Below are 57,671 nucleotides of genomic sequence, written 5' to 3' on the forward strand. Positions count from 1 at the left end.
ACCCCAATTTGGTCTACGCGCTCAATAGGGTGGAGAGTGAGATTATTGCCAATTACCTAAATGATAACCAGTGTAGCCAAGAGGCGCAAGGGTTTGCTCTTCCAGCAATAGATGCCATTGTGGAAGGGCTTAATTCAGATGTAGAAATTATTCTTTATGTAATTGAAAATGAACAAAATTATAGAGATGATATGTCTTCAGATGAATTGGCATTTTTTGATACATTATCTACCAATCAACAACTAGGCTATTTGGTAAGTGCAGAAGAAGCTAAAAGAATTTCTAATGAGTTGTTTGAAACATTTTGCGAAAGATATAACGGCAAAGGAGACGCATTTAGACACGCATACTGGAACATTCTCAGCTCAATACGTATTGGTGTATATTTAACAAGTGAATTAACAACGCGACATGAGAATATTTCATTTCAGTACGCCTTTCATGGTAAAGAAGTAGAGATGGACCTATATAACAATAACATAGGTAGAAGTTTTGTCGAAAATGGCATAGACAACCTCTTATTAGCCCGCCAAACGATTCAAACCGCCTTTGATAATGGAGATTTAAGATACCTAAATAACCAAGATGGAAGTTGTAGGGCAACTTTCTCATCCGTTTTAACACCAACTAACGAATAGATGAAAAAAATTATTATTTCCTCGGCTTTAATTCTTTTCTTTCTTTCTTGTGAAAGCATATTTCAACTAAAGCCTGATCAAACCATAGAAGAAAGGATCATGGATGAAATAAATCGAGAAGATATGGTATTTGATCTATCGACCCTTAGCAGTTTTGAATGGGATAGCGTCATAATTCTGGGGCCTTATACAATTGTTGAGGATACAGAGAAACTGTTTGACTTAAATTTATCAAATATCTCAAGAAATGGCATTGAATACAGTGATTCATATAATTTACTCGTTTTTCTACGTGGTAAAAAGTCTGTAAAAATAACTGAAGTGAATTTATCTTTAGGTCCAGTTCGAAAAATATTTGAGAAAGAGAAATTAAGAATTCGTAAAGAGCAAAACAACTATATCTTATTCAACTAGTTGAATATATTATTACTTAATATGAAATTTTTAGCAGCAATTTTATTTAGCTCAATAAGTATTCTAATTATTAATTGCCAGAATTCAATTACAGATTTTTCAAGTTTAAAAATGGTTGATAACAAAGAACTAAAATCTACATTATTTAACATTAATAATAGCTTTCTTCATAAAGATAAACTGGAGCGCTTTTTCATAAAGGGTTACAAAATATCCTCAATGGAAGAAATTGAATTTAATGATGGAGATGATAAAATGGAATTTTACTACTTCGCCGTCTCTAGTCTAGATGAAAATCCAGAAATTGATGGTAAGCTATACATTACAGACCGTTACAATTATCCTAAAATTGAAAAGATAATTGACAATAACAAAGACAACTGTTTTGACGTTATTATAAATCACAAAGTTAAAATAAGGGAAAGGGTTGAATCTCAAAATTTGACTATTAAACTCCCTTACTTTTAAACAGAGCTTTATTTTATGAGAAAAATTCAGTTTTTATTGATTATTCATGTTATATTTTTCAATGTAATTAATGGACAGGTCAGAGCAGATTATGCTATTTATTTAATGTTTGATTCATCTTTGAATGAGATAGTACGTTCGAATATTGGTTCTTATGAAGATTCAATAAGTTTTACCGTAATAAAAACTGAAGGAGAAATTCTTCCCTACACTTTAGTTGTTGACGAATCGGGGAAATTGAATAAGTTACTAAAGGGCAACACTAAAGAAAAATATTGTGTAATGACCTTTGTGCACGATGAAACACGTCATGAGAAAGATTCAATTTTAAAAATAAATAATAAAATCAATTCTATCCTTTACGAAGATTTTTTAAAGGTCCCGTTAATAACTTCAGAGATATATTGCAAGGTGCTAAAAAAGTCTTTATTATTGATATTGGAGAGAATACGGATAGTAGCCTTTACTATACAGCCCATGAGGTTGAATTTTAGGAACGTAAATGAAGCAAAAAACCCCTTCCAAATTCTGGAAGGGGTTTTTGTTAATAGATATTATTTGATTTTGTTACCATCTTTGTCAAAGAAATGGTATTCAAGATAAGTGTAAGCATCTCTAGGTAAAACTTTTACCCATTTTTTGTGTTCAAAAAACCACTTTGAACGTACTGATGGAAACCCTTTGGTTAGAAAGGCTGCTATAAAAGGATGCGCATTTAAGGTTATCTTAGTATAGTCTTTTTTAAGAATGCGCTCCAGGTCTTGGCCAATGCGCTCTACTACCTTAATCGGTGCTTCGATTTCATCGCCTCCTACTAAATTTGGATTCTGTTCCTTAGTTTTAATATTGCGTTCTGGCCTAACGCGCTGTCTGGTTATTTGCACTAAACCAAACTTACTCGGCGGCAATATTTTGTGTTTTGCTTTGTCGTCTTTCATCTCGTCTCTAAGATGATTGTAAAGCTTTTTACGGTTTTCGGCCCTGCCCATATCTATAAAGTCAATCACTATAATGCCTCCCATATCACGCAATCGTAATTGACGCGCTATCTCAGAGGCTGAGATAAGATTAACCTCTAGTGCTGTGTCCTCTTGGTTTTTTTCTTTATTAGAACGGTTACCGCTATTAACATCAATAACATGCATAGCTTCGGTATGTTCTACAACCAAATAGGCGCCTTTTGCCATGGATACGGTTCTACCAAACGTTGTTTTTATTTGGCGTTCTATCCCAAATTTTTCAAAAATTGGCACTCCGTTTTTGTAATGCTTTACAATAGACTCTTTTTTCGGTGCAATTTGTTGCACGTAATCTTTTACTTGAAGGTATAAGGCCTCATCATCTACAACAATACCAGAAAACGAATCATTAAAAATATCCCTTAAAATCGAGGATGCTTTATTCATTTCCCCTAACACTTTTGTAGGGTGATGTGCTTTATACAGCTTCTTGCACATTGCTGTCCATTTGCCCAGCAATGTTTGCAAATCATTGTCGAGATCAGCGACTTTCTTTCCTTCGGCAACAGTACGGATGATAACGCCAAAACCTTTTGGTGTTATACTCTTTACGAGTCGTTTTAAGCGGTCTTTCTCTTCTTGCGATTCAATTTTTTGCGAAATTGAAATTCGGTTAGAAAAAGGAACCAACACTATGTAGCGTCCAGCAATTGATAATTCTGAACTAATGCGAGGACCTTTAGTAGAAATAGGCTCTTTAACAACTTGTACTAAAATAGACTGATTGGATTTTAAAGCATCGACAATCTTGCCATGCTTGTCTAAATCTTTTTCTAAAGGAAAGTCTTTAAGTGAGTAATCTCTTAATTTCCCTGTGCTTACACGTTTAATGAATTTTAAAAGTGAAGGTAATTGTGGTCCAAGATCATGATAGTGTAAAAAACCATCTTTCTCGTAGCCAACATTGACAAATGCGGCATTTAGACCAGGCATAACTTTACGGATTTTGGCAATAAAAATATCACCTACCGCAAAATTATTATCCTCTTCATCTTTATGTAATTCAATAAGTTTTCCATCTTTTAATAAGGCAAAATCAACAATATCTGAACTCGATCTTACGATTAATTCTTTGTTCATAATGTTAATTTATATCTAACTCAAAACTATGAGGTAGATGGATTTTACTAAATTATTTGACACAGGATGTAATATCCAACAAATTTAAGGGCACTCTATTAATACCACTTAAATTCTATATCAAAGAACGTTTTGTTTTAAAACTGAAAAAAGTAGTTCTACAACTACTTTTTGCAATTTATTTCTTTTTGTGACGATTAGCGCGTCTACGTTTTTTACGCTTATGCGTCGCTACCTTGTGTCTTTTTCTTTTTTTACCACTTGGCATAATTAATAATGCTTTTAATTAATATTGTTTTAATGCGTTTAGTTTACTTCAACATTAGATTTTACGCCTTCTAAGAACACTTTAGCAGGTTTAAATGCAGGTATGTTGTGTGCTGGAATTTTAATCGTTGTATTTTTAGAAATATTACGACCTGTTTTCTCAGCTCTTGTTTTAATTATAAAACTTCCGAAACCTCTTAAATATACGTTATCTCCACTCTCTAAAGAGGATTTTACTTCTTCCATAAAGGTTTCTACTGTAGCCTGAACATCTCCTTTTTCCATTCCTAGCTTATCAGATATTTTGGCTACTAAATCAGCTTTTGTCATTGTTATTAGTTTTAGGGTTACTATAAATTCTAAGGGATGCAAATATATGTAATTTAATTTCAATATTTAAAGCGTAATTAATTAAAATTTAACACGATAAAGATTTACTTTTGCTTGGTCTTCGATAAAAAACTATGGATTTTAGTACTGAACTAATTAACTGGTATTCAGCTAATAAGAGAAAACTCCCTTGGAGAGAAACCAAAAACCCATATTTTATTTGGCTTTCGGAAATTATTTTACAGCAAACTCAAGTTAAGCAAGGATTACCTTATTATAATGCATTTGTTAAGGAATTTCCAACCGTTTTTGACCTCGCTGAAGCTAGCGAAGAAACTGTTTTAAAGTTATGGCAAGGCTTAGGTTATTACTCTAGAGCAAGGAATTTGCACGCCTCAGCTAAGCACATAGCGTATACATTAAATGGGGAATTCCCAAAAACCTACGAGGATATTAAAAAACTTAAAGGCGTAGGTGATTACACGGCCAGTGCCATTGCCTCAATTGCATTTAATGAACCTGAAGCAGTTGTAGATGGCAATGTCTACAGAGTTCTGTCTCGATATTTTGGTTTAGACACAGCTATTAATTCTACGGAAGGTATAAAAGCATTTAAAACCCTTGCCCAACGGTTAATTGATAAAAAACAGCCTGCTAGTTACAACCAAGCTATTATGGAGTTTGGAGCCCTTCAGTGCAAACCCAAAGCACCCTGCTGTTTAGTATGCCCTTTACAAGATGGTTGTGTAGCGCTTCAACAAAACAAAATCAACCAACTCCCTGTAAAGCTTAAAAAAACTAAGGTTACCAAAAAGTTTTTTAATTATATGGTTTGTGTGGATCAAGACCAAAATATTTTATTTGAAAAACGACAAGGCAAAGGCATTTGGCAAAATCTATACCAATTCCCTTTAATTGAAAGTGATAAGAGTTTGGATGCTGAAGAATTTGAATTGTTAGGTTTTGAAGCACGTGTCTTAAAGAATGTGCCGTTTGATTACACCCTTTACAATGAGGCAGACAAAGTCCATAAGTTATCGCATCAGCATTTACATACAAAATTTTGGATTGTTGAGGTAAAGAAAACACTGCCTAAAAACAAGGTTGCACTAAAGGATATCAACAAATATCCAGTACCAGTTCTTATCGGAGATTTTATTGAGGAGTTCAATTTTGAGTCTATCTAAGAATAAAAAAATTAGTATTTTTAATAATAGATAATCAATTCAGTAATTTTACAGGCTAAATTATAAAACTATGTCAGGAACTTTGAATAAGGTAATGCTAATTGGGCATTTAGGAGATGAAGTAAAGATGCATTATTTCGATGATAAGAATTGTGTTGGACGCTTCCCTTTAGCTACAAACGAAACCTATACAAATAAAACTACTAACGAACGTGTCTCCAATACAGAATGGCACAATATTGTTGTACGCAATAAAGCTGCTGAAATTTGTGAAAAATACTTAAGCAAGGGAGATAAGGTCTACATAGAAGGCAGAATAAAAACCAGAAAATGGACAGACGATAAAGGAATGGAACGTTACTCTACCGAAATTCAGTGTACCGACTTCACCTTTCTTTCTAACAAAAACGAAACTCAACAATCACAGCCTAGCAACAATCCAAGTCCTGCTGCATCAGAGCCACCGCAGCAAGCACCAAACAGCATAGTGCCAGATGGTGATGGTGATGATTTACCATTCTAAGTATTTAACTAACCCTATTTTGGACCCAGAACCCTCGGTTTTTATTTTAAATATAGTTGTAACGGATACGTCCTTCATTACAAGTATTGCCTTGCTTATAGTCTTGTTAGTATGTTCTGGTCTAATCTCTGGAGCAGAGGTCGCCTTGTTTTCTCTAACAAAAGCCAATATTGATGAAGGTTTAGATAACAAGTCTGTACCAATGAAGATTATTGCAGACTTGCTCAAGAAACCTAAAAAATTGCTGGCAACGATTCTGGTAGCCAACAACTTTATAAATATAGCCATAGTACTTCTATTTGCTTTTATTGGCGAAACGTTGTTTCATAATATTTCAAATACCTTAGCTCGATTTTTACTCGAGGTGGTGTCTGCTACGTTTTTAATTTTGCTGTTCGGTGAAATCATCCCTAAAATCTATGCAAGCCGCAATAGCATTAAGTTTTCTAGTTTTATGGCTAGGCCATTAAAGGTATTGGATATCCTATTCTCACCTTTAAGTCTACCAATGCGCTATGTAACGTTAAAAATTCAAGATACCTTAGGTAAAAAACGGTCTAATCTCAGCGTTGACCAACTATCCCAGGCCTTAGAATTAACCAGTAGTGAGGATACTACACAAGAAGAACAAAAACTCCTCCAGGGTATTGTATCATTTGGTAACACAGACACTAAGCAAGTAATGCGCCCTAGGATGGACTTATTTGCCTTAGATATTGAGACATCTTTTAAAAGCATTATAGCCGATATTATAGATAATGGCTACTCACGTATCCCTGTTTATGAGGAGAGCATTGATACCATTAAAGGCGTTTTGTACGTAAAAGACCTATTACCACATTTAGATAAAAAAGATTTTGATTGGACTACACTACTGCGAGAACCTTTCTTTGTGCCAGAAAACAAAAAGTTAGATGATTTAATGGTTGAGTTCCAGAACAAAAAAGTACATCTGGCGGTTGTAGTAGATGAATACGGAGGGACCTCTGGACTTGTGTCCTTAGAAGATATCATTGAAGAAATCGTTGGCGATATTAGTGATGAATACGACGATGACGACCTTATTTTCACCAAAATTGATGACCAGAACTATAGTTTTGAAGGAAAAACGCCTTTAAAAGATGTATATAAGATAGTTGGGTTAGACGACGAGATTGAAGAATTTGAAGCTAAAAAGGGTGAGGCCGAAACCTTGGCTGGTTTCGTTTTAGAGATTTCTGGTGGGTTTCCTCGTATTGGAAGTAAAATAAACTTCAGAAATTACGTTTTTACTATTGAGGCCTTAGAGCGAAAACGCATTAAACAAATTAAATTTACCCTATTAAACCACCCTGAATGAAAAACAGTATTATTATATTAATTTTTTGTTTTTTATACCTCAGTTGCGGCGATAACCCTCTGCCTAAACCCCAAGCTTATTTAAGACTAGAATATCCTAAAGCCAAATACAAATTGGTAAATAGTCCTTTACCTTTTGTTTTTGATAAGAACATACTAGCCAAGCCTATAGATTCCATAAATATTTCTGGTTTAACTAAAGGGATAGACATTTCTTATCCAAGCTTAAAAGCTACCATATATCTCACTTACAAGGAGGTTAATTCTACTAATCTCAATAGTTTATTAAGAGACGCACAAACCCTAACACAAAAACACACAATAAAAGCGGACGAAATTAAACAAAAAGAATTTTTGAATGGGGAACATAACGTTTACGGTATGTTTTACGAAGTTGGTGGTGACGCAGCATCACAATCCCAATTCTACGTCACAGACAGTACCAATCACTTTTTAAGCGGTTCCCTTTATTTTTATACTAAACCTAATTATGACTCCATTTATCCGGCTTCGGAATATCTAAAAAAGGACATAAAACATCTTATGGAGAGTATTAGATGGAAGAATAACTAAAAGCTTTAAACACTACTTATTTTGCCTATAAAACTCTAATAGATTATTTGTAGACCCATCATGCTCTAATTTAGAATCTGATTTGAGTTCTTTAAGAATAGATTTTGCTAGCTGTTTCCCTAATTCTACACCAAATTGATCATAACTGTAAATGTTCCAAATTATGCCTTGGACAAATATTTTGTGCTCATACATGGCAATGAGCTTACCTAAGCTTTCTGGTGTTAACTTATCTATTAAAATAGACGTCGTTGGTTTGTTTCCTTCGAATATTTTAAATGGCAATAACTTTGTCTTCTCCTCTTCTGATAAATTTCCAGAATTTAACTCTGCCAGAACCTCATCTTCTGATTTTCCGTTCATTAAAGCTTCAGTTTGTGCAAAATAATTTGACATCAATTTATCGTGGTGGTCTTTATCGCCATGTAATGATTTTACAAAGCCGATAAAATCTGTAGGAATCAACTTTGTTCCTTGATGTATCAACTGAAAAAAAGCATGCTGCGAATTGGTTCCAGGTTCACCCCAAATAATAGTACCCGTTTGATAGTTAACCCTATTCCCGTGACGGTCTACACTCTTACCATTGCTTTCCATGATGCCTTGCTGCAGATACGTTGCAAATTGATTGAGATATTGGGTATAAGGAATAATAGCCTCACTTTCGGCATTAAAAAAGTTATTGTACCACACTGTCAATAACCCTGCAATTACCGGAATATTTTCGCTAAAATCTGTTGTTTTAAAATGCTTGTCCATCTTTTGAGCGCCATTGAGCAGATTTTCAAAATTCTCATAGCCTAAGGCTAAACTGATTGATAGCCCTACCGCACTCCACAATGAGAAACGACCTCCAACCCAATCCTTCATTGGGAAAATATTAGAGGCGTCTATTCCAAATTCTTTTACACTATCAATATTTGTAGATACCGCAACAAAATGCTTAGAAATGGCTTCCTTTGGTAAGGATTCTAAAAACCAACGCCTGATTGAGTTGGCATTTGAAAGGGTTTCTTGAGTGGTAAATGTTTTTGAAACTATTACAAATAAGGTGGTCTCTGGATTTAAATTCTTAATAACCTCATTGTAATGGTCGCCATCAACATTACTTACAAAATGGGTTGTTAAGTGATTCTTATAAAACTGTAGTGTATCTACTACCATAGCAGGTCCAAGATCAGAACCACCAATTCCTATATTAACTATATCGGTAATAGACTTACCGGTAAATCCCTTGTGTGTACCTGAAACTATGGCGTCCGTAAAAAGCTTGATTTTCTCTCTAACTTGGTAAATACCAGGAACCACATTTTCGTCATTTACTAAAACCGTTTCTGTATTATCGGCTCTCAAAGCCGTGTGCAATACTGCCCTACCTTCAGTTTCATTGATGATATCACCACCAAAATATTTTGAGATAGCATCTTCTAAATTGACCTCCTGTGCTAACTTAATCAGTAGATTTAATGTGTTTTTTGTTATGCGGTTCTTTGAAAAATCTACATAAAAATCTTCCCAATTAATAGTAAGCTGATTTGCTCTGTTTTCATCTTCAGAGAAAAGCTCTTTTAAATGTTTAGAATTTAGATGGTTATAGTGAGATGCAAGCTCTTGCCATGCCTTTGTTTCAGTTGGGTTGGTGTTTCTTAATGCCATTCTTCTATGAAATTGGGTCTTCGGTTATGGTATTCTCAGGATTTTTTGGCTCTGCCTCAAGGAAATAGATATCATCAAGACGCTTTTTAATAGGTTTGATATACTCTAAATATCTCAACTTCAATCTTTCGGAAATTGGTTCTGCTTCTGGGAGTTTTTCCCTGAACGGATCGACTTGCCTACCATTTTTCCAGAATCTGTAACAGACGTGTGGCCCACCAGTATTACCAGTCATACCGACTTTCCCTATAATATCTCCTTGCTTAACAAATTGCCCTTTTTTAACAAGACGCTTGCTCATATGAAGATATTGAGTAGTGTAGGTGGCATTATGCCTAATCTTTACATACTTTCCATTTCCACCTTTTCTTGTAGATTCTATAACCGTTCCGTTAGCTGTAGCCATAATTGGTGTTCCAACAGGAGCAGCAAAGTCTGTTCCTTTGTGAGGCCTTACTTTATAACCATAGTACGCTATGCGTCTTTTTAGATTGTAACGCGATGATAGTCTACCAAACTTCACTGGCATTTTTAAAAACGCACGGCGCAGATTTTTTGCATCTTCGTTAAAATAATCCTTAATACCTTTTATAGAATCTGTTTCAAACTGAAATGCATAAAGTGAATCTCCGTTGTGTTCAAAGTAAGCTGCTTTTACATTGTGTACGCCTGCATATAGGGTGTCATCTATGTATTTATCTGTATAAATCACTTTAAAACGATCACCTTTTTGTAAACGTCTAAAATCTATAGTCCATGCATAAATATCATCAGCCAGTTTATTAACCAAAACCTGACTGAGACCCATTTCTTCTATGGTTTCTGATATTGAACTTTCAATTATTCCTGTAGCAGTTTTTTCTATATACTTTATGGGTTTTTTGCTTGTGTAAGCTTGTATAGAATCCTTAAAATTAATAACTACATATTCTTCAACATTGGGTTGATAAATAAATGCTGTTGGAATTTCTAAACTATCCTTTGAGCATAATAGCGTATAAGGCTTACCAGGAACTAACCTCCTTGCAATATCAAAGGTGTCTTTAGCCTTTTCGGCGATTTGAAATATTTTAGGATAGCCAATTTTATTGCGCTCTAGAATTTCACCAAAACTATCGCCCTTTTTTATAGTATCTCTCTTAACCACATAATTGTTGAGGTTGAAACCAAATTCAATATTGTCTTTTTTTACGACCTCAGCAAGTTTTTTCTTTTCTACAGAAACATCTTGTTTTTGATTGTTTTTACAACCAAAAAAACTTGCTGCGATTACGGTTAGTGCTATTAATCGTTTTAACTGCATTAGTTTATAAGCTAATTATATATTATTTCCCCAATTTTTAAGTTCTTCTTCCGTCCATAATTCAGGGAAGAAAATCCGCCTCTGATATTTTGGATGCATATATTTTTTCCAGTCGCTACCACCTGTTGCCTCTCCGTCACCGATACCACTTTCAATATAATGTCTAGCGGCATTATAATGGGCCATTACCCAAGTTACATTTACTGTATAATCGTAATGGCGCATGGCCTTAACCAGGTCTTCATCCGCTCTGTCTTCTTCGGGCAACTCATTAAATCTCGTCCATAGATTTTTAGTGTTATATTTTTCCATGAACCTCAAGAACTCATCTTTATAGCGCTTTTCAAAATTAACCAAAAGGGTAGATTTTTTACCAGTTTTATGGTCTTTTCCAGCCGCCTGCCAATACAGATGCTCAAACGCGTGAGTAAATGGTGTGTCTCTATCAATATTTTCCCTAAATCTATAATCAATGAGATTAATAAGTCTAGTAGATGCGAATTCAATAAACCTATACTGTGCACTCTGAAAACCACTAGCTGGTGTTAAGGTATATCTAAATTTCATGTATTGCTCTACCTCCATTCCTTCTCTCATAATGTTAAAGGATGTTGTGAGCATATCAAAGTAACGGCTGACCCGCATTATTTTACTTTCAAAAAAAGTAACATCTAAATTCTCTCGTTCAGCTACTTGTTCTATTTCCCATAGAATCATTTTAAAGATGAGCTCATTAATTTGATGATAGGCTATAAAAACCATCTCATCAGGTAAGTTGGTCCTTTGTATTTGAAGATTTAACAACGCATCGGTTTGAATATAATCCCAATATGTAATCGGCTTGCTATATAGCAAGCCGTATAAATGGTCATCCGTATCCTGATCTATTAATGAATACTTCTCTTGAAGTTCTTTTAAAATATAATCGAAGTTAGGCTGGTCTGGCATAAATTAATTATCGAATTCTACTTGGAAAGAGTGCTTTAAACCTTTAAATGCGACCAAATCTGCTCGCAAGGATCCAACGGCTAAATCCGCTTTTATTTTTAATGGTATTTTATTTTCATCGGCACTAACCCAAAGTGTTAAACTCTCTTCTTCTTTGAATACACGGCCGGCTAAGACATAAGGTCTAAATTTGAGCGTTTTTACCCTTCCGAATTGTGTTTTAATGGTTTGCCGACCTAAATACTTAAGCCTAAAACCATAGTTTTCCTCGTCAAAAAACATATTAAGTGATACTATATCACCTCTTCTAATTTTATTTGTATCGTAGTTGTTTCTCAAATAATAGAAAGCAGATACCATATCTTGGACATCTTGTTCTGTGGATACTGTTGTTACTTTATTGTATTTTTTGTTATTAACTATAGCGGTCTGCTCCTCTTGCTTAAAGTCAATTTCGATATCCTTAGTATGCCCACCTTCATCTACCTTTCTAATAAACTTGTATGGCACATTAGTATCTTTATCAAAATAACTCTCGTAGCGATCTTCAACTTTAAAAAACCAGCTAATTGCTCCAGTGGTCCATCCTTTACCAATAACATGGTGAACGGGTTTTCCGTTTAATATGGTATCCTTTAAAGTTAACGTGCCCTCTCCTGCTTTGAGAAAACCACTGTAGCTCATCTCAAACTTAAACCACTCGCCTTCTTTGAATGCAGACTCTTTTTTTAAATCTGCAGATTGTAGTCCAGAGAGCAATAATAAAACCGTTAATAGTCCTTTCATAACATTCATAATTGCATTTTAAACCTTTCTATTTATTTACAAACGAATTTGTAATTAAAATTGTTACAATAAGACCTTTTGCAATTACTATTCCAAATGTATTAAATCATTGAATTACAATCCAAAATGATTAGTTAATTTTAAATTTTTTTCGATTTATGCTCACATTTTTAAACTTCTACGATGTACTGTAAAGGGACAACCCAGAAATCAACAATTAGATTTCTTAGAGTTGGTTTACAGCGCGTTTATCAGTAGGGAGTTAGACGCGCTTTCTCTTTTATAAGGTTCCTCTTTTGGCCTGTTCACGTTCTATTGATTCAAAAAGTGCTTTAAAGTTACCGGCTCCAAATCCTTGAGCTCCCATGCGTTGAATAATTTCAAAAAATAAGGTAGGTCGATCTTCCACAGGTTTTGTGAATATCTGCAACAGATAGCCTTCCTCATCTGCATCTACTAAAATGGATAACTTTTGAAGCTCTTTGATATCTTCTTTCATCATTTCCATGTGTACACCCAAACGCTCAGGAATCATATCATAATAACTCTGTGGAGGTGGTGGTAAAAATTCAACACCTCTTGCCTTTAATTGCGCAACTGTTTTTATTATATCATCTGTCGCAACTGCCAAATGTTGCACCCCAGAACCTTCATAAAAATCTAAATACTCCTCTATTTGCGATTTTTTTGCCGCTTCGGCTGGTTCATTAATCGGAAATTTAATACGTCCGTTACCATTGCTCATTACCTTACTCATTAAGGCAGAATACTCCGTATGTATTTGTTTATCATCAAATGACAGAAAGTTTACAAAGCCCATGACATCTTCGTACCATTTAACCCATTGGTTCATTTCACCCCAACCTACATTTCCTACCATATGGTCTATGTATTTTAGACCAACGGGTTCTGGATTGTAATCACTCCTCCACTCCACAAAACCAGGCATAAAAACACCCTTGTAATTTTTGCGCTCCACAAACATATGAACGGTTTCTCCATAGGTATAGATACCTGCTCTCACAACTTCTCCATGTTCATCGGTCTCCACCACAGGCTCCATATAGGATTTTGCACCGCGCTTAATAGTTTCTTCGTAAGACTTACGTGCATCGTCTACCCAAAGTGCAATGACTTTGACACCATCACCATGCTTCACGATATGGTCATTTATAGGCGACTTACTATTTAACGGTGTGGTTAAAACCAATCTTATTTTGTCTTGTTTTAAAACATAGCTTACATGATCTCTCGAGCCCGTTTCCAAGCCTTTGTAGGCGAAAGATTGGAATCCAAAAGCCGTTTTATAGAAGTGCGCTGACTGCTTAGCATTACCCACATAAAACTCTACATAATCTGTTCCTAAAAGTGGCAAAAAATCTTGAGCCCCTTCAAATATTTTCTCTAGACCATAGTCTACACTTTTTACTTCTTTAGCCATTATTTAATTTTTATGAGAAATACCTCTGCTAGATATTCCAATTAATTGATTTAGTAATTTATTTATACGTTCTTTTATTCTAACCAGGATTTAAAATAATCCTCATCAGCAATTTTCAATGCTTCTTCGGTGACTTTAAGTGGCTTAAAGGTATCTACCATAACCGCCAATTCATCGGTTTTTATTTTACCAATACTGCGCTCCATAGCACCAGGATGTGGTCCATGTGGTATCCCTGCTGGATGCAAGGATATATGGCCTGCATCGATATCATTTCTACTCATAAAATCACCATCTACATAATATAACACTTCGTCACTATCTATATTACTATGATTGTAAGGTGCTGGCACACTCAATGGATGGTAATCATATAATCTTGGAACAAAACTACAGACCACGAAGGCATCGGTTTCAAAGGTTTGATGCACTGGAGGTGGCTGATGGATACGACCAGTTATAGGTTCAAAATCATGAATGGAAAATGCGTAAGGATAATTGTAACCATCGTACCCTACCACATCAAAAGGATGTGAGGCATAGACCATCTCAATGATTTCATCCTGTTTTTTAATTTTAATCAAAAAATCACCTGATTCATTATAGGTTTCCAATTCCTGAGGTTGCCTTAGATCGCGCTCACAAAAAGGTGAGTGCTCTAACAACTGCCCAAACCAGTTTCTATAGCGCTTAGGTGTATAAATTGGTCGATAGGATTCTACGATAAATAGTCTATTGTCTTCAGTATCAAAATCGAGTTTATAAATAATCCCTCTCGGAACTAATAGATAATCGCCATATTTAAAATCTAGGTTACCCAACATGGTGCGTAGTTTACCTGTTCCTTTATGAATAAATATGAGTTCATCTGCATCGGTGTTTTTATAAAAATAGTCCTTGGTTGATGTTTGAGGTGCCGCAAGGATAATATTGCAGTCACTATTGGTTAGAACCATTTTTCTGCTGTCTAAATAGTCCTTTTCTGGTTTAACCTGAAAACCTCTAAACCGATAAGATTGCATATTATTCGTCTTAGCAATTTTTGGAGCAACACTATATTGCTTTTTTATGGCTTTGACCTGTGTTGGCCGCTGCTCGTGGTAGCTATTGGTTGACATACCGTCGAAACCAATAGTGCCAAATAGTTGTTCATAATAAAAACTACCATCTGGTTTTTTAAACTGTGTGTGACGTTTCGGTGGGATTTTTCCTAACTTATGATAGAATGGCATATTTTGATATGTTTAAGAGTTGAATATTAAAAATGGACTCTTTTTCTGAGCTAAGACTATGCTCGGTTTAGAGTAGCTAATTCAATATGATTTAAAGGTACAAAAAATGCGTATTTATTCTGGATTCCTTTTGATAAGGAAATGCAAATGAAGTTTTAGATTTTCCCAGAATAAAATCATGACTTAAAAATATTGCAAATTTAGTTATTACACAAAAAATAAAACTAAAACCAAAACCCTAAATTAAAAAACCAATAATCTTCACCTGTTTCTGGTGAGTATGTGTAACGCGCTTCTAGAGGGCCTAAAAAGGTCTCTAGAGAATAGCCTAGGGCATAACCCGTAAAATCTGGTGAGGACAGCCAATTACCAGTATCAAATAGACGGTCTTCTACATTGGCATAATTTGCTGCAAAAATGATGTGATGATTATTCAACCACTCATAATCAAAGGCAAACATGGCCTTAACAAAACTATCTCCAGTGATATCAATAAAATCATAGCCATAGAAAGAGCTAAAATTATTGATAAAGTTTTTGGCATAGCCACCAAGTGCAAATCCGAGTGTGGTCGTTGAATTATCCCCAAGTTTAAAGCCACCACTTGTTTCTGCTCTAAAGGCTAATCTGTCGCTAAAGCTAAAGGCATAACCCATATCTGCCTTAGCAATAGAGAAAGGTTTAAAACCCTCATTAAAGCCTGATGCCGCAACATACCAATGGAAATCACCCCTAAAATAAGCTCCATTTTTGGGAAAATAGGGGTCGCTGTATGAGTCAAAATCAAGACTTCCAAAAACGCTATAGTAATCGGTATTTTCAAAAATAAAGTCATCATTTTGGCTTGAGGAAATCAAGGTTTCAGATGTTATTTTTAATAGCTTATGCTCACCACCTAGGCGTAATGAAAAATCTTTTCTGAATAAAGTTTGCAGATAAAGTTGATTTGTGAAATCCTGAAGTTGAACATCAATCTTATTTAAGCCAGATAAAAAGGGTGAAGTCGCTTCAAGGGCTAAATTTGGATTTACATTTTTACTAAATTGATTGTAGCGCGAATTAAAACCTAAACTGATATAAAATCCTTTATCAATAAAATAATCAAAATTATATCTTGAATTATCTCCTAAAATTAAATCTAAAGAAGCAATATCATTATTAAATAATAGCCGCTTCTTAGTGATGTTGGCTAAAACAGCACTTTTATAAAGATCATCATAGTGCACGCCTAATTTTAAAAACGTGGTTGTTTGAGATTCCCTAATTTGGCCTTTTAAACCATATTCTCCTTGTATCTCTGAAGACTCTAATCGATATCTAAATGTGTCAAAATTATTAGTAGCAACCAAATTGTTGATTCCACGTCTAAACCTATTATAAGAAATTCTTTCCCCTCCTCGCAATTTCAGTTTTCCTAAAAGATAAGATCTTGTATATTTTTCATTTCCGGTAAGCTCAATAGATTTAACCGTAATACTATCTGGCGGCACTATAATCGCAGTCTTCTTTTCTTTAGATTGCCTTTTTACCATGGTTGCTAATTCAGTAACTTTTGCACGTGCCGCTGCTTCTCCATTTGCAATAATATCTTGGCCTTCGCTAAAGGAAATCACCGAATAATTTTTGATGTCTGGTTTAATGTAAATATCTGTTAAAGGGGCCTTATCCTTCATAGCATTCACAGTACGGAAATTATTGATTTGAGCTAAAATCTCAATTGCTGACTCTAGAGATTCCCTATCTCGTAAATCATCTTGCACATCCACACCAATAATAATATCCATTCCTTTAGACCGGAGTTCTTCTACCGGAAAATTATTCGTTACACCTCCATCCACTAATATTTTATCTCCAATAACTACAGGCTGAAATAAGGACGGTAATGCACCACTAGCGGTAACGGCTTCAGCCAAATTGCCTTTATCCATAACAATAGATTCTCCAGTTTCTATGTTGGTGGCTATACAAAAGAAAGGTATGGGCAAATTTTCAAAATCATCTATATGGCTAACAGGCAGCATCAACTGGTACAGTAGGTTATAGACGTTCTGACCTCTTGAAAGTGCTGATGGTAATGTAATTTTAAATTTTTCAAAAGGCAGGGAAACAGCATATTTTGCAGCACCTTCTCGCTCAAAAAAAGACTGTGCCGAGCGTTCAAACTTATCATTAATAAGTAAATCAAAATCTTGACTATTGAAAAAATACTCAAGTTGTTTACCGGAATATCCTGAGGCATATAATGAACCTATTATTGCTCCCATACTTGTTCCGGCAACATAGTCTATCTTAATACCTAGGCTATCTATAACTTTTAAGGCTCCAATATGGGCAAAACCCTTAGCTCCTCCTCCACTTAAAACGAGCCCTATTTTTGGTTCATTAGAATCTTGGGAAAAACTACCGTTAGAAAATAAAACTATAGCAAATAAGGTGATTAAAAACTGTAAGCTCTTTACGGATATCTGATATTTGTGAAGGACGTTCAAGTTATTCTTTGTGATAGTAATTGTAAATTTTATTTGCTCTAGAAGTACCAACAATAGGTTCTAACTCATCTAATTTGGCATTGGCAATTCGTTTAACGGTTTTAAAGTGCTTCATTAAATCAATTATGGTTTGTTCACCTACGCCATTAATATTTTCTAATTCTGTTGTCAATGCACTTTTACTTCGTTTATTTCTGTGATGTTCTATACCAAATCTGTGGGCTTCATTTCGTAATTGCTGGATTATTTTAAGGGTCTCACTTTTTTTGTCTAAATATAATGGAATAGGATCATCTGGATAAAATAATTCTTCTAAGCGCTTTGCAATTCCGATTATGGCTATTTTTCCGCGTAGCCCTAACAGGTCTAAACTTTTTAATGCGGAAGATAATTGTCCTTTGCCTCCATCTATAATAATTAACTGAGGTAAGGATTTATCTTCTTCCAAAAGACGTCTATATCGTCTAAAAACAACTTCTTCCATGGAGGCGAAGTCATCTGGTCCTTCTACAGTCTTTATATTAAAATGCCTGTAGTCCTTTTTGCTTGGCTTTCCGTTTTTAAAAACCACACAAGCCGCTACAGGATTTGTCCCTTGTATATTAGAGTTATCGAAACATTCTATATGCCTTGGTTCTTCGCTTAGTCGCAAATCGGCCTTCATTTGTGCCATAATGCGGTTGGCATGCCTATCTGGATCAACAATTTTTATTTGTTTTAGCTTGTCCATTCGGTAATACTTCGCATTGCGTTTAGATAAATCCACTATGCTTTTTTTATCACCTAACTTCGGAACACTAACCTTTACTTCTTCTCCCAAATCTACTTTAAATGGGACATAGATTTCTTTAGAATTGGAGTTAAACCGCTGCCTTATTTCGGTTATAGCTAATTCTAGAAGTTGTTTATCGGATTCTTGTAATCTCTTTTTTATTTCAAGGGTGTGCGACCTTATAATAGAACCATAACTTAACTGCAAGAAATTAATATAGGCGTAAGTCTCATCGCTTACAATAGAAAACACGTCGACATTACTAATTTTGGGATTTACAATTGTGGATTTAGCTTGGTAGTTTTCTAAAACTTCAAGTTTTTCCTTTATTTTTTGAGCATCTTCAAACTGCATATTTGCAGCATAGGTCTTCATTTGCTTTCTAAATTGCTGTAGGGAATCTTTAAAATTTCCTTTGAGAATTTCTCGTATGGCCTTAATGTTGGAATGGTACTCCTCTTCTGTTTCTAAACCCTCGCAAGCCCCTTTACAATTATCTAAGTGATACTCTAAGCAAACTTTGTATTTTCCATTATTGATTTTCTCTTCAGATAAATCGTAATTACATGTACGCAACTGATAGAGGCCCTTTATAAGTCCTAAAAGGGTCTTAACCGTTTTCATACTTGTGTAGGGTCCAAAATACTCAGACCCATCTTTTATGACCCTGCGTGTAGGGAAAACTCTAGGAAAACGTTCGTTCTTGACACATATCCAAGGATAAGATTTATCATCCTTGAGCATTACATTATACTTGGGCTGATACTTCTTTATAAGATTGTTTTCAAGAAGCAAGGCATCATTTTCCGTCTCAACAACAATATGCTTAATGGCGTTTATATTTTTTACCAATACGCGTGTTTTACCGTAACTATGATGCTTGGTAAAATAACTACTTACTCTCTTCTTTATATCCTTGGCCTTTCCCACATAAATTAACCTGTTATCTGCGTCAAAATATTGATACACTCCTGGCTGATGCGGTAAGGTCTTAATCTGTATATCTAGAGTAGTTTCTGACATTAATTCAAAGGTAAATAAAAGTGTTTTAGAGATAGATTAAAAAATGGTAAACTTCTTGCTTAACAGGCATAGAAGCTAAATACAAGTATTATATATTGGCTAACTCTAAATACTTATTAACTTTAGGAGCTTTAAACAACTTATATGAATATTGTTATACTTTCTCGTAACGAAAACCTTTATTCTACTAGACGTCTTATTGAAGAGGCTGAAAATCGAGGCCACGAGGTCGAGGTTATTGATCCACTTAAGTGTGATATTATAATAGAGAAAGAAAAACCGACCATTTATTATAAAGATAGATATCTTAATTATGTTGATGCCATTATACCTCGTATTGGTGCTTCTGTAACGTTTTTTGGCTGTGCTGTAGTAAGACAGTTTGAAATGATGAATGTATTTACAACCGTTACCTCAGATTCCATAATACGAAGTAGAGATAAATTGAGAAGTTTCCAAAGACTTTCTAAAGCTGGTGTGGGTATGCCCAAAACAGTTTTTACTAATTATTCACGGGATGTTGAAGAAGTTCTCGCTCATGTTGGTGGCCCTCCTGTTATAATAAAATTACTTGAAGGCACACAAGGACTTGGTGTGGTCTTGGCAGAATCTAAAAATGCGGCAGAATCGGTACTTGAAGCCTTTAATGGACTACAAGCCAGGGCGTTGGTCCAAGAGTATATTGAAGAAGCCAAAGGCTCTGATTTAAGAGCTCTAATTGTAGATGGCCAGGTCGTTGGCGCTATGAAACGTCAAGGACGCGAAGGCGAATTTAGATCCAATCTCCATCGCGGAGGTAGTGCAAATTACATACGCCTTTCTGAAGATGAACTAAAATTGGCCATAAAAGCCTCTAGGGCCTTAAAATTACCTGTTTGTGGTGTAGATATGCTTCAATCCAAACGTGGTCCATTAATAATGGAAGTTAATTCTACCCCTGGATTAGAAGGTATTGAAGGTGCCACTAAAAAAAATATTGCAAGAGCCATAATTACATTTATAGAACGAAACAAAAAATAAGATTCTCATTTTCACAAGAAATGATATGAGTGAAAAAGAAGTGTTACACATATTGGGAGAAGCGGTAGAACTAGGACAAAGTGCTAAGGTCAGTTTTAATGTCGCTAAACTACACACCCAAAACAGAATTGATGTCCCTGTTATTATAGAGCGATCAAAAAACCCAGGTCCAACAGTTTTAATAACAGCTGGTATTCATGGCGATGAAGTCAATGGTGTAGAAATCGTTCGCCAAATCATAGCAAAAGGAATTAACAGACCTAAAAAAGGAACCATAATCTGTATTCCGGTAATTAATGTATTTGGCTTTATACATTTAGATAGAGAGTTCCCTGATGGAAGAGACCTTAATCGTGTTTTTCCCGGAAGTAAAACAGGGTCTTTGGCGAGTAGAGTTGCACATAAATTGATGAATGAAATTGTGCCACACGTGGACTTGATATTAGACTTTCATACAGGCGGAGCCGATAGGTTTAATTCAGCGCAGATTCGGATAGCTAAAAACGAAGTGATCCTTGAAGAGCTAGCCGAAGTATTTGGTGCTCCCTTTACCTATTATTCTAAAAACTTAAACAAATCTTTCCGCAGTTCTTGCTATAAACTGGGTATACCAATGTTGCTTTTTGAAGGCGGCAAATCTTTTCATATTAACAAGACAATTACAAATACAGGCGTCAATGGCACCAAACGCATTCTAGAACATTTAGGTATGCTCACAAGTAAATTTAAGGTCTCTAAACCCAAGAATTCTGGTATAAGGATTATAGACAGCAAATGGATTAGAGCAAATCATTCTGGTATGTTTAAAGCTAAAGTTTTGGTTAATTCTCTTGTAAAAAGAGGTGATGTCTTAGGACATATAACTGATCCTTACGGAAGTTTTAACCATTTTGTAAAAGCACCTAATGACGGCTATATTTTTAATGTAAATGAATCTCCAATAATTTATCAAGGGGATGCCATATTTCATATTTCTACAAAGATTGAATCTTGAAAAAACCAGAACTCAGAAAGACATATAAAGCCCTTCGTAAATCTTTAAACATAAAGCAGATTGAAGATTATAGTCTCGCCATTGCCAACCAATTATTACAATTAGATATTTGGAATTTTGAATTCTACCATCTGTTCTTACCAATTGAAGAACAGCATGAAATTAATACCGAATATATCCTCAATATTTTGGCGGGAAAGGACAAAAATGTGGTTATCTCAAAAAGCAATTTTGAAAACTACAGCATGAAGCACTATCTCTTGACGGATAATACAACCATTAAGAAAAACAGCTTCAGGATTCCAGAACCTGTTAGTGGCATAGAGATAGCAACCTCTCAGTTAGATGTAGTTTTTATTCCTCTTTTGGCTTTTGATACAATAGGAAATCGTATTGGTTACGGCAAAGGCTTTTATGATCGGTTTTTAAGTGAATGCAATCCAAATACATTAAAAATTGGACTGTCTTTTTTTAAAGCTGAAACTGAGAGTTTTGAAACTTCAGAAGATGATATTAGTTTAGATTATTGTGTGACGCCTAATCGTATCTACAGATACTAGAAGATTTTTATCCTACTTTCTTAATTAACTCAACTTTTGAACTTACATCGAATAATTGATAGATACGTTTCTGATAACTCTTAACAGTATTAACACTTATGTGTAGTTTTTCAGCAGCTTCTTTATAAGATAATCCAGTTACAAAAGCCTTTAACAAATCGAACTCACGATCTGACAAGGGAATATTAAACTTCTCCAGCACGTAATTACGGCTTAAAGTAAGCTTCTCCTTTTCTGAGTTAAACTTATGTAATGCAACATCTATGTTTACTTTTAAATCAAGTTTATTAAATGGCTTTACAATATAACCATACGGCAAGGTGTTTTTCGCTTTATTGAGTGTCTCATCATCGGTGGACGCCGTGAGGAAGACATATGGTATTTTATATTTTTCTTTAATGATTTTAGCCAAATCAATTCCAGACAGACTGCCTTTAATATTAATATCCAAGAGTACTAGGTCCAAATTTGGGTTAGCTATAGCGTCCAAAGCACGGTCCCCATTCATGACAATACCAAAAACGGTATGCCCAAGCTCCTCCAACTGATATTTAATATCTTCGGCAATTAGCCCTTCGTCCTCAACAATTAAAATTTTGGCTTTCATATTTCTAAGATAGTTAGTTTTTAGATTTTCTAGAAACTTTGTAATCCTTAAATGCCACATTAACTCTTGTTCCGTTTGCACTATCAATTGTTAATTCGCCATCTAATTGAAGAATTAATGACTTGATTAATTTATTACCGAATGAATGTGAGTTCACGTCATCTATATCATATCCAGAACCATTATCAGCCACAAGCAATTTGAGCTTATTTTCCTCTTCCTCTAGTTGTATTTGAATTCTTCCCTCATCACCAGGTTTAAATGCATATTTCAATGAATTGGTTATTAATTCATTAATAATTAATCCAATGGGTATTAAAGAATCTACATCTATTTGCAAGGGTTCTATTTTGGTAGATAAGGTAATTTTATCTTTATCTATGTTATAGGCATCGAAAAGTTCACTGCATAATTTTTTAAGATAATCTTGAGCACTAACTGCCGTTATATCTTCTGTTTGATATAAATCTTGGTGAATAAGCGCCATAGATCTTACACGACTTTTACCTTCGTTAATGGCCTCAAGTGCCACATTATCTGTAATAGATTGCCCTTGTAAAGTGAGTAAACTTGAAACTAATTGCAAATTATTTTTTACCCGATGATGTATTTCTTTTAACAATAGGCTTTTCTCTTCTAGGGCAATAGCCAGTATCTTTTTTTGTCTGAGATACTTTCTGATTATAGCATATAAAATAATACTTAGAACAAGGATACAGCCTAACGCAATTCCTCCAATTAAAATGGTTCTGTTCTTTCTGCTAATAAGAAGTTGAGCGTTTTGATTCTGCAAATCCAAAAGTTCGATTTGTTTCTCTTTCTTCTCTGATTGATAAATTATCTCTAATTCATTTATTCTGTTTCTAGATTGAACACCTGTAAGACTGTCAGATAACAATTTTAGTTTTTCCAGATTTTCAAAGGCCTTTTTGAAATTTCTACGCTTTTTATAAGCTTTAGTTGCAACAGTATAATTCTGAATTTTATCCCTAAGACCTAAGGCTTTCATTTCATTAGTGCTAATACTTTCAAAAATCTTTATAGCTTGGTCAATATTGCCTTGGTCCATTTGAAGATCGGTCATTAATCTTTTTGCCACTATAGTTATCGAGGGAACGCTCATCTGCTCAGATAAATCTATTGTTTTTTGGCCGTAGTAGGTGGCTGAATCCATCCTTTTCATTTGTTGATGGATAGACGACATATTATACCGGTTATTAAACTTTGAATAGTCATCTGCAATAATTTCCCCAATTTTGTAGGCTTTGGTATAAAGTATCAGGGCTGAATCTAATTGGCCTTTTTCTTGAAAAATAATAGCCTTGTTGGTATAAGCATTAGCCTCTTGGTCTTTCCTACCTATACGTTTAGCAAGCTTGGCTGCATCATTTAGATATTGAAGCGCCTCCTCATATTGTTTTATTTCTGATAGAAGATACCCTAATTTGTTTCTAGTAATTATCGCCCCAACAGTATCAGAAATTTCCTCATACATTTTTAAGGCATATGCCACGGCCTCTGCACTTTTCTCATAATTACCAAAATCTGAGAACATGTTGGACTTAGCTAAATTAACAGCGGCCAACTTTCGTTTGTTACCCATCTGTTTATGATGAGCTTCATATTTATTGAAATAGGATTCGCTTAAATCAAATTTGTTAGTATATCGGTATAAAATTCCATAATAATACCAAACTACATCTTCTTTAAACTTGGCAACTAACTTACCGTTGATAGAATCTATTCGACTTAAAATTTCCAATCCCCTGTCTGGTTGTGTCGATTTTAACTTCCATGTAAGGTCCAGTAAACTATTAATCGTGTCCTTAGTCTCTTTATTCTCCATGGACTTTTGAGCATTTAGCTTTTGCATGCTAATGCATGTAAGAGAAATAAGAATACTTATCAAAGAAATCTTGGAAATTATAGATGTCATAGTTAGATTAAATTTGATTTGTTTAAACTAATAATTTTATAAATAGGTTAAGGATCTTAGCACTAACATATTTAGAATCAGGATCTCTGTTAGAATTAACCTTTTCTAGTTTCTTGTCAATTTCCAAAAGATCTTGAGCGAGTTGGCTTAAGGTCAGATGATGATCTATGGCCAATTCTGTGAACTTATTGTTGCTATTCATGTTGTTAATTGAAGGGGATTTTTTGCCTAATTGTATAGATCTTTCTTGACTATTTCTTCTAAGGCGTCATCATCAGAAAACTTAATTTCCATACTAAAAGCATTTTTAAAATAGGATAGCAACCCATACCACAAGGTAGAAATTGTTATTACAATAATACCAGGCACGAGCATTCTAAATAGAAAACAGAGAATACCGAGAAGAATTAAGATGGAGTAGATTTGCAGGTTTTTCGAAATTCTTAGCTTAAGACTTTTTCTTAGTGATTTGCGGGAAGATGCGCTAAGACCTAAAGCGGAGAGATTTAAGTCTTCAAAAATGATAGTAACTTGCATGATTAATGGCTTTTGGATTATATGGTCAAATCTCGATAAACGATATCTTTAATCATACGCCCATATGGGTGATTCTTAGATAATTACTACATATTTTCTTTATTAATCTTATTTAAAAGCCCGCTTATTAAAGAACAACAGAATTCCAATACCAGAACTTATGGCAACATCTGCAAGGTTAAAAACTGGATCAAAAAAAGAAAAGTACTTCCCTCCAATGATAGGCAAGCCCTCTGGCAGTATGCCGCTCCAGATAGGAAAATGGAGCATGTCCACAACCTTACCATAAAATACTGGTGCATAGCCACCTTCTTTAGGTAAAAAGGTTGCTACTTCACCAAGACTATCACTAAACAGTCTTCCGTAGAATACAGAATCTAGAATATTACCTAAAGCTCCAGCAAATATCATTGAGATAGCAAATATCAAGGTTTTAGACTTCTTATTATTAATCACGTTATAAAGCCAAAAACCAATGCCTGTTACAGCGATAATTCTGAATAATGTGAGTATAAGTTTGGCTTTACTATCAGAAATAAATGGAAAGACGTCACTCAGTTTTGTTCCCCAAGCCATACCATCGTTTTCTACAAAGGCAATTTTGAACCACGAAAAAACTTCTATATCCTCATTGAGCGAAAAATGTGTCTTAATATATATTTTGCTCACTTGATCTAACAAGAGAATAAGAATAATGAGGATGATAGGCTTTTTTAAAGACATTATATAACTTGGCAAAAGTAACTTTTAATTTTTTTTAGTTACGGTAATATCACCGTTTATTGATTTCAAACGCCAAACCTCATCTTTATTATTAAAACTGGCTAAGGCTAATTTTCCATAGCGTGTCTCGGCTATTACCTTACCCTTGGATGTCTTAATAGAAATATTACCTTCTATTGTATTTATAGTAGATTTTAAGGCAGTCCCTTCAATCTCACAAAATCCTTCGAGCAGCTGTATGGAAAGAACATCAAATCTTCCGGTTAAAGAAACAGAACCTATATCACTTACGATATTAAGGTTTAGTCCATTTGGAATAGTTAATAATAATTTTGCTGCGACTACTTTATGGGCATTTCTTTTGTCGTCGGGTATTGATATAACAGGGTTTTCTTCCAGTTGAATATTTATTGCTCCGTTTTTAATAGTTTTAGTAATCTGAAAGAACTCCAAGTATTCTCCATCGATTTGAGATTGTAATCGTATTTCCGGTAAATCGTGGGTAATAATATCTATTTTAAATATTTGGTTACCGTCTATTACAACATCTTTAATAGATTCTGAAGATATTATCTGTTCAGTACTATTCTGTGATTTAGCAATACTGCAATACAAGACAAGAAAAAAAGCCTTGACATATAGCATCCAAGGCTTGGTTGTGTTATAAGTAAACAAAATATAATTTCAATTTAGAAATAGTTCTCTGTATTAAGAGAGGCTACTTCTGCATATTTTTGGCCTCAATACTTAAAGTAGCATGCGGCACTAACTTTAGGCGTTCTTTCTTAATTAACTTCCCAGTTACACGGCATACACCGTAGGTTTTATTTTCAATTCTGATCATTGCGTTTTTAAGATCACGAATAAATTTCTCTTGGCGAATTGCCAATGCCGAATTAGCTTCTTTACTCATAGTTGCACTACCTTCTTCAAACGCTTTAAATGTGGGTGAGGTATCGTCCGTTCCATTATTATGGTCATTCATATAAGCGCTTTTTATCAACTCTAAATCGTGCTCTGCTTTGTTTATTTTCTCTTGGATAAGGGCTTTAAACTCCTCTAAATCCTTATCTGAATATCTGTTGTTTGTTTCTGTTGCCATGGCATTAATGTTTTTGTATAAACAATTTGGTATTGACTTCGTCAAAAGCAATTTCTATACCATTGTTTACGGTGTCCATAATTTGTAATTCTTCGGTTAAGGTCTCAGACTTTATATAAGTCTCGTTCGAGGCAATAGCTCTAGTTATTTGTGCATCTTTTTGCAGCTGTACATCTATTCTATCTGTAACTTCAAATCCTGAATCCTTACGTAAATTTTGAATCCGGTTTACGAGCTCACGAGCAATACCTTCTTCGCGTAATTCATCGGTTAGTGTTACATCTAGAGCTACAGTTAATGCGCCTTCATTTGCAACGAGCCATCCCTCAATATCTTGTGATGTTATTTCTACATCTTCCAATTCTAAAGTAATCTTTTTTCCATTAACTTCCATCTCCAAACTGCCATTTTGCTCAATTTTTTTGATATCTGGCATCTCTAAGGTAGATATCTCTTTAGCAATAAACTTCATATCCTTACCGAAACGTGGCCCCAAAACCTTGAAATTCGGCTTAATTTGTTTTACCAAAATATCTGAAGCATCTTCTAGAAGTTCTATCTCTTTTATATTGACTTCGTGCTTTATTAAGTCTGCAACTGCTTCAATTTGTTCCTTTTGCTGATTATTATCAACAGGAATCATTATTTTCTGTAGTGGCTGGCGGACCTTAATTTTTTCTTTAGCACGCAACGAAAGCACCAAGGACGAAATGGTCTGTGCATTCTCCATTTTTCGTTCTAATACTTTATCTATGTACATATCATTGGCCGTAGGAAATTCTGCAAGGTGTACACTTTCAAAAGTTTCCTTACGAGTCACCGCATTTAAATCAAGGTACAATCTGTCCATGAAGAAAGGTGCAATAGGCGCACCCAACTTAGCCAAGGTTTGCATGCAAGTATATAGTGTTTGATATGCAGAAATCTTATCTTTTTGGTAATCGCCTTTCCAAAAACGTCTTCTGCTTAAACGAACATACCAATTACTGAGATAATCTTGCGTAAAGCTAGATATTGCCCTTGCTGCCTTAGTTGGTTCGTAATCTGCATAGTAGTCATCAACCTTTTTGATGAGCGTATGTAATTCGGACAGAATCCAACGGTCTATTTCTGGTCTTTCTTCAATTGGTATATCAGCTTCTTTGTAATTAAACCCATCAATATTGGTATAAAGGCTAAAGAAGGAATAGGTATTATAGAGAGTTCCAAAGAACTTTCTACTTACCTCTTCAATACCATCACTATCAAATTTTAAGTTATCCCACGGATTGGCGTTCATAATCATATACCACCGAGTGGCATCTGCTCCGTATTTGCCCAAAGTTTCAAAAGGATCAGCGGCATTGCCCAAACGTTTAGACATTTTTTGACCATTTTTGTCTAATACTAATCCGTTGGAAACAACATTTTTGTAAGCGACAGAATCAAACACCATGGTACCGATGGCGTGTAGAGTGTAAAACCACCCTCGAGTTTGGTCAACACCTTCTGCAATAAAATCTGCAGGAAATGCCTTATTACCATCAATCAATTCCTTGTTTTCAAAAGGGTAATGCCACTGCGCGTATGGCATTGAGCCAGAATCGAACCAAACGTCAATTAAATCACTCTCGCGTTTCATGGGTTGGCCAGATTCTGAAACCAATATAATTTTATCAACTACATTCTTATGTAAATCAATAGTATCGTAGTTTTCTTCAGACAAATTACCGACTTCGAAATCTGCAAAAATATCTTCAGCCATAAATCCAGCATCCACAGATTTTTTCATCTCAGCTTTTAATTCTTCTACAGAGCCAATACAGGTTTGTTCTTTACCATCTTCTGTACGCCATATCGGAAGGGGAATTCCCCAAAATCGCGAACGCGACAAATTCCAGTCATTAGCATTAGCCAACCAATTGCCAAAACGTCCTGTACCTGTTGATTTTGGCTTCCAATTAATGGTATCGTTAAGGGCGACCATTCGTTCCTTAACTTTTGTAACTTTTATAAACCACGAATCTAGTGGATAATACAATATAGGTTTATCGGTTCTCCAACAGTTTGGATAACTGTGTTTGTACTTTTCTACCTTAAAGGCCTTGTTTTCAATTTTCAATTTAATGGCCAACTCAACATCCACTGACTTTTCAGGAGCCTCGCCTTCGGCATAGTACTCATTCTTTACATACTTCCCTGCTAGCTCCTCAAGCTCTGGTCTAAAGCGGCCTTGTAAATCAACCAATGGCACCAAATTGTCATTATCATCTTTAACGAGCATTGGTGGTATTTCTGGCTTTGCCTGTTTGGCTACCAGAGCATCATCTGCTCCAAAAGTAGGTGCTGTATGAACAATCCCTGTACCATCTTCAGTTGTGACGAAGTCTCCAGAAATGATTCTAAAGGCATTTTCTGGATTATCATTCGGAAGAGCATAATTAAGCAACTGCTCGTATTTTATACCAACTAAGTCTACACCTTTAAATTCCTTTAAAATAGTAAATGGTATCTTTTTATCGCGTGCATTATAGTCTAAGAGTTCTTCTTTAGTAGCAACCTCGACAAATTTTCCAACGAATTGTTTGCTTACCAAATTTTTAGCTAACACTACTTTTATTGGTTCAAAAGTATATTGATTGTAAGACTCCACAAGGACATAATCAATCTTAGGCCCAACTGTTAATGCCGTGTTACTTGGCAAGGTCCATGGTGTTGTTGTCCATGCTAAGAAATGTACATCACCTTCATTTTTAAGAAATTCTGGTAACGTACTTTCTATAGCCTTAAACTGTGCTACAACTGTAGTGTCCGTGACATCTTGATAAGTGCCTGGCTGATTTAACTCGTGGGAGCTAAGACCAGTCCCTGCTTTTGGAGAGTAAGGCTGAATAGTATAACCTTTATACAACAAATCTTTATCATAAATCTGTTTGAGTAGCCACCATACACTCTCCATGTATTTGGATTTGTAAGTAATGTATGGATCATCCATATCTACCCAATAGCCCATTTTTTGTGTAAGGTCGTTCCAAACATCCGTGTAGCGCATTACCGCTTTTTTACACGCTTCATTATATGCTTCGATGGAAATTCTTGTTCCAATATCTTCTTTGGTTATACCGAGTTCTTTCTCTACGCCAAGTTCTATCGGCAACCCATGTGTGTCCCATCCCGCTTTGCGCTTTACCTGAAAACCTTTCATGGTTTTATATCTTGGGAAGATATCTTTAATAGCGCGTGCTAATACATGATGAACTCCGGGTAATCCATTTGCTGAAGGCGGTCCCTCAAAAAACACAAAGGGTTCGTTACCTTCTCGAGTAGTAACGCTTTTAGAAAATATATTTTGCTCTTGCCAATAGCCTAGAATTTCTTCGGCCACCTTAGGCAGGTTAAGTCCTTTATATTCAGTGAACTTTGTGCTCATATTATCGCAATTCTTGTCGAGTCGCGAAATTAAGAATTTATGTTTAAAGGATGGGTTTAAAACAGAAAAAAAGCAAACGTATTAGGTTTGCTTTTTCCGTTAGGGCTACTAATTAATCTTGGTTTGTAAAAAAATTAATCTCATATCAAAAATAGTCGATTAATCTGAGTAAAAAATTAACATATGTTAATCCTATAAAAGTGATTTTCGTATTCTACTTAACTGTACAGGAGAGATGTTTAAGTAGGAAGCTATTTGATATTGAGGGATTAAATCATCTATCATAGGAATCTTATCCTTCAATCTCGTATAACGCTCTGTGGCGTTCAATGTCATATCTTCTATGAGTTTTTTCTCATAAATGATGAATATCTGTTCTAAAATACGGTTGTATAAGTTACTAACGTCTATATTCTTTTCGGCAATTGCCTTAAAGTCGTGTAAATCTAATTCAAAAATTACTGCTTCTGTCAATGCTTCATAGCAAAACTTAGAAGGCTCGTCTTTAACTATTGAGGAGAATGCGCCGACAAAACTAATTGGTGTGAATATATTTTTTGTAATCTCCTTACCAGTTTCTAACGTATTAAAAGCACGCATTAAGCCTGAAACAAGGAAGGCTACCTTCCGGCTTTTTCGTCCTTGTTCCACAAGGGTTTCACCCGTTTTCAATTTTCGCCCTTTTGCCATTCGGCGTAAAATAAAATAGGTTTCCTTAGAAACATGGAATTTTGATTTTAAAAAATCATAGTTAGGGTCTTCCATGTAAAGTATTAAAAAGTATGCTTCAAATTCTAAAAATCTTTTTGATTTTCCTAATGATTATTAAAAATAACTTTTGGATTAGGTTTATGAACCGGTTTGAAGTTCCTGATTAAAAAAATCGAATCTCAATGACTTAGATTCCTTAAAGTGTTAACACCTTTTAATATAACAAAATCAGTATTTTTTAAATACGTATTGAGCCTTAATTGACTATTATCTTCTTTATTAAAACTTGTTTTGTTGAAGTTTGTAATCTTACAATATAATTCCCTGAAGTCAGGTTTGTTAATTGATACTCGCTATACGTTTGGCTAAATAAGTTAGATGTTGAATATACTGTTTGTCCTAGGACATTAATGATTTCTAATGAATCAAATTCTAAATTGTTTGGGTTCAAAATGACAATTTTATGTCTTCCTGAAGCATAATACAGCTTAAGTTCCTCAATAGTTTCATCTAATTGGGATAGTACTTCGTCATCTCCATTGCTAAATACAATTTCTAACCTATCATTGAATTGCCCTTGATCTGATGAAAATTCATATGGGTTATTTGATGCTAAATCAAAAAATTCTCCCGTTAAATTATCCTTTATATAGATTGGAAAATCCTCAGGAATATTTTCTCTTTGCGTAAGCTTAATAGAATATTGGTAAGAACCTGAAGCGTTTAAAGCCAAAGCTACACTTTTATCTTCCCTTAAAGCACTATAGGCTTGCATGGTCATTAACTGATCCCCTAAAATTAAATTTAAATCATCTTCATTATTTGCAGCATTTTTTGCTTCATAACCATAGTCATAATCGTCTGAAGTAAATTCACTGAAACCTAATAGTAATTCTCGTCTTGTTTGCGGACCATCCACAGAGTTAAACTCTAATCGGATTTTACTCATCACACCTACCTCTGAATTAGCATTGTCTGAATTTGAAGACTCCGTATTTGAGCCGTTTCTAAAGAAAACAGAACCGTTATTGTAGGTGCCATCAGCATCAGACTCTTTTATGAAAAGACGTTGACTATTTTTGAAGACGACAGTGCCACTAGCCGCTATTTCAGTAATAAAGCCTTGACCAACTGGTAAATAGCGAGAAGGTGTTTTTGTACCATCTTGATTACCATTATTATCCCCTTCAAGGCCAACAAATTGAAACGCTCTGGTTGCTCCTAACTTATTGACTTGTGCATAGCCACCATTGTATTCATCTAAATAGTGTGAACTACCACTCCATTGCTGCCATAATTGAATAGTACCATCTATTACGCCTTCATTATCATCGATAAATTGGTGCAAATCTATGGCGGATGGATAAGGATTTCCCAAAAGAAAATCTGTTTTAGACTCCGAAGGGACAGAACCACTTCCACCAACATCCGTTACAGAAATTTCAATGGTTCCGTTATTTGGTTTTCCTTCAAAAACATATTGCTGTTCAGAAGCTGAAATTCCAGTTCCTTTTTGCGTATAGCCAACACCTGGTTGAATTGAAGAATTAGGGTTTAACGATGCCCAATCATAATATGTAAGTCCATTAATAAAGGTATAGGTCCAGAATGTGCTTATCATACCTAATTGGTGGTATGAACTTGTAAATTCAAATAAACTTCCGTCTGGCTTTTTAAGCATATTTAACTTAAATGCAGAATTGTTGGAATTATTGGAGTTTCCGTTGTTATCTGTAAGTGCTGAAATACCTACACTTCCAACTGGAGAAGCCCAGTAGTTATACCAATAATGACTTGGTGTGCCTTTTTGTCTCCTCAATATTTTTCCTGTGGACGAAGTCACTAAATCACTGGTAATAGCTTGAACTAATTGTGAATCTCCTTGGAGGTCTAAAGTTCCGTTTAACTCTAGATAACTAGTGTTTTCAATCTTGTTTTCTCCGTTTATGGTTAAAGATTCATTGCCATCTATAATTAAACCAAAATTAGTATGCGAACTGTTTGTAAATACGTCATTTTTGATATTTACAATACTCCAACTTTTATTGGTATTAATCTGTTCTATATCCCAAACATTACCATGTAACCATGTAGATTGGCTATTCCAAGACCCACTTGATGATGTTTCGTAAGGCATTGGTGCTGTTTGTTCTTGAGCAGTAGTAATATTTATCAGATTCAAGGTGTTTATTCCACTCGCATGATTTAAAGTGGTGTTATTTTTTATGTTAGTCATAGGATAATAGGCCAATAAATTAGACCATGAAACCCGAGCTTCTGTTCTCCTATCTTCAATTAGTTTTGGCACAACTTTTCCTTTCACATATCCCGAGCTCTCTTCAATTTCTTGATATACCATTTGCTGGATTTGATCATCACTTAATTGGATATCAAAAACTCTAATTTCATCAATGTTACCAGTAAAATACTCCTTGTTTGTTACACCTCTAGATAGACGTCCAACTTCAAAATTACCATTCCAACTCCCTGAATCTTCAATTGTAGCGCCTATAAGTGAAGGGTCTGTAACCTGAGATTCCAACTGGCCATCGATGAATAATGCAAATTCTCCCGTGGCGTTAGAAAATACACCAGTAATGTGGTGCCATTCGTTGTAGCTTACTTCTATTCCGTTCAGTGTATGGGTACCTGCCGTATCGGTATTTATCGTAAACATTAACTTATTTCCATTTTGCACGTAGAGCTTAGCTGAATTACCTTCACCTAGTATTGTTGCCATGGCATTACCACTATTACTTGCATCAATCTTTACCCAAGCCATTACAGTAAATTGGCCTAAACTATTTAGAATACTATTCCCACTTAAATAATCATTGATTCCATCAAAATCTATAGTAGCAACCACTGGTGGATTAACATTGAATAAATCACGATAGTCTAAATCTCCGCTAGAAGTAAGGTCACCATCGGTATCAGGTAAAACTGAGCCACTTGGATTATCAATTTCATCATTGACATCGTTTGAATCATTGGTGTTTGACCCTTCAAAATTATCATCTAGTCCGTCGTTATCTAAGTCTATATTTAATGGCAGGTTAGCCATCCCATTTTCTTCTATATCTGGTATTCCGTCATTATCAGAGTCATTGTCAACATAGTCATAAACTCTGTCAAAATCGGTGTCAACAGGCACTCTAGTAATACCTAAAACATCATCAAATCCGTCTCCATCACTATCAGTAATAGCAGGACCTAAACCACTTGGACTAATATAAGTTAAAGTTCGTTGGGCTTCAATATTATCTGGTATACCATCATTATCGGAGTCTAAGTCTAAAAAATTAGGGCCAACCAAACCATCTGTGTTTACAGGTACAGTACCTGTTCCTGCAGAAGAAGGTATTCCGAGAGTTGCAGGGAAACCTCCAACTCTGCCATAGGCTCTGCCATCATTTGATCCTCCAAAAACACCTGGATCTGTATCTATCCCTCCAGATTCTAGAACATCGGTAATACCATCGTTATCACTATCTAAATCGAAATGGTTGGGTACGCCGTCTGCATCGAAGTCTAAATTGGTACAGATTCCCGAAGCATTCAATGTACAGAAGTCTGGGTCCATATAGTTAGGTGTACCATCGATATCGTGATCTTCAGACGGATTAATCCCACCAGATTCATCGATATCTTTTATACCATCATTATCATCGTCTAAATCGTCGACATCACTCATCCCGTCCTTATCATGATCTGGGAGTGTTAAAATGAACATTTTACCATCACCATTATCAATAGTTGATGCAGTTAAAGTCGCCTTGGTAATTAAAGATCCCGTTGGCGCAATGTCATCTAAATAAAAAACGGCAATACCTAATGTCCCCCTGTTTTTCACGACCCTGTCACTTAGCCAATAGTCTGACCCAACGGGTGGTGGATTAACAGCCCCAGGGGTTCCTAGGCCATTTGGCCCACCAGTGCCTGTGCCTCCAAAACCCCATTGCGTAGGTGCTTGATTTACAAAAGTTTCCCCTAAGGATTGTTCTGGCCCTCCATCTTCTGGAATTCCAAAAAATTCTATGTGATAACAGTTATTGGCATTCTGTTCTGTCACAGCAATTACACCACTAGAACTGGCAACTATTCCATCTTCATACAATAAGGTAAATCTTTGTGAAGTGGTTATTTCTTCAGCGGTATAGTCATCACATATATTCTGGCCATTCCCGTTAGCTTCAAAATAATAAAAGAGATTCAAGGATTGAAACGCTTCTAATGCAGTGGCATTCCATGTTGGACTAGCGCTAGAAGTTTCAACATTTATTCCGTTTTCAAGAATGTTATTCGTAGGGTGTCCATTTGGACCTAATTGAGTAAGTTCGTAAGCCGTAGGAACTCCAAAAGAAAAATAGACATTTCCATTGACAGTAATACTTTCTATAGTTGCTGGCTGATTTATACCAGTCTGGACATCACTCCATTGAAAGGAAACACCGGATTGGATGCTTGGCGCATTAGTTTGCGCTGTTAAAATTGCTGTAAAAAAGCATAATTTAACTAAAAGTAATTTTTTTAACATAAGCTATAATAGTTGGGACTTATTATAATCTCATACTAAAAAACAATTCTAGTGCAATGGAATTTCTAAGGAGGGATAATTGAATGAAAGTCTAATAAACTAAAATAGAATTCCATTCAAGTGTAAACAAATATACACTAACTGACAAGATAAAAGTTCTTTTTTTTCGATTAAATGAATATTTTATCCGACGAAGTGTGCCTTGGAACGATGAAATACACATTTAAAAGTTATAATAAAGTACTGTATTTCAGTAATTTAATTTATAAACAAAACTAAATCTTCAATTTTAGACAGCAATTGTACTTTGACACCCGTGGTGGTATGATTGAATTTATTGTATTTAGACACAAAAATGGTCGAAAAACCTAGTTTTTCAGCCTCCAAAATACGCTGTTCTATGCGCTGAACTGGACGTATTTCTCCAGACAAGCCTACTTCACCAGCAAAACAATAATCACTAGGCAAGGCAATATCTTCATTTGAAGAGAGAATTGCAGCAACAACTGCTAAATCAATAGCTGGATCATCAACTGTAATCCCACCTGTTATATTTAGAAAGACATCTTTTGCTCCAAGTCTAAAGCCTGCTCGCTTTTCTAAAACAGCCAGAAGCATATTTAATCTTTTGGCATTGAATCCTGTAGCGCTTCGTTGAGGAGTACCATAAACTGCTGTACTTACTAAAGCTTGAACCTCTATCATTAATGGTCTTATACCTTCTAATGTGGCTGCAATAGCATGGCCAGATAATTCACCGTCCTTCTCTGAAATTAAAATCTCCGAGGGATTAGAAACTTCTCTTAAACCCGAGCCTTGCATTTCGTATATACCCAATTCATTAGTAGAACCAAAACGATTTTTATGGGCTCTTAAGATTCTAAACACATGGTTTCTATCTCCTTCAAATTGAAGTACGGTATCTACCATATGTTCTAAAATTTTTGGCCCTGCTATATGACCATCTTTAGTAATATGACCAATTAATAATACTGGTGTTGCGGTTTCTTTAGCAAACTTAATGAGTTCGGTGGTACATTCTTTAATCTGTGAAATGCTGCCCGCAGAAGATTCTACATATTCACTATGAAGTGTTTGTATAGAATCAATAACCACGATTTCTGGCTTCAAGGACTCTATTTGTTTGAATATATTTTGAGTTTTGGTTTCAGTAAGGATATAGCAATTGGAGGTCGCAGGGTTAATGCGCTCCGCCCGCATCTTTATTTGTTTCTGGCTTTCTTCTCCAGAAACGTAAAGCGTTTTATAATTTAACTTTAAAGCAATTTGAAGCAGTAACGTGCTTTTGCCAATACCTGGCTCACCTCCTAAAAGCGTTAAAGACCCTTTTACCAAACCGCCTCCTAAAACACGATTAAATTCTTCATCGTAAAGATTATACCTGGTTTCTTGGGTAGTATCTATTTCATTAATTCTTAAAGGCTTGGAAATCCTTTTAGTACTATTGGACTGAGATTTCCAATCGTTTTTTTCTGGTTTTTGTACAACCTCTTCCACGATGGTATTCCATTCTTTGCAAGATGTGCACTGGCCTTGCCATTTGGCATATTGACTTCCACAATTTTGACAGTAAAACGTAGTTTTTACTTTAGCCATCTTTTAGCTTTCTGAGTATAAAATGAGAAAGCTAAATTAATTAATTTTAGTTGATGTCTTTAAACCAATGAAAGAAAGTCAAAACCTTGATGGTTATTAATTTTGAAGGCATATTTGAAATGAAAAACGCCTTAGTCTTATTAAAAAGCGCCTCAAAAAAATAATCCGTTGACGGTATTTTGCGTTTAGTTGTCTTCATCCTCTTCTATTTCTTCATCTAATTCTGTTACAGACAACTCCTCTATTTTTGATAAAATAAATTTTCTATCTATATGAGCCACATCATTGAGATCAACCGTAGATTCATAAAGCTTTTTCGCTTTCTTTATCTTGCCTATTTGCTCAGCGTGTTGCGCTAAATAATAAGTGCCTAAAAGCGATGTTGGATCTAACTTCTTAGCTAATTTTCCTATCTTTTCTAAAGATTCTAAATCATTTCTTTGATTGGCAACTAGTACAACTTTTTGTATTTCTTCTTCCGTTATTAGTTTTGTTATACCAAAAAGCTCTTCAATTCTGTCATAGCGATCAACTAAATATTTATCTAAAGTACCTCCATAGGTTAGTACTTTCTCTTCTAGTTCTTTTTCTCTCAGAGGTTTGTACAATTCAAATATCTTATCGAACGATCGAGCGATTGCACTACTAACCAATGTATAATGGTTATCATTTTTGAAATCATCGAAGTAATATGTTAAATACTGATTTTTTACTTGTGCTATCTGATTATTGGCATTTAAAACTGCTTCTCTGATATATGGAAGGTCATTATCTGCCGTTGCCATATAATAAAAGATATCATCCTTAAAAAATTCCAAGCGTTGGCCAAGATAGTCTCTTACCGTACCTGATAAATCCGGACTTATACTCACGTATGCCTTAAATAAAGGATCTTTCTTAAATAAGTAGGAATTGATGAAGTTACCCATAAGGTCGTGTCCCACAGCTACACGAAATTTACTAGTGCTATATCTATCGTCTAAATATGGGATGAGCTCATCTGCCACGAACTCATGGAACCGCAAGCCAGACTCCTTTGGAAGCCCTGTGACTTGATCGCAATAGCCATCCCAACGCCTTTCATTACCCTGAACTATACCAACAATTATTGATCCTGGCATATCATCAAAATAGGTCTGAAAATCTACTTGTCCTGCCACTGGTTCGAACAAGTAGTCACCATCGAAAACAATTATGAGGGGATACCGCACTTCTGAAGACGGATCGTAATTCTTTGGCAACTTAATTTTTAACTGTCGCGTTGTGTTAAGCCGAGATGATTTTATTTCTTTGTAGCTTATTTGTGCACATATAGGAATGGACAATAAGAAGATAAAAACTATCAGAATAGTCTTTCTCATAAGTCAGTAGGTTTAGATTTGGGATATCAAACATACTAAAATATCGTTAAGTTGTAAATTATTTTCGATGAACTGCAATCAATTCTTCAAAGCATCTTGGGTATCATACATTTTTTCTAGAATCACCTCTTTATCTATAAATTGAGATGGTTTTAATAATAAGCCAGATTTATAACGCTGGAGCGCTCGCTTTAAATTACCTTCCCTTTCATAATATAATCCCATGTAATAAGAGCTTAGCATGGATTCTGGAAACTCGTTTTTAACAAGTTTCGCCAACTTCTCCAGTGATTCTAAGTCATTTTTTTTATCACAAGCGGCAGCAATGGCTCTAATATCATTCTCGATAAGCTTTTTTTCAAAGCCATAGAAATATTCTATATCATCGTATTTTTTTGTGAGATACTCAAAAGGCGAACCTTCATAGGTGAGAATCTTTTCATTGTACTCTTTACCATTAATTGGTTTATACAATGCAAAAATGTCATTTAGCGCTTTTGGGATACCACGACCAACTAAAGAATAATGGCTAGCATCTTCAAAATTATCGAACTTATAGCTCAACTTAGCGTTATCAATGGTCTTTAGTTTTGCATCGCATTCAATAATTGCATTTCTCAACGCTTTAATATCGGCATCAGCGGTTGCCATGTAATAGAAAGTTTCTTGTTCAATGGAAGAGAGCCTTTCAAATAACCTATTTTGCATTTGAGGTGCCAAATCTGGACTCAGGGCAATGTAGGCCCTAAATAAAGGCACATCTTTAAAAAGGTAATAATTAAGGAAATTCGCGCTTAAATCATGCCCTACAATAATCCTAAAGTTAGAACTACTGTAGTTTTCTTCCATAAATGGTAACAATTCTGCAGCTAAGAATTCATAAAAATCAGCTCCATCGTGCGCAGGGAAAAAGGTGTCTTCATCGTAAAAGAAATCATTCTCTCTAGTTAAGCCTTGATTTATTCCTACTAGTATACAATCTGGTATATCTTCCCAATACGCTTGGTAATCTATATTTCCGGCCATGGGCTCAAACAAATAATCACCATCTAAAACAACGACTAATGGATAAGTTCGCTTTTCTTCTGCATTATAATTTCTGGGCAACTGTATTTTTAATTCGCAGGTTCGCTCTAACTTATCAGAATCAATTGTTTTATAAATTGCTTGTGCAAACAAGCTGACTGAACAAAAGCATAGGAAAAAGGAAACATATAAAATCCTCATAATAAGTTAAATTGAAAAGTTAAAGCAAGGTAAAAAATATTTCTAAACCTTCTTTCTATTGTAAATAGGAAGATAAATTAAAGATAATCCTCCAAGAATAATAATTACAAGGGTTTGGGTAGACCACATAATCCAACCAAAAGCCCTACTTGGATCCTCAGGAAGATTAAATACTAAAAATGCGATTACAACAGCTTCTGGAAATGAGCCTATACCTCCATTGGTTGCGGCAATACTGAAGCTCGCTAAAATAAAACCAATTAACGCAGCAGCCAAAGAGATATCATTGAGTTCTGGCAAAGCAAAGGTGGTTACATAGAACATTAATACATACATTCCCCAAATAAAAACAGTATGAAAAATGAATGCCCATTTTTTCTCCATTTTAAAAATGCTTAAAAGCCCTTCCAACAAACCACTTAAGAAGCCTTTTATTCTAATAATGTAAGCATTAGTACTACGCCTTAAAATTATAATTCCAACAAAACCAAGTAGTATTAAAATTAAACCGGCGATTATTAAAGTAAGTGGGTTAAACTTTTCAATGAAGAAATTGTATATAAATTCAAATTCTAAGAATAAAGCGATAAGTATTACCAACAACAACATTAAAGTATCTGCTATACGCTCAGCAACAATGGTTCCGATCCCTTTGTCAAATGGTACTTTTTCATAATTTGTAAGAATCGAAGCCCTTGCAAGTTCTCCTGCTCTTGGTATTGTGAAGTTTATGAGATAAGCAGAATACACTGCCATAAAACTATTGCCAAATCTAGGCTTGTAACCTAATGGCTCAACCATATACAACCATCTATAAGCTCTTGAGGTATGACTTAAAACGCCCAATACTGCTCCCAATAAAATCCAACTATAATTGGCATTTTTAAAATATTGGATTAAAGTGGGTATGGATATCTGGGATAGCGAATACCATACTAAAACTATACCTAAAAGAAGGGGTAGTACAATTTTTAGAATAGATTTAGGTTTGCTCAATGGGCTATTTTAAAAGATTTGTAGCTTCGTCTGGGAAAACTAATGACGGCTTAAATACTTTAGCCTTTTCCATATCCATAAAGGCATACGTAATAAGGATAAGCGTATCACCAACAGCTACTTTCCTAGCTGCAGCGCCGTTTAATGTTATTTCACCGCTATTTCTAGGGCCGGGAATACAGTAGGTCTCCAAACGCTCACCATTATCGTTATTTACAATCTGAACTTTCTCTCCTTGAATGATATTTGCAGCATCCATAAGATCTTCATCAATTGTAATACTACCTATATAATTTAGGTCTGCGCCTGTACATTTAACGCGATGAATTTTCGATTTTACAACTTGAATTTGCATGAGGCAAAGGTAATTAATTTAATGCGATATTATCTATAAGTCTAACATCGCCAGCATATACAGCAATAAAAACTCTATAGCTCTTCTTTATTGATTTTCTTTTTACTGGTTTTAAGGTTTCCGAATCAGCGATTAAGACGTATTCTAAATCTAATAAGTCTTGCAACTTAAACTCATCTTCAACCCATTCCGTAACATATTTAGCACTTTTTGTGCCAAACTTTTCTTTGGCAGTTTTTAGCGTTTTATAAATAAACGGAGCTGCCAATCTATGCTGTAAAGATAGGCGTGTATTTCTAGAACTCATTGCCAAGCCATCTAATTCTCTGTAAATAGGACATCCAATAATTTTTACTGGCAGTTTGGTTTTTTTCACAAGGCTCTTAATAATAAGCAGCTGCTGATAGTCCTTTTCACCAAAAAAAGCACAATCTGGTCTAACGATTTCGAAAAGGCGTTTTACTATTGTCCCAACACCATCAAAATGACCTTCTCTATAAGCGCCTTCCATAACATTATCTAATCCGTCAAAATCAAACCTTTCTGTTTTGAGGGTTTGCCCATAAATATCAACCACTTTAGGGGCATATACCAATATTTTTTTGGAGTCTACGGTTTTTAAAAGAGCAATATCAGCATCAAGTGTCCTTGGATAGGTCTCGAGGTCTTTTTTATTGTTGAATTGAGTAGGATTAACAAAAATGCTAACGACCACATATTGCGAATCATCTAAGGCCCTCTGCACTAAAGAAAGGTGACCCATATGGAGCGCTCCCATAGTTGGCACAAAGCCAATTACCAAACCTTCTTGCCGCAAGGACTCAATTCTGTCTCTTAATTCACTTTTATGATGAAATATTTGCACCTTCCTTTTAATTTTAATGCCTGCAAACATAATATTTTACTGGCAATCTGCACAAAATTTTGTACTTTTGCATGTTTTTACATTTAAATTTTAAACGTAGCTGATTTATGAAAGATAAACGAATATTATATGTGTCTTCTGAAGTGGTTCCTTATTTACCAGAAACAGAAATTTCTTCAATGTCATTTGAAGCTCCTAGAATGGTAAACAAACAAGGTGGACAGATACGAATATTTATGCCGCGGTTTGGAAATATTAACGAAAGAAGACATCAGCTACACGAGGTCATTCGCCTATCTGGAATAAATTTGGTTATCAATGATTTAGATATGCCTTTGATTATTAAAGTAGCCTCTATTCCTAAAGAGAGAATTCAGGTGTATTTTATTGATAACGAAGAGTACTTTAAGCGCAAAGCCACTTTAACGGATGAGGACGGTAAATTATTTGCAGACAATGACGAACGTGCTATATTCTTTGCTAAAGGAGTTATCGAAACGGTGAAAAAACTAAATTGGGCTCCAGACATTATCCATGTTAATGGTTGGCTTGCCTCATTATTACCACTTTATCTGAAGGAATATTACAAAACTGAGCCTCTTTTCACAGAAAGCAAAATAGTGACTTCTGTGTACAATCAAAGCTTCGACGGCACGTTAGATAATAAAATGATCAACAAAGTTTTATTTGACGGATTGGATAAAGAAGTCATTAAATCTCTAGAAAAACCTAACTACAATAACTTAATGAAAATAGCCATTGATAATTCAGATGCTGTTATAAAAGGTTCAGAAGAGTTAACAAAAGAGTTGAATGACTATATCGACGAATCCTCTAAGCCCGTTCTCGAATATCACTCTATTGAGGATTTTGCCGATCCATATACTGAGTTTTATACCACTCAGGTATTAAGCAACTAATATATATTCATGAAAAAACATAAATTTGCCCTTCAACTTCTTTGTTTTACCTTACTTGCTTTTGGTTTTATTGCATGTGATAAGGATTTTATAACCCTAGAGTCTGATGTTATCACCAATGAAAACGCTACAAATTTTGACTTAGAAAGCCAATTGTACGATGTGGTTTCATATACACAACCATTAGGCCCAGTGCAGACAAACGGCCTTAGCGTGAATAGTCTTGGTTTTTACAATGATATTTATGGGACAACAAAAGCTGATTTTTTAAGTCAGTTAACCCTGTCAACAACAGCTCCCGAATTTGGGGATGAAGCTGAAATAGACTCCGTAATATTAACATTGCCCTTTTTTGTGAGCAGCATAGAATTTGATGACGATGGAAATCCAGTTTATGGACTAGACTCTGTATTTAACGACAATCCAATTAAATTAAGAATATTTGAAAGCAACTATTTCCTAAGGGATTTTGACCCTAATGGCGACTTTAATTCAGATCAACCTTATTTTTCAAATAAGTCTGCATCTTTATCTGAACAAATTTCCCAGGCAACTCTTGAAGGTGAAGAACTTGAATTTCTTATGGGGACTCAAACTTCACATTTAGGGGATAACATGATAAAAATTTCTAACGAAGGATTTACCCTAACCGAAGCAGATGATGATGACGATGGCCAATCTGAGCTGGTACAGCGTGTACCTCCAGGTATAAGAATTAAGGTAGACCCTGATTTTTGGACGGATAAAATATTTGAGGAACAAGGGCAATCAGTCTTAGCGTCTCAAAGCAATTTCAATAATTATTTCAGAGGCTTGTATTTTAAAGCTGAATTAGGAGAAAATTCTGGAGAAGGAAGTTATGTCATATTAAATCCGGGCAATGCAAATTCAAATATAACCATATACTATAATAGGTTAACTCCTGACGAAACAGATGAGGACGATGAAAGAGAGCAGGCTACGTACACACTTCAGTTTGGCCCAATACGCACTAATTTTTATGAGAATAACTTCAACTTACCAATTAACGAAGGTGACCCTGAAAATGGTGATACTAGAATCTATTTAAAAGGTGGAGAAGGATCATTGGCAAGAGTAAAGTTATTTAATGGAGAAAATGAGGATAACGAACCAGGCTTTAATGAGTTTGAAACATTCAAAAATTTCTTTGTTGAAGAGAATGAAGACGGAGAGCTGATTAGCAAACGTCTAATTAACGAAGCTAACCTGGTATTCTATGTTGATCAAGATATGGTTACTGGTAACGAGCCAGATCGCATATATGTGTATGATATCGAAAATAAGATACCTTTAGCAGATTATAGCTTTGACCTTACTAATAATAGTATACCTTCGTTATCCAAAACATCTCATCTTGGTCCATTGCAACGTGTTGATGATGAACCTAATGGGGAAGGCATAAAATATAAATTGAGATTAACAAGTCATATTAATAACCTATTGTTAAGGGATTCAACCAATGTAGAATTGGGATTAGCTGTATCATTAAATGTAAATTCAGAAAATCCTTCTACAAATGATTCGCAACAAAACGTTTTGGTTAATGATGGTTCTCAACTTACAGCTCCTATTAGTTCTGTGATGTCCCCAAAAGGAACTATACTACACGGTAATGCTACAGAAGATGAAAGTAAACGAGTTTATCTCGAAATCTTTTATGCAGAACCAAATAATTAAAACTTTTAACCTATGTGTGGAATTGTCGGATATATTGGCCATCGTGAGGCCTATCCAATTGTTATAAAAGGGCTTCAAAGGCTTGAGTATAGAGGCTATGATAGTGCTGGTATTGCCTTGTACGATGGCAAGAATATAAAACTTTCAAAGACTAAAGGCAAGGTCTCGGATCTTAAGGAAAAGTTAGAGAGCGATATCACTACTAATGGAAGTCTAGGCATTGGTCATACACGTTGGGCTACACATGGCGTCCCTAACGACGTCAATTCTCACCCACATTACTCTAATTCTGGTGACCTCGTCATAATTCATAATGGAATTATTGAAAATTACGACTCGCTTAAAAAAGAGCTTATAAAACGTGGTTACACCTTTACATCAGATACAGACACTGAAGTGTTAGTAAATTTAATTGAGGATGTAAAGAAAAATGAAAATATTAAACTTGGAAAAGCAGTACAGATTGCGCTTAATCAGGTTGTGGGAGCATATGCAATAGCTGTTTTTGATAAGAATAAGCCTAATGAAATTGTTGTTGCTCGTTTAGGTAGCCCACTGGCCATTGGAATCGGTGAAGATGAGTTCTTCATAGCTAGTGATGCGTCTCCTTTTATAGAGTATACTAAGAACGCCATCTATCTCGAAGATGAAGAAATGGCCATTATTAGAAGAGGCAAAGGCGTAAAGGTTAGAAAAATTAAGGACGATAGGTTGGTTGATCCTTACATTCAAGAATTACAGCTCAACTTAGAACAAATAGAAAAAGGTGGCTACGACCACTTTATGCTTAAAGAGATTTATGAGCAACCCAGTGCAATATTAGATACCTTTAGAGGCCGTCTCTTAAGCAATGAAGCCATTATAAAAATGGTTGGTGTTGAAGACAACATGAAAAAGTTCTTGGCAGCTGATCGTATTATTGTAGTTGCATGTGGCACCTCCTGGCATGCAGGACTTGTTTCCGAATATATCTTCGAAGACTTAGCTAGAATACCTGTTGAAGTGGAATATGCTTCAGAATTTAGGTATCGCAATCCTGTAATAACCGAAAAAGATGTTGTGATTGCTATTTCTCAATCGGGTGAAACGGCTGATACTCTTGCTGCTATAAAACTAGCCAAATCAAAAGGTGCATTTGTCTTTGGGGTTTGTAATGTGGTAGGATCATCAATTGCAAGAGAATCTGACGCAGGTGCATACACACACGCAGGTCCAGAAATTGGTGTGGCCTCAACAAAAGCGTTCACCACCCAAATAACAGTTTTAACATTAATGGCTTTACGATTGGCTAGAGCTAAAGGCACCATTTCAAGTTCAGAATTCAGACATCATCTAATTGAACTAGAGATGATTCCTGCAAAAGTAGAAGAAGCCTTGAAATCTGACGGATACGTTCAAACCATTGCCGACATATATAAAGATGCTACTAACTTCCTTTATCTCGGCAGAGGTTATAATTTCCCAGTAGCTCTAGAAGGTGCTTTAAAACTTAAAGAAATTTCATATATCCATGCAGAGGGTTATCCCGCTGCAGAGATGAAGCACGGACCTATCGCTCTTATTGATGAACAAATGCCAGTTGTAGTTATAGCTACCAAAAAAGGGCATTACGAAAAAGTAGTGAGCAATATCCAAGAAATTAAATCTAGAAAAGGAAAAATTATTGGTATTGTTACTAAAGGAGATAAAAGTGTGAAAGAATTGGCAGACCATGTAATTGAGGTGCCAGAAACCCTAGAGTGCTTAACACCATTATTAACAACAATTCCACTTCAACTTTTATCCTACCATATTGCTGTTATGCTAGATAAAAACGTAGATCAACCACGCAACCTAGCTAAATCGGTTACTGTGGAATAGAACAATATATTTAACTCTCAATAAAAGCCCTAGGATTTTGAATTTCTCAATTTTAGGGCTTTATTATTACCAAAACGTTGCATTGACCTATATTTTTTTGGGAATTTCCTATTCATTTCATAGAGATTTATTTAAATTGCTTGCTAAACTAAAAATTAACTTAATCTCTAATGAAGACAATCTTAAATCTTATTGCTCTACTTTTATGTGTGGTCACGTATGGACAAACCACTGTAAAAGGTAAAATTACAGACGAATCCGGATTACCCTTACCTGGTGCTAACATTATTGTTGTTGGCACAACGTCCGGTACAGTTTCTGATTTCGATGGTAATTACACCATTACAACAGAACAAGAACCTCCTTTTTCAATCCGAGTGAGTTACACAGGGTTTCAGGTTCAAACCCTCGAAGTCACAAGTAACAACCAAACTATTAATGTTACTTTGGCAGAAGGAAACGAATTAGATGAAGTCGTTATTTCGGCATCTAGAACACCTGAACGGATTTTTGAATCTCCTGTTACGGTTGAACGTTTCGGTTTAAAAGAAATTAAAAATACGGCTTCTGTAGACTTTTATGATGGCTTAGAAAACCTTAAAGGTGTAGACATAAACACCAATAGTTTAACATTTAAATCCATCAATACAAGAGGATTTGCAAGTTTTGCTAACACGAGGTTTATGCAATTGGTTGATGGTATGGACAACTCTGCTCCAGCCCTTAACTTTCCATTGGGTAATTTACTAGGGATGACGGAAACAGATGTACAAAGCGTGGAGTTACTTCCTGGCGCTGCTTCAGCCCTGTATGGCGCAAATGCCTTCAACGGTATTCTATTTATGAGGAGTAAAAGTCCTTTCGACCATCAAGGAATTAGTGGTTATATAAAAAGAGGAATCACATCCCAAGAAGCTGCCGGTGATAATGATTATACAGATTTAGGCTTACGAATGGCTTACAAATTCAACGAAAAATTTGCTGTAAAAGTTAATTTCGGTTATCTAAAAGGAACGGACTGGGCAGCCAATAATGAAGAAGACCGCTTTAATCGAGGCCTAACTCGAGCTGATTTAAACTATGATGGTATAAATATTTACGGAGACGAAGTAAGCACTAACATCAAAGATGTTGCCGAAATTTTAGTTGACCGTGGTCTTATTCCTTCAGGAGCTGATGCCCTTATCCCTTCTGTAGACGTAAGTAGAACAGGTTATCAAGAAAGTGCTCTAACCAACTACAACGCTGAAAGTATTAAGGCAGACTGGGGACTTTATTTTAGACCTTGGGAAAATGATTTTGAAATTCAATATGTTGGAAAAATTGGTTCGGGTAACACCATTTATCAGGGTGCTAATCGCTATAACATTAGAAATTTCTTCTTGCAGCAGCACAAGCTTGAAATAAGAAATGACGATTTCTTTGTAAGAGGTTATATCACTGAAGACAAAGCAGGAGATTCTTATGATATGGTATTTACAGGAATAAATATCAACAGAGCTTGGAAAGATGACCAAACTTGGTTCGGAGAATATGTCGGTGAATATCTTCAACAAACGCTTGGAGGTGCTACGAGTGACGCTGCACATCTTGCTGCGCGGCAAACAGCTGATACAGGAAGGCTAATACCTGGTACTCCTGAATTTCAAAGAACTTTTGATAGAATTACAAACGATCCCGATTTAACAACAGGGTCTAGATTCCAAGACAACTCTCAAATTTATCATGCAGATGCCAATTACAATTTTGGTGATTTAGTAGATTTTGCTGAAATCCAAGTTGGAGGTTCTTTTAGAACTTACCGTTTAAATTCATTTGGTACAATCTACACAGATAATGACGGGCCTATTACTTACTCTGAAGTAGGTTTCTACACTCAGTTGCAGCGATCTTTAGAGTTATCTGAAAGCGTAGAATTAAAATTAACAGGATCTGTTCGTTATGACAAATCCGAACTATTTGATGGTTTCTTCTCGCCGCGTTTGGCCGCAGGATTTACCATAAATGATAATCATAATATAAGGGCCTCTTTTCAAACAGGATTTAGAAACCCTACGACACAAGATTTATATATTGGTCTAGATGTAGGACGTGCAATTCTAATTGGTGGTGCATCGGATAACCCGGGAAGAGATATACGTCCTTATGAATTGAGTCCTTCTGGTGCTGCTATCGTCGGTCAAGGCAACATCATTTTTGATGGAAATGGAGCCTACAATAATTCTTTCTTTGCCAGCTCGGTAACAAATGGATTTGCCCAATCTGGCAATCCCGCAGATTTAGAAATTGCTAATTCTAACTTTGTTCAACCAGAGCAAGTAAGCTCTTTTGAATTAGGTTACAGAGGTAAATTAAAAGATGTTATTATAGATGCTTCTGCTTATTACAATTCTTATCAAGATTTCTTAGCAAATGAAACTGTTATCGCACCTTTTTATGGTGATGTTCAATTAACACAGACTGTACCAGGTTCAAGTACGCCTTTGGCCGTGGCTGCAATTGCAAATGGAGATTTTCAAGCCTATCAAACCTATACCAACTCTGATGCTGAAGTAAATTCTTATGGTGCTGCTGTACAGGTTTCTACAAAGATTTTAAACGGCTTTGATTTAAGTGCTAATTACACATGGGCACGCTTAGATTTTGATGTAGCTGCTAACCCTGACTTTAGAACCAATTTTAATACTCCAGAACATAAGGTTAAAATCTCTTTTGGTAAAACAGAGCTTTTTAAGAATTTTGGATTTAATACCGCATGGAGGTGGAGTGACAACTTCTTCTGGGAAGCCTCATTTGGTGATGGAGAAGTTCCGGCCTACAGTGTCTTAGATGCTCAAATCAACTACAGGATTCCAAGTTTAAAAACTACTTTAAAGGTTGGTGCAACAAACTTATTACAAGATGAGTACTTTACGGCTTTCGGTACAGGCTTTATTGGATCTATGTATTATGCATCGCTTACAATTAATAACCTATAATTCCTCAAGATAAATTAAGATGAAAACATTAAGATATATAGTATTATTGGTTCTTGCTTTAGGACTAGCGTCCTGTGAGAATGATACATTAGACGATTTAAGAAACCGGGTAGACCAGGGAACTGAAGTTTTACCAGATTTAACCGTTGGAGAATTAGATGTATCCAACTATGTGGCGGTTGGCGCCTCATTTACGGCAGGTTTTGCCGATGGAGGTTTGTTTAGAGCAACTCAAGAACTTTCATTTCCCAGTACACTTGCAATGCAATTTGCCAATGGTGGTGGTGGTGACTTTTTACAACCACTAATGGATGATAATACCGGTGGCATACTTGTCAATGGCTCTCCAGCTTCAGGATACCGTTTGATTTTTAATGGCTCAGGACCAGAGCCTTTAAATTCATTCCTAGAAGATTTAGGAGCTCCCGTTCCTCCAATAACTACTGAGGCCACAAATAACGTCGGAAGCAATTTTAATAATTTTGGAATCCCTGGAGCAAAAAGTTTTCATATAGTTACTCCTGGTTATGCTGCCTTTAATCCCTTTTATACAAGAATTGCTTCCAGTCCAGGTGCAACAGTTCTCGGCGATGCAATTGCACAAAATCCATCATTCTTCACCTTATCAGAAATGGGAGGTAATGATGTACTAGGATATGCTACTTCAGGAGGAACAGGTATTGATCAAACTGGAAATATTGATCCTTCAACCTATGGCCCAGACGATATCACAGACCCTAATGTATTAGGCGGAGCTATTACTCAAATGGTAGGTGCCTTAACCGCTAATGGTGCTAAAGGAGTATTAACCAATGTGCCTTTTATAACAGATTTACCACATTTTACAACTGTACCATTTAACCCAATTCCATTAGACGCAGCAACAGCTGCCGTTGTTAATGGTGCTTATGCACCGTACAATGGTGGATTGCAACTTGCGCTTTCTAACAGCTTAATAAGTGCTGAGGAAGCCGCTGCTAGAACTATTGTTTTTGAAGAATCTGAGACTAATGCGGTAGTTATTGAGGACGAGACCTTAACAGATTTATCTGGTCTAGGGCTACCAAATTATAGACAAGCGACTGCCGATGATTTGTTTGTATTACCTGCCTCATCATTCATAGGAACTGAGGCAGTTCCAGGAAATCCCTTAACCGTAAATGGAGTTGCGATTCCGTTAGCAGATCAGTGGGTGTTAATTCCTAGTGAGCAATCGGCAATATTAAATGCTACTAATGCTTATAACGATAGAATTGAAGCAATAGCTAATAGTAATGAAGATGTTGTATTAGTAGATTTAAATGGTATTCTTACAGAAGCTTCTACTACTGGTATTGAGTTTGATGATTACCTTATGACTACGAGTCTAGTAACAGGAGGGCTAGTAAGCTTAGATGGCATCCACCTAACACCGAGAGGGTATGCGTTAATGGCTAACAAGTTTTTGGAAGCTCTAGATGAAGCTTTTGGTTCTAATTTTGTTGCTTCAGGAAATGTTGCAAGTGCAGGAGAATTCCCAACTAATTTCTCACCACTTTTGCCTTAGTATAGGTAACATAAATATTAAAAACCACGCTTCGATTGAGCGTGGTTTTTTTATTTCAAAAAGCACATAAAAAAGACTTCTTTATTTTAAATAAAACTATATCTTTGCAGCGCGAAAAACCAACGTACTCAATTCAATTTTGTAAGTTGATTTTCTTATTTAAAATATTGCAAAACAAAAACATATAAGTAATGTCAAAAGTTACAGGTAAAGTTGCACAAATTGTAGGTCCAGTTATTGATGTAGAGTTCGCGGCTGGCTCAACCCTTCCAAGAATTTATGATTCTCTAGAAATTACAAGACCTGACGGCTCCATATTGGTTTTAGAAGTACAATCTCACATTGGTGAAGATACTGTGCGTACTATTGCAATGGACTCTTCTGATGGGTTAAGTAGAGGGACAGAAGTTATGGCTACTGGTGCTCCAATTCAAATGCCAATTGGCGAAGATGTTTACGGACGTCTTTTTAATGTTATTGGAGATGCTATTGATGGACTGGGCGATTTACCTAAAGCTGGAAAAGAAGGACTTCCAATTCACAGAGAAGCTCCTAAATTTGAAGATTTATCAACTTCTACTGAAGTTTTATTTACAGGTATCAAAGTAATCGATTTAATTGAGCCTTACGCTAAAGGTGGTAAAATTGGCTTATTTGGAGGTGCTGGTGTTGGTAAAACAGTATTGATTCAGGAGTTGATTAACAATATTGCAAAAGGTCACGGTGGACTTTCTGTATTTGCTGGTGTTGGAGAAAGAACGCGTGAGGGTAATGATTTACTCCGAGAAATGTTAGAATCTGGCATTATAAAGTACGGTGATGATTTTATGCACTCTATGGAAGCAGGTGGATGGGATTTACAGAAAGTAGATAAAGCTGCTATGAAAGAATCTAAAGCTACTTTCGTTTTCGGTCAAATGAACGAGCCTCCGGGAGCACGTGCCCGTGTAGCACTTTCTGGATTAACGATTGCTGAATATTTCCGTGATGGTGCTGGTGATGCACAAGGTAAAGATGTGTTGTTTTTCGTAGATAATATTTTCCGTTTTACACAAGCGGGTTCTGAGGTGTCTGCACTTCTAGGTCGTATGCCCTCCGCGGTAGGATACCAACCGACGTTAGCCACTGAAATGGGTGCCATGCAAGAGCGAATTACATCAACTAAAAAAGGTTCTATTACATCTGTACAAGCGGTATATGTGCCTGCGGATGACTTAACTGACCCTGCTCCTGCTACAACATTTGCCCACTTAGACGCAACAACGGTATTATCTCGTAAAATTGCTGAGCTTGGTATTTATCCAGCGGTAGATCCACTAGATTCAACATCTCGTATCCTTACAGCAGATATTTTAGGAGATGAGCATTACGACTGTGCACAGAGAGTAAAAGAGTTATTACAGCGTTATAAAGAACTACAAGATATTATTGCTATCCTTGGTATGGAAGAATTATCTGAAGAAGATAAAATGGCTGTAGGTAGAGCAAGACGTGTTCAACGTTTCTTATCCCAACCATTCCACGTGGCAGAACAGTTTACTGGTATTCCTGGTGTGTTGGTTGACATTAAAGAAACTATTAAAGGATTTAATATGATTATGGATGGTGAACTCGATCACCTACCTGAAGCAGCCTTTAACCTTAAAGGAACGATAGAAGAAGCTATTGAAGCTGGTGAAAAAATGCTTGCTGAAGCTTAAATCTAGTATACAGGTTGCAGTCATAGGTTGCAGTTTTGCCACTTAGTACTGAATACTGAATACTGAATACTGAAAAATTATGTATTTAGAAATTGTATCACCTGAAGCCACCTTATTTAGTGGGGAAGTTAATTCGGTAACTGTTCCTGGTGTTACTGGTGAATTTGAAATGTTGTCTAATCACGCTCCTGTTGTATCTATCCTTAAAGAAGGACATGTAAAAGTTGCTGGCAACATCACATTAGAAGAAGAGGTTGCAGATAAATTTACAAAATCTGATAAAGGAGTTTGGTTACCTATAAAATCCGGTACTATTGAAATGAAAGACAATAGGGTTATTGTTCTCGCAGACTAAGTACAGCCTAAAATAATATTATGAAAGCGTATGTTTATTAAAAAAACATGCGCTTTTTTTATGGCATATTGGTTGATGCCACCTGTGCCATTGTATTAGTGTAAGCCTCCATTTCAAAGGCTCCCATTACAGATAAAATAGAATTTGCAAAAAAAGCTAGAAATAGCACAAATACGATTAAGGCGATAAAGTCAAATAGTCTACGGTGACGAAAATCTTGATTTAGCTTTCCCATTTTCTTGTGATTGTGTTGGTTAGATAGTTACCAATGTACAAAATTTTCTTAACACTTCTTTAACTTTTGTAAAATTATTTCATTGTTTTTCAGATGTTTAGATTTTTCTTACAGCTTCCAACTCCACCTTTAACTCTTGAAACATGGTAACAATACTACTAAGTTTCAATTCCTTTTCGTCATATTCTTGCGTATTAATGCAACAGGTAAATTCCCACAATTCTAAAATATCCTCCTTAGAGACTACATACGGCTGGTAGGTTTTGTTATCTGAGCTTAACAGCAAATTTCTATTATCCTCTTCTGGTACATATACACGTTTATAGACCAAGCCATCATTTTTTGTTAGCACAATATAGGTTCTACCATTTTTAACGTCTTTAATATCATCTACAAAGCGCGCTACTACAAACGAGCCATCCTTTACGGGCAGCATAGAATCGCCCTTTATAGGAAAGGCTCGGTGTGTTCCTGTAGGTAAAAAAGGTAATTTAATCTTTTGCAATTGCTCTATATACTCTGGGTCATCATAGCCTGAAAGATATCCTGCTGTAGCCTTAGCAGGAATAATTTCAATTAAATCCTCGTTATCTTCATTTACTGTTATAGGAAACAACACACGTTTGTTACCCACCTCAATAAAAGAGGTATCCTTAGCCTTACGCAAATCTTTCTTCACCAAAATATCTATAGGTATATCAAAATAATTAGATAATTCTATCAATCGATCTATAGGTGGTTCTGAGCGCCCTTCCTCATAAGAACCAACCATAGAGCGTGTCCAACTAAGCTCATCTGCAAAACGCTCTTGAGAAAATTTACGCAATGTCCTGATATGCTTAATATTAGCTTGAATAGGTTTCACTTCAAAATTATTTTAACAGTATTTGCTACAAATATAAGCAATACTAACTACATTTTGTAGCTAATTTTGTTAGTCCTATGTATTTAAACTGCCACACCTATTACAGTCTACGGTACGGTACCATAAAACCTGAGCAACTACTAGCTATTGCCTCGGAAAATGGTGTGCAAACTTTAGCATTAACCGATATCAATAGCACATCGGCATGCTTAGATGTGATGCGCTTATCTAAAAAATACAAGATAAAACCTGTACTTGGTGTGGATTTTAGAAATGGTGTACAGCAACAGTTCATTCTCATTGCAAAAAGTAATCTTGGGTTTCAGAACATCAACGACTATTTGTCTAAATTTTTGCACAACAACAAGTTAAAAATCCCAGAGCGCCCAGAATATATTCTACAAGATTGCTTTGTGGTTTACCCTTATCACAAGGGTAAAAACTTCAAATTAAAATCAAATGAATTTTTAGGTATCGCGCCAGAAGATCTCAACCTTTTAAAATTTTCCAAGTGGAATCAATTTAGGGAAAAGCTAGTAGTTCTTAAAACCGTGTCCTTTCAAAACAAGAAGGGATTTAATACACATCGCTTATTAAGAGCCATTGACAACAATACCCTATTGAGCAAACTCCCAAAATCTGAAGAAGGGCAACCTCAGCACACCATGCTGCCTTATGACAGTTTGTACACCATCTATAATAACTACCCAGAATTAATTGATAATACCAACAGTTTACTAAACGCTTGTAATACACGATTCGATTTTTCAAACCAGACACCCAATAATCAGCGATTTTATACCAACAATGCCGAATTGGACTTTAAACTCCTTAAGAAATTGACTTACGACGGCTTACACTATCGCTATAAAAAACCTGGGGAACGCATTTTTAAACGTATTGAAAAGGAGCTGAGTATCATCAAGGAAAAGGGATTTGTATCCTACTTTCTTATCAACTGGAAGATTTTAAAATATGCACGCAGCAAAGGTTATTTTTATGTGGGTCGCGGTAGTGGCGCCAATAGTATTATTGCCTATTTATTAAGAATTACAGATGTTGACCCTGTAGAGCTCGATTTGTACTTTGAACGGTTTATCAACCTGTTTCGCACTAATCCACCAGATTTTGATATTGACTTCTCATGGCGTGATCGGGAAGACATTACACAGTTCATTTTTAAACGTTTTAAACATACGGCCTTATTAGCGGCTTACAATACTTTTAAGTTTAGAGCTTCCATACGAGAGCTAGGAAAAGTTTTTGGACTTCCCAAATCTGAAATGGATAGGCTTACACGTGGTAAATACCAAGTCTCAAAACTAGATAGGCTATCGCAGCTAGTCATAAACTACAGCACCTATATTGAAGGGTTTCCTAATTATTTGAGTATCCACGCTGGCGGCATTATAATTTCAGAACGGCCCATACATTACTATACCGCCACTTTTATGCCTCCTAAGGGCTTTGCCACTACCCAGTTTGACATGGTCGTGGCCGAAGATATTGGCCTGTACAAGTTTGATATTTTAAGCCAACGTGGTTTGGGTAAAATAAAGGAAGCCACAGAGATTGTAGCCTATAATAATCCTAAGCAAAAGCCTATGGATATTCACGATATCAAACGCTTTAAACAAGACACGCGCATAAAACATCTATTGCGTAATGCCAAGGCCATTGGCTGTTTTTATGTGGAATCACCTGCCATGCGCATGCTGCTAAAAAAACTACAGGTAGATAATTACTTGGGCTTGGTAGCGGCAAGCTCCGTTATTAGACCTGGTGTATCAAAATCTGGTATGATGCGCGAATATATTTTGCGCTATCGTTACCCTGAAAAACGAAAAGAAGCTCATCCCGTACTGCGAGATATCATGCCAGAAACCTATGGTGTTATGGTATATCAGGAAGATGTGATTAAAGTAGCTCACCATTTTGGAGGACTAACTCTAGGGGAAGCAGACATGTTACGTCGTGGTATGTCTGGTAAATTCCGCTCTAGAGAAGAATTCTTAAAGGTAAAACAGCAATTTTTTGACAATTGTAAAAAAGATGGTAAACCAGACGATTTAACCGCCGAGATTTGGCGGCAGATTGAAAGTTTTGCAGGCTACGCCTTTGCCAAGGGCCACTCCGCATCCTACGCTGTAGAGAGCTATCAAAGTTTGTTTTTAAAGGCCTATTACCCTTTAGAATATATGGTTGCCACTATTAACAACTTTGGCGGATTCTATCGTACGGAATTCTATGTGCATGAGGCTAGAATGCATGGAGGGATTATTGAAGCCCCTTGCATCAACAACTCCTATAACCACGCCACAATCCAAGGTAAAACTATATATCTCGGTTTTATGTTTTTACAATCTTTAGAATCTAAAACCATAGCTCGCATTCTTGAAGCTCGTGACATCGGTGGATGCTTTAATTCCTTAGACGATTTTATTGAACGTGTGCCTATATCTATTGAACAAATTGCCATTTTAATAAAGATCAATGCCTTTAGATTTACTACTATCAATAAGCGTGAACTCCTCTGGGAAGCACACTTAAAAATTAGCAAAACTATTATTGAAGAAGAGACCGTAACCCTATTTAAAACCAAACGTATCAATTACAGTACACCAGAGCTCCCTAGTACAGCCTTAGAAAATGCCTTTGACGAAATAGAACTATTAGGCTTTCCGTTGTGCAATCCGTTTCAACTCTTAGAACAGCAATCCACAAATCGCCTACGTGCCAAAGACCTGGAACAACACAAAGGAAAAACCGTTATCATTGAAGGCTATTTAGTAACCACCAAGCAAACCAAAACCTCTAATAGAAAGCTAATGCATTTTGGTACGTTTCTAGACCGTGACGGGGATTTTGTAGACACTGTTCATTTTCCACCAATTGCAGCTAAATATCCTTTTAGAGGTAAGGGTGTTTATAAAATTACGGGCAAGGTTATGATTGAATTTGACTGTGTAACCATTGAAGTGTCAAAGTTAGAGCACCTTGCCATTATTGAGGACCCTAGATATTCCGATAAAAAGTTAAGAGCATCATAGGTATGAACCGATCTATTGTGCATATGGATTTAGACACCTTTTTTGTCTCTTGTGAACGTCGACTAGATAGTCGTCTTAAAGGCAAACCTATTCTCATTGGCGGCACCAGCGACAGAGGTGTTGTAGCATCATGCAGTTATGAAGCACGAAAATTTGGTGTACACTCTGCCATGCCCATGCGTATGGCCAAACAGTTGTGCCCAGAAGCTATTGTACTACGAGGCAACTCTGGTGTTTACACCAAGTTTTCAAATGAGGTTACGGATATTATCAAAGAGAGTGTTCCTACGTATGAGAAATCCTCAGTAGACGAATTTTATATTGATCTTACAGGCATGGACAAATTCTTTGGCTGTAATAAGTTGGCTTCAGAATTGCGACAAAAAATCATAAGAGAAACCCATTTGCCTATTTCGTTTG

Annotated in this window: 48 protein-coding genes (1 of these 48 running past the window's edge); 20 read left to right on the forward strand and 28 right to left on the reverse strand. The window is 35.7% G+C overall.

All coding sequences use genetic code 11. The features are described from left to right. The 4 genes from J4050_RS14300 to J4050_RS14315 form a co-directional block, all read left to right on the forward strand. Positions 1 to 638 (forward strand): DUF6973 domain-containing protein (locus tag J4050_RS14300; RefSeq protein ID WP_438874720.1); only part of this gene is annotated, 638 nt, incomplete at its 5' end. Next, complete coding sequence (locus tag J4050_RS14305) at positions 639 to 1,052, forward strand: hypothetical protein (RefSeq protein WP_208155282.1); 414 nt, start codon at positions 639 to 641, stop codon at positions 1,050 to 1,052. A 21-nt stretch (positions 1,053 to 1,073) separates the two neighbouring features. Continuing rightward, positions 1,074 to 1,520, forward strand: a complete 447-nt coding sequence (locus tag J4050_RS14310) for a hypothetical protein (RefSeq protein ID WP_208155283.1) — start codon at positions 1,074 to 1,076, stop codon at positions 1,518 to 1,520. 15 nt (positions 1,521 to 1,535) lie between these two features. Continuing rightward, positions 1,536 to 2,123 (forward strand): hypothetical protein, encoded by a 588-nt coding sequence (locus J4050_RS14315; protein WP_208155284.1) that lies wholly within the window; start codon positions 1,536 to 1,538, stop codon positions 2,121 to 2,123. On the opposite strand, the gene J4050_RS14320 is transcribed toward J4050_RS14315, so the two are convergent. Both J4050_RS14320 and J4050_RS14325 read right to left on the reverse strand, forming a co-directional pair. Next, complete coding sequence (locus J4050_RS14320; protein ID WP_208155285.1) at positions 2,075 to 3,619, reverse strand: Rne/Rng family ribonuclease; 1,545 nt, start codon at positions 3,617 to 3,619, stop codon at positions 2,075 to 2,077. The genes J4050_RS14315 and J4050_RS14320 overlap by 49 nt on opposite strands. A gap of 306 nt (positions 3,620 to 3,925) precedes the next feature. Further along, a complete protein-coding gene (locus tag J4050_RS14325) occupies positions 3,926 to 4,216 on the reverse strand; it encodes an HU family DNA-binding protein (RefSeq protein WP_076619727.1) in 291 nt (96 codons plus the stop codon). Positions 4,217 to 4,350: 134 nt separating this feature from the next. On the opposite strand from J4050_RS14325, the gene mutY reads away from it, so the two are divergent. From mutY to gldD, 4 genes are all read left to right on the forward strand, one after another. Further along, positions 4,351 to 5,403 carry an A/G-specific adenine glycosylase gene (mutY, locus tag J4050_RS14330; RefSeq protein ID WP_208155286.1) on the forward strand — a complete coding sequence of 351 codons (1,053 nt, stop codon included), beginning with the start codon at positions 4,351 to 4,353 and terminating at the stop codon, positions 5,401 to 5,403. Positions 5,404 to 5,473: 70 nt separating this feature from the next. After that, on the forward strand, positions 5,474 to 5,926 hold the full coding sequence (locus tag J4050_RS14335) for a single-stranded DNA-binding protein (protein ID WP_208155287.1): 453 nt from the start codon (positions 5,474 to 5,476) through the stop codon (positions 5,924 to 5,926). A 19-nt stretch (positions 5,927 to 5,945) separates the two neighbouring features. Beyond that, the gene (locus J4050_RS14340; protein ID WP_243878653.1) at positions 5,946 to 7,265 is read left to right on the forward strand and encodes a gliding motility-associated protein GldE; all 1,320 of its coding nucleotides are present in this window, start codon (positions 5,946 to 5,948) and stop codon (positions 7,263 to 7,265) included. Next, positions 7,262 to 7,837 (forward strand): gliding motility lipoprotein GldD, encoded by a 576-nt coding sequence (gldD, locus tag J4050_RS14345; RefSeq protein WP_208155289.1) that lies wholly within the window; start codon positions 7,262 to 7,264, stop codon positions 7,835 to 7,837. Before J4050_RS14340 ends, gldD begins: the two co-directional genes overlap by 4 nt. Before the next feature lie 12 nt (positions 7,838 to 7,849). On the opposite strand, the gene pgi is transcribed toward gldD, so the two are convergent. The 8 genes from pgi to uvrC all read right to left on the reverse strand — a co-directional run bounded on the left by pgi (position 7,850) and on the right by uvrC (position 19,487). Beyond that, complete coding sequence (pgi, locus tag J4050_RS14350; RefSeq protein ID WP_208155290.1) at positions 7,850 to 9,493, reverse strand: glucose-6-phosphate isomerase; 1,644 nt, start codon at positions 9,491 to 9,493, stop codon at positions 7,850 to 7,852. 4 nt (positions 9,494 to 9,497) lie between these two features. Continuing rightward, positions 9,498 to 10,796 carry a peptidoglycan DD-metalloendopeptidase family protein gene (locus tag J4050_RS14355; RefSeq protein WP_208155291.1) on the reverse strand — a complete coding sequence of 433 codons (1,299 nt, stop codon included), beginning with the start codon at positions 10,794 to 10,796 and terminating at the stop codon, positions 9,498 to 9,500. 15 nt (positions 10,797 to 10,811) lie between these two features. After that, positions 10,812 to 11,744 (reverse strand): tryptophan 2,3-dioxygenase family protein, encoded by a 933-nt coding sequence (locus tag J4050_RS14360; protein WP_208155292.1) that lies wholly within the window; start codon positions 11,742 to 11,744, stop codon positions 10,812 to 10,814. Between the two features lie 3 nt (positions 11,745 to 11,747). Then, positions 11,748 to 12,530 (reverse strand): DUF3108 domain-containing protein, encoded by a 783-nt coding sequence (locus tag J4050_RS14365; protein ID WP_208155293.1) that lies wholly within the window; start codon positions 12,528 to 12,530, stop codon positions 11,748 to 11,750. Between the two features lie 280 nt (positions 12,531 to 12,810). Beyond that, positions 12,811 to 13,971 carry a 4-hydroxyphenylpyruvate dioxygenase gene (gene hppD, locus J4050_RS14370; RefSeq protein ID WP_208155294.1) on the reverse strand — a complete coding sequence of 387 codons (1,161 nt, stop codon included), beginning with the start codon at positions 13,969 to 13,971 and terminating at the stop codon, positions 12,811 to 12,813. Between the two features lie 74 nt (positions 13,972 to 14,045). After that, entirely contained in the window at positions 14,046 to 15,203 is a 1,158-nt protein-coding gene (locus J4050_RS14375) for a homogentisate 1,2-dioxygenase (protein ID WP_208155295.1), read from the reverse strand. A gap of 224 nt (positions 15,204 to 15,427) precedes the next feature. After that, positions 15,428 to 17,692: a patatin-like phospholipase family protein gene (locus J4050_RS14380; RefSeq protein ID WP_243878651.1), complete on the reverse strand. Its 2,265-nt coding sequence runs from the start codon at positions 17,690 to 17,692 to the stop codon at positions 15,428 to 15,430. A gap of 1 nt (position 17,693) precedes the next feature. Next, positions 17,694 to 19,487 (reverse strand): excinuclease ABC subunit UvrC, encoded by a 1,794-nt coding sequence (gene uvrC / locus J4050_RS14385; protein WP_208155296.1) that lies wholly within the window; start codon positions 19,485 to 19,487, stop codon positions 17,694 to 17,696. 144 nt (positions 19,488 to 19,631) lie between these two features. Between uvrC and rimK the strand changes: the two genes are divergently transcribed. From rimK to J4050_RS14400, 3 genes are read left to right on the forward strand one after another with little or no spacing between them, the layout of a single operon-like run. Continuing rightward, positions 19,632 to 20,507, forward strand: a complete 876-nt coding sequence (gene rimK / locus J4050_RS14390) for a 30S ribosomal protein S6--L-glutamate ligase (RefSeq protein WP_208155297.1) — start codon at positions 19,632 to 19,634, stop codon at positions 20,505 to 20,507. Positions 20,508 to 20,532: 25 nt separating this feature from the next. Beyond that, a complete protein-coding gene (locus J4050_RS14395; protein WP_208155298.1) occupies positions 20,533 to 21,501 on the forward strand; it encodes a succinylglutamate desuccinylase/aspartoacylase family protein in 969 nt (322 codons plus the stop codon). Further along, complete coding sequence (locus tag J4050_RS14400; protein ID WP_208155299.1) at positions 21,498 to 22,061, forward strand: 5-formyltetrahydrofolate cyclo-ligase; 564 nt, start codon at positions 21,498 to 21,500, stop codon at positions 22,059 to 22,061. Before J4050_RS14395 ends, J4050_RS14400 begins: the two co-directional genes overlap by 4 nt. 7 nt (positions 22,062 to 22,068) lie before the next feature. Here the strand turns inward: J4050_RS14400 and J4050_RS14405 are convergent, their stop codons facing one another. The 16 genes from J4050_RS14405 to panC all read right to left on the reverse strand — a co-directional run bounded on the left by J4050_RS14405 (position 22,069) and on the right by panC (position 42,044). Continuing rightward, the gene (locus J4050_RS14405) at positions 22,069 to 22,668 is read right to left on the reverse strand and encodes a response regulator transcription factor (RefSeq protein WP_208155300.1); all 600 of its coding nucleotides are present in this window, start codon (positions 22,666 to 22,668) and stop codon (positions 22,069 to 22,071) included. Between the two features lie 13 nt (positions 22,669 to 22,681). Then, entirely contained in the window at positions 22,682 to 24,541 is a 1,860-nt protein-coding gene (locus J4050_RS14410) for a sensor histidine kinase (protein WP_208155301.1), read from the reverse strand. A gap of 85 nt (positions 24,542 to 24,626) precedes the next feature. Continuing rightward, on the reverse strand, positions 24,627 to 24,806 hold the full coding sequence (locus tag J4050_RS14415) for a hypothetical protein (RefSeq protein WP_208155302.1): 180 nt from the start codon (positions 24,804 to 24,806) through the stop codon (positions 24,627 to 24,629). Positions 24,807 to 24,832: 26 nt separating this feature from the next. Beyond that, positions 24,833 to 25,141 carry a hypothetical protein gene (locus tag J4050_RS14420; RefSeq protein WP_208155303.1) on the reverse strand — a complete coding sequence of 103 codons (309 nt, stop codon included), beginning with the start codon at positions 25,139 to 25,141 and terminating at the stop codon, positions 24,833 to 24,835. Positions 25,142 to 25,249: 108 nt separating this feature from the next. Next, a complete protein-coding gene (locus J4050_RS14425; RefSeq protein ID WP_208155304.1) occupies positions 25,250 to 25,864 on the reverse strand; it encodes a lipoprotein signal peptidase in 615 nt (204 codons plus the stop codon). A 24-nt stretch (positions 25,865 to 25,888) separates the two neighbouring features. Then, positions 25,889 to 26,509: a DUF4097 family beta strand repeat-containing protein gene (locus J4050_RS14430; protein WP_208155305.1), complete on the reverse strand. Its 621-nt coding sequence runs from the start codon at positions 26,507 to 26,509 to the stop codon at positions 25,889 to 25,891. 73 nt (positions 26,510 to 26,582) lie between these two features. Next, the gene (locus J4050_RS14435) at positions 26,583 to 26,966 is read right to left on the reverse strand and encodes a TraR/DksA family transcriptional regulator (RefSeq protein ID WP_208155306.1); all 384 of its coding nucleotides are present in this window, start codon (positions 26,964 to 26,966) and stop codon (positions 26,583 to 26,585) included. A gap of 4 nt (positions 26,967 to 26,970) precedes the next feature. Then, positions 26,971 to 30,375, reverse strand: coding sequence for an isoleucine--tRNA ligase (ileS, locus tag J4050_RS14440; protein WP_208155307.1), 3,405 nt, complete (start codon positions 30,373 to 30,375; stop codon positions 26,971 to 26,973). A gap of 192 nt (positions 30,376 to 30,567) precedes the next feature. Next, positions 30,568 to 31,140: a Crp/Fnr family transcriptional regulator gene (locus J4050_RS14445; RefSeq protein WP_208155308.1), complete on the reverse strand. Its 573-nt coding sequence runs from the start codon at positions 31,138 to 31,140 to the stop codon at positions 30,568 to 30,570. Positions 31,141 to 31,342: 202 nt separating this feature from the next. Beyond that, entirely contained in the window at positions 31,343 to 35,623 is a 4,281-nt protein-coding gene (locus tag J4050_RS14450) for a DUF8693 domain-containing protein (protein ID WP_208155309.1), read from the reverse strand. A gap of 258 nt (positions 35,624 to 35,881) precedes the next feature. Next, positions 35,882 to 37,240, reverse strand: coding sequence for a DNA repair protein RadA (radA, locus tag J4050_RS14455; RefSeq protein ID WP_208155310.1), 1,359 nt, complete (start codon positions 37,238 to 37,240; stop codon positions 35,882 to 35,884). Between the two features lie 185 nt (positions 37,241 to 37,425). Further along, positions 37,426 to 38,601 carry an alpha/beta hydrolase gene (locus J4050_RS14460; RefSeq protein WP_208155311.1) on the reverse strand — a complete coding sequence of 392 codons (1,176 nt, stop codon included), beginning with the start codon at positions 38,599 to 38,601 and terminating at the stop codon, positions 37,426 to 37,428. Between the two features lie 78 nt (positions 38,602 to 38,679). Then, positions 38,680 to 39,828: an alpha/beta hydrolase gene (locus J4050_RS14465; RefSeq protein WP_208155312.1), complete on the reverse strand. Its 1,149-nt coding sequence runs from the start codon at positions 39,826 to 39,828 to the stop codon at positions 38,680 to 38,682. Positions 39,829 to 39,870: 42 nt separating this feature from the next. After that, positions 39,871 to 40,824, reverse strand: coding sequence for a lysylphosphatidylglycerol synthase transmembrane domain-containing protein (locus J4050_RS14470; RefSeq protein ID WP_208155313.1), 954 nt, complete (start codon positions 40,822 to 40,824; stop codon positions 39,871 to 39,873). 4 nt (positions 40,825 to 40,828) lie between these two features. Next, positions 40,829 to 41,179, reverse strand: coding sequence for an aspartate 1-decarboxylase (panD, locus tag J4050_RS14475; protein ID WP_208155314.1), 351 nt, complete (start codon positions 41,177 to 41,179; stop codon positions 40,829 to 40,831). Between the two features lie 13 nt (positions 41,180 to 41,192). Next, the gene (gene panC, locus J4050_RS14480) at positions 41,193 to 42,044 is read right to left on the reverse strand and encodes a pantoate--beta-alanine ligase (protein ID WP_208155315.1); all 852 of its coding nucleotides are present in this window, start codon (positions 42,042 to 42,044) and stop codon (positions 41,193 to 41,195) included. Between the two features lie 107 nt (positions 42,045 to 42,151). On the opposite strand from panC, the gene J4050_RS14485 reads away from it, so the two are divergent. From J4050_RS14485 to J4050_RS14515, 7 genes are all read left to right on the forward strand, one after another. After that, complete coding sequence (locus tag J4050_RS14485) at positions 42,152 to 42,964, forward strand: glycogen/starch synthase (protein ID WP_208155316.1); 813 nt, start codon at positions 42,152 to 42,154, stop codon at positions 42,962 to 42,964. Positions 42,965 to 42,973: 9 nt separating this feature from the next. After that, a complete protein-coding gene (gene bamH, locus J4050_RS14490; protein ID WP_208155317.1) occupies positions 42,974 to 44,662 on the forward strand; it encodes a BamH family beta-barrel-assembly machinery protein in 1,689 nt (562 codons plus the stop codon). Between the two features lie 12 nt (positions 44,663 to 44,674). Further along, complete coding sequence (glmS, locus tag J4050_RS14495) at positions 44,675 to 46,522, forward strand: glutamine--fructose-6-phosphate transaminase (isomerizing) (RefSeq protein ID WP_208155318.1); 1,848 nt, start codon at positions 44,675 to 44,677, stop codon at positions 46,520 to 46,522. Between the two features lie 170 nt (positions 46,523 to 46,692). Next, a complete protein-coding gene (locus J4050_RS14500; protein ID WP_208155319.1) occupies positions 46,693 to 49,500 on the forward strand; it encodes a TonB-dependent receptor in 2,808 nt (935 codons plus the stop codon). Between the two features lie 19 nt (positions 49,501 to 49,519). After that, the gene (locus tag J4050_RS14505; protein ID WP_208155320.1) at positions 49,520 to 51,046 is read left to right on the forward strand and encodes an SGNH/GDSL hydrolase family protein; all 1,527 of its coding nucleotides are present in this window, start codon (positions 49,520 to 49,522) and stop codon (positions 51,044 to 51,046) included. A 191-nt stretch (positions 51,047 to 51,237) separates the two neighbouring features. Beyond that, positions 51,238 to 52,746 (forward strand): F0F1 ATP synthase subunit beta, encoded by a 1,509-nt coding sequence (gene atpD / locus J4050_RS14510; protein ID WP_208155321.1) that lies wholly within the window; start codon positions 51,238 to 51,240, stop codon positions 52,744 to 52,746. 79 nt (positions 52,747 to 52,825) lie between these two features. Then, positions 52,826 to 53,101 (forward strand): F0F1 ATP synthase subunit delta/epsilon, encoded by a 276-nt coding sequence (locus J4050_RS14515; RefSeq protein WP_208155322.1) that lies wholly within the window; start codon positions 52,826 to 52,828, stop codon positions 53,099 to 53,101. Between the two features lie 58 nt (positions 53,102 to 53,159). Here the strand turns inward: J4050_RS14515 and J4050_RS14520 are convergent, their stop codons facing one another. Both J4050_RS14520 and J4050_RS14525 read right to left on the reverse strand, forming a co-directional pair. Then, positions 53,160 to 53,336 (reverse strand): hypothetical protein, encoded by a 177-nt coding sequence (locus J4050_RS14520; RefSeq protein ID WP_208155323.1) that lies wholly within the window; start codon positions 53,334 to 53,336, stop codon positions 53,160 to 53,162. 97 nt (positions 53,337 to 53,433) lie between these two features. Next, entirely contained in the window at positions 53,434 to 54,201 is a 768-nt protein-coding gene (locus tag J4050_RS14525; RefSeq protein ID WP_208155324.1) for a helix-turn-helix domain-containing protein, read from the reverse strand. Between the two features lie 77 nt (positions 54,202 to 54,278). Between J4050_RS14525 and J4050_RS14530 the strand changes: the two genes are divergently transcribed. Beyond that, the gene (locus J4050_RS14530) at positions 54,279 to 57,251 is read left to right on the forward strand and encodes a DNA polymerase III subunit alpha (RefSeq protein ID WP_208155325.1); all 2,973 of its coding nucleotides are present in this window, start codon (positions 54,279 to 54,281) and stop codon (positions 57,249 to 57,251) included. Positions 57,252 to 57,253: 2 nt separating this feature from the next. Beyond that, positions 57,254 to 57,671, forward strand: partial view of a DNA polymerase IV gene (dinB, locus tag J4050_RS14535; RefSeq protein WP_208155326.1) — the start only. It continues 794 nt past the right edge of the window; only the first 418 of its 1,212 coding nucleotides appear in the window; it begins with the start codon at positions 57,254 to 57,256; its stop codon lies beyond the right edge, outside the window.

It is taken from the genome of Winogradskyella pelagia (genome assembly GCF_017581965.1).
GTDB lineage: Bacteria > Bacteroidota > Bacteroidia > Flavobacteriales > Flavobacteriaceae > Winogradskyella > Winogradskyella pelagia.

Bases quoted from the DNA above. Each gene is read 5' to 3' on its own strand.
- J4050_RS14305 (WP_208155282.1), top strand. From the start codon at position 639: ATGAAAAAAATTATTATTTCCTCGGCTTTAATTCTTTTCTTTCTTTCT.
- J4050_RS14310 (WP_208155283.1), top strand. From the start codon at position 1,074: ATGAAATTTTTAGCAGCAATTTTATTTAGCTCAATAAGTATTCTAATT.
- J4050_RS14315 (WP_208155284.1), top strand. From the start codon at position 1,536: ATGAGAAAAATTCAGTTTTTATTGATTATTCATGTTATATTTTTCAAT.
- J4050_RS14320 (WP_208155285.1), bottom strand. From the start codon at position 3,619: ATGAACAAAGAATTAATCGTAAGATCGAGTTCAGATATTGTTGATTTT.
- J4050_RS14325 (WP_076619727.1), bottom strand. From the start codon at position 4,216: ATGACAAAAGCTGATTTAGTAGCCAAAATATCTGATAAGCTAGGAATG.
- mutY (WP_208155286.1), top strand. From the start codon at position 4,351: ATGGATTTTAGTACTGAACTAATTAACTGGTATTCAGCTAATAAGAGA.
- J4050_RS14335 (WP_208155287.1), top strand. From the start codon at position 5,474: ATGTCAGGAACTTTGAATAAGGTAATGCTAATTGGGCATTTAGGAGAT.
- gldD (WP_208155289.1), top strand. From the start codon at position 7,262: ATGAAAAACAGTATTATTATATTAATTTTTTGTTTTTTATACCTCAGT.
- pgi (WP_208155290.1), bottom strand. From the start codon at position 9,493: ATGGCATTAAGAAACACCAACCCAACTGAAACAAAGGCATGGCAAGAG.
- J4050_RS14355 (WP_208155291.1), bottom strand. From the start codon at position 10,796: ATGCAGTTAAAACGATTAATAGCACTAACCGTAATCGCAGCAAGTTTT.
- J4050_RS14360 (WP_208155292.1), bottom strand. From the start codon at position 11,744: ATGCCAGACCAGCCTAACTTCGATTATATTTTAAAAGAACTTCAAGAG.
- J4050_RS14365 (WP_208155293.1), bottom strand. From the start codon at position 12,530: ATGAAAGGACTATTAACGGTTTTATTATTGCTCTCTGGACTACAATCT.
- hppD (WP_208155294.1), bottom strand. From the start codon at position 13,971: ATGGCTAAAGAAGTAAAAAGTGTAGACTATGGTCTAGAGAAAATATTT.
- J4050_RS14375 (WP_208155295.1), bottom strand. From the start codon at position 15,203: ATGCCATTCTATCATAAGTTAGGAAAAATCCCACCGAAACGTCACACA.
- uvrC (WP_208155296.1), bottom strand. From the start codon at position 19,487: ATGTCAGAAACTACTCTAGATATACAGATTAAGACCTTACCGCATCAG.
- rimK (WP_208155297.1), top strand. From the start codon at position 19,632: ATGAATATTGTTATACTTTCTCGTAACGAAAACCTTTATTCTACTAGA.
- J4050_RS14395 (WP_208155298.1), top strand. From the start codon at position 20,533: ATGAGTGAAAAAGAAGTGTTACACATATTGGGAGAAGCGGTAGAACTA.
- J4050_RS14405 (WP_208155300.1), bottom strand. From the start codon at position 22,668: ATGAAAGCCAAAATTTTAATTGTTGAGGACGAAGGGCTAATTGCCGAA.
- J4050_RS14410 (WP_208155301.1), bottom strand. From the start codon at position 24,541: ATGCAAAAGCTAAATGCTCAAAAGTCCATGGAGAATAAAGAGACTAAG.
- J4050_RS14415 (WP_208155302.1), bottom strand. From the start codon at position 24,806: ATGAATAGCAACAATAAGTTCACAGAATTGGCCATAGATCATCATCTG.
- J4050_RS14420 (WP_208155303.1), bottom strand. From the start codon at position 25,141: ATGCAAGTTACTATCATTTTTGAAGACTTAAATCTCTCCGCTTTAGGT.
- J4050_RS14425 (WP_208155304.1), bottom strand. From the start codon at position 25,864: ATGTCTTTAAAAAAGCCTATCATCCTCATTATTCTTATTCTCTTGTTA.
- J4050_RS14430 (WP_208155305.1), bottom strand. From the start codon at position 26,509: ATGCTATATGTCAAGGCTTTTTTTCTTGTCTTGTATTGCAGTATTGCT.
- J4050_RS14435 (WP_208155306.1), bottom strand. From the start codon at position 26,966: ATGGCAACAGAAACAAACAACAGATATTCAGATAAGGATTTAGAGGAG.
- ileS (WP_208155307.1), bottom strand. From the start codon at position 30,375: ATGAGCACAAAGTTCACTGAATATAAAGGACTTAACCTGCCTAAGGTG.
- J4050_RS14445 (WP_208155308.1), bottom strand. From the start codon at position 31,140: ATGGAAGACCCTAACTATGATTTTTTAAAATCAAAATTCCATGTTTCT.
- J4050_RS14450 (WP_208155309.1), bottom strand. From the start codon at position 35,623: ATGTTAAAAAAATTACTTTTAGTTAAATTATGCTTTTTTACAGCAATT.
- radA (WP_208155310.1), bottom strand. From the start codon at position 37,240: ATGGCTAAAGTAAAAACTACGTTTTACTGTCAAAATTGTGGAAGTCAA.
- J4050_RS14460 (WP_208155311.1), bottom strand. From the start codon at position 38,601: ATGAGAAAGACTATTCTGATAGTTTTTATCTTCTTATTGTCCATTCCT.
- J4050_RS14465 (WP_208155312.1), bottom strand. From the start codon at position 39,828: ATGAGGATTTTATATGTTTCCTTTTTCCTATGCTTTTGTTCAGTCAGC.
- panD (WP_208155314.1), bottom strand. From the start codon at position 41,179: ATGCAAATTCAAGTTGTAAAATCGAAAATTCATCGCGTTAAATGTACA.
- J4050_RS14485 (WP_208155316.1), top strand. From the start codon at position 42,152: ATGAAAGATAAACGAATATTATATGTGTCTTCTGAAGTGGTTCCTTAT.
- bamH (WP_208155317.1), top strand. From the start codon at position 42,974: ATGAAAAAACATAAATTTGCCCTTCAACTTCTTTGTTTTACCTTACTT.
- glmS (WP_208155318.1), top strand. From the start codon at position 44,675: ATGTGTGGAATTGTCGGATATATTGGCCATCGTGAGGCCTATCCAATT.
- J4050_RS14500 (WP_208155319.1), top strand. From the start codon at position 46,693: ATGAAGACAATCTTAAATCTTATTGCTCTACTTTTATGTGTGGTCACG.
- J4050_RS14505 (WP_208155320.1), top strand. From the start codon at position 49,520: ATGAAAACATTAAGATATATAGTATTATTGGTTCTTGCTTTAGGACTA.
- atpD (WP_208155321.1), top strand. From the start codon at position 51,238: ATGTCAAAAGTTACAGGTAAAGTTGCACAAATTGTAGGTCCAGTTATT.
- J4050_RS14515 (WP_208155322.1), top strand. From the start codon at position 52,826: ATGTATTTAGAAATTGTATCACCTGAAGCCACCTTATTTAGTGGGGAA.
- J4050_RS14520 (WP_208155323.1), bottom strand. From the start codon at position 53,336: ATGGGAAAGCTAAATCAAGATTTTCGTCACCGTAGACTATTTGACTTT.
- J4050_RS14530 (WP_208155325.1), top strand. From the start codon at position 54,279: ATGTATTTAAACTGCCACACCTATTACAGTCTACGGTACGGTACCATA.